At 71.4% G+C, this 54,727-nt stretch carries 54 protein-coding genes and 6 pseudogenes (1 of these 60 cut by a window edge); 29 read left to right on the plus strand and 31 right to left on the minus strand.

Annotated features, from left to right (window positions below; genetic code table 11):
- A pseudogene (locus tag H293_RS62015) lies at positions 1 to 169 on the minus strand (DUF4097 family beta strand repeat-containing protein); the annotation flags it as partial.
- 222 nt (positions 170 to 391) lie between these two features.
- Between H293_RS62015 and H293_RS0136785 the strand changes: the two are divergent.
- Complete coding sequence (locus H293_RS0136785; protein ID WP_020122803.1) at positions 392 to 1,126, plus strand: GbsR/MarR family transcriptional regulator; 735 nt, start codon at positions 392 to 394, stop codon at positions 1,124 to 1,126.
- On the opposite strand, the gene H293_RS0136790 is transcribed toward H293_RS0136785, so the two are convergent.
- Together H293_RS0136790 and H293_RS61765 are read right to left on the minus strand one after the other, a co-directional pair.
- Positions 1,119 to 1,877 (minus strand): aminoglycoside nucleotidyltransferase ANT9, encoded by a 759-nt coding sequence (locus H293_RS0136790; protein ID WP_020122804.1) that lies wholly within the window; start codon positions 1,875 to 1,877, stop codon positions 1,119 to 1,121. The genes H293_RS0136785 and H293_RS0136790 overlap by 8 nt on opposite strands.
- A 149-nt stretch (positions 1,878 to 2,026) precedes the next feature.
- Positions 2,027 to 2,092 (minus strand): annotated as a pseudogene (locus tag H293_RS61765) (Uma2 family endonuclease); the annotation flags it as partial.
- A 61-nt stretch (positions 2,093 to 2,153) separates the two neighbouring features.
- Between H293_RS61765 and H293_RS0136795 the strand changes: the two are divergent.
- Positions 2,154 to 2,465 (plus strand): annotated as a pseudogene (locus tag H293_RS0136795) (Uma2 family endonuclease); the annotation flags it as partial.
- Positions 2,466 to 2,482: 17 nt separating this feature from the next.
- The gene (locus H293_RS0136800) at positions 2,483 to 3,130 is read left to right on the plus strand and encodes a maltokinase N-terminal cap-like domain-containing protein (RefSeq protein WP_020122806.1); all 648 of its coding nucleotides are present in this window, start codon (positions 2,483 to 2,485) and stop codon (positions 3,128 to 3,130) included.
- A 7-nt stretch (positions 3,131 to 3,137) separates the two neighbouring features.
- Here H293_RS0136800 and H293_RS0136805 read toward each other — a convergent pair whose 3' ends face one another.
- Positions 3,138 to 4,730 carry an amidase gene (locus H293_RS0136805; protein ID WP_020122807.1) on the minus strand — a complete coding sequence of 531 codons (1,593 nt, stop codon included), beginning with the start codon at positions 4,728 to 4,730 and terminating at the stop codon, positions 3,138 to 3,140.
- A 133-nt stretch (positions 4,731 to 4,863) separates the two neighbouring features.
- Between H293_RS0136805 and H293_RS0136810 the strand changes: the two genes are divergently transcribed.
- Complete coding sequence (locus tag H293_RS0136810; RefSeq protein WP_020122808.1) at positions 4,864 to 5,856, plus strand: aldo/keto reductase; 993 nt, start codon at positions 4,864 to 4,866, stop codon at positions 5,854 to 5,856.
- Positions 5,857 to 6,004: 148 nt separating this feature from the next.
- On the opposite strand, the gene thpR is transcribed toward H293_RS0136810, so the two are convergent.
- Complete coding sequence (thpR, locus tag H293_RS0136820) at positions 6,005 to 6,601, minus strand: RNA 2',3'-cyclic phosphodiesterase (protein WP_020122810.1); 597 nt, start codon at positions 6,599 to 6,601, stop codon at positions 6,005 to 6,007.
- Between the two features lie 26 nt (positions 6,602 to 6,627).
- Between thpR and H293_RS0136825 the strand changes: the two genes are divergently transcribed.
- Complete coding sequence (locus H293_RS0136825; RefSeq protein ID WP_020122811.1) at positions 6,628 to 7,158, plus strand: GNAT family N-acetyltransferase; 531 nt, start codon at positions 6,628 to 6,630, stop codon at positions 7,156 to 7,158.
- 3 nt (positions 7,159 to 7,161) lie between these two features.
- Here the strand turns inward: H293_RS0136825 and H293_RS0136830 are convergent, their stop codons facing one another.
- Together H293_RS0136830 and H293_RS0136835 are read right to left on the minus strand one after the other, a co-directional pair.
- Entirely contained in the window at positions 7,162 to 8,502 is a 1,341-nt protein-coding gene (locus H293_RS0136830) for an MFS transporter (protein ID WP_259294605.1), read from the minus strand.
- A 25-nt stretch (positions 8,503 to 8,527) separates the two neighbouring features.
- On the minus strand, positions 8,528 to 8,965 hold the full coding sequence (locus tag H293_RS0136835; protein ID WP_007382847.1) for a MarR family winged helix-turn-helix transcriptional regulator: 438 nt from the start codon (positions 8,963 to 8,965) through the stop codon (positions 8,528 to 8,530).
- Positions 8,966 to 9,111: 146 nt separating this feature from the next.
- Between H293_RS0136835 and H293_RS0136840 the strand changes: the two genes are divergently transcribed.
- Positions 9,112 to 9,300 carry a hypothetical protein gene (locus H293_RS0136840; RefSeq protein ID WP_028808515.1) on the plus strand — a complete coding sequence of 63 codons (189 nt, stop codon included), beginning with the start codon at positions 9,112 to 9,114 and terminating at the stop codon, positions 9,298 to 9,300.
- Between the two features lie 22 nt (positions 9,301 to 9,322).
- Here the strand turns inward: H293_RS0136840 and H293_RS0136845 are convergent, their stop codons facing one another.
- On the minus strand, positions 9,323 to 10,717 hold the full coding sequence (locus H293_RS0136845; protein WP_020122814.1) for an NCS2 family permease: 1,395 nt from the start codon (positions 10,715 to 10,717) through the stop codon (positions 9,323 to 9,325).
- Positions 10,718 to 10,828: 111 nt separating this feature from the next.
- On the opposite strand from H293_RS0136845, the gene H293_RS0136850 reads away from it, so the two are divergent.
- A complete protein-coding gene (locus H293_RS0136850) occupies positions 10,829 to 11,113 on the plus strand; it encodes a DUF2530 domain-containing protein (RefSeq protein ID WP_020122815.1) in 285 nt (94 codons plus the stop codon).
- A 112-nt stretch (positions 11,114 to 11,225) separates the two neighbouring features.
- Positions 11,226 to 13,622, plus strand: coding sequence for a cation-translocating P-type ATPase (locus H293_RS0136855; protein ID WP_020122816.1), 2,397 nt, complete (start codon positions 11,226 to 11,228; stop codon positions 13,620 to 13,622).
- Positions 13,623 to 13,631: 9 nt separating this feature from the next.
- Here H293_RS0136855 and H293_RS0136860 read toward each other — a convergent pair whose 3' ends face one another.
- A complete protein-coding gene (locus H293_RS0136860) occupies positions 13,632 to 14,432 on the minus strand; it encodes a hypothetical protein (protein WP_020122817.1) in 801 nt (266 codons plus the stop codon).
- 133 nt (positions 14,433 to 14,565) lie between these two features.
- Positions 14,566 to 15,417: a hypothetical protein gene (locus tag H293_RS0136865; RefSeq protein ID WP_028808516.1), complete on the minus strand. Its 852-nt coding sequence runs from the start codon at positions 15,415 to 15,417 to the stop codon at positions 14,566 to 14,568.
- A gap of 93 nt (positions 15,418 to 15,510) precedes the next feature.
- Between H293_RS0136865 and H293_RS0136870 the strand changes: the two genes are divergently transcribed.
- Complete coding sequence (locus H293_RS0136870; protein WP_020122819.1) at positions 15,511 to 15,747, plus strand: DUF7683 domain-containing protein; 237 nt, start codon at positions 15,511 to 15,513, stop codon at positions 15,745 to 15,747.
- Between the two features lie 42 nt (positions 15,748 to 15,789).
- Here the strand turns inward: H293_RS0136870 and H293_RS0136875 are convergent, their stop codons facing one another.
- Positions 15,790 to 18,921 carry a sacsin N-terminal ATP-binding-like domain-containing protein gene (locus tag H293_RS0136875; protein ID WP_078612774.1) on the minus strand — a complete coding sequence of 1,044 codons (3,132 nt, stop codon included), beginning with the start codon at positions 18,919 to 18,921 and terminating at the stop codon, positions 15,790 to 15,792.
- 154 nt (positions 18,922 to 19,075) lie between these two features.
- Between H293_RS0136875 and H293_RS0136880 the strand changes: the two genes are divergently transcribed.
- Both H293_RS0136880 and H293_RS0136885 read left to right on the plus strand, forming a co-directional pair.
- The gene (locus tag H293_RS0136880) at positions 19,076 to 19,693 is read left to right on the plus strand and encodes an RNA polymerase sigma factor (protein ID WP_020122821.1); all 618 of its coding nucleotides are present in this window, start codon (positions 19,076 to 19,078) and stop codon (positions 19,691 to 19,693) included.
- Positions 19,686 to 20,642 (plus strand): CU044_5270 family protein, encoded by a 957-nt coding sequence (locus H293_RS0136885; protein ID WP_020122822.1) that lies wholly within the window; start codon positions 19,686 to 19,688, stop codon positions 20,640 to 20,642. The genes H293_RS0136880 and H293_RS0136885 overlap by 8 nt, the downstream gene beginning before the upstream one ends.
- Positions 20,643 to 20,672: 30 nt before the next feature.
- Here the strand turns inward: H293_RS0136885 and H293_RS0136890 are convergent, their stop codons facing one another.
- On the minus strand, positions 20,673 to 21,599 hold the full coding sequence (locus H293_RS0136890; protein WP_020122823.1) for a DUF3027 domain-containing protein: 927 nt from the start codon (positions 21,597 to 21,599) through the stop codon (positions 20,673 to 20,675).
- Positions 21,600 to 21,923: 324 nt separating this feature from the next.
- On the opposite strand from H293_RS0136890, the gene H293_RS0136895 reads away from it, so the two are divergent.
- The 4 genes from H293_RS0136895 (at position 21,924) to H293_RS0136910 (ending at position 25,416) form a co-directional block, all read left to right on the plus strand.
- On the plus strand, positions 21,924 to 23,333 hold the full coding sequence (locus tag H293_RS0136895) for an MFS transporter (protein ID WP_199790240.1): 1,410 nt from the start codon (positions 21,924 to 21,926) through the stop codon (positions 23,331 to 23,333).
- 62 nt (positions 23,334 to 23,395) lie between these two features.
- Entirely contained in the window at positions 23,396 to 23,899 is a 504-nt protein-coding gene (locus H293_RS0136900; protein ID WP_020122825.1) for a hypothetical protein, read from the plus strand.
- 13 nt (positions 23,900 to 23,912) lie between these two features.
- Positions 23,913 to 24,578, plus strand: coding sequence for a futalosine hydrolase (locus tag H293_RS0136905; RefSeq protein WP_020122826.1), 666 nt, complete (start codon positions 23,913 to 23,915; stop codon positions 24,576 to 24,578).
- Entirely contained in the window at positions 24,568 to 25,416 is an 849-nt protein-coding gene (locus tag H293_RS0136910; RefSeq protein WP_020122827.1) for a 1,4-dihydroxy-6-naphthoate synthase, read from the plus strand. Before H293_RS0136905 ends, H293_RS0136910 begins: the two co-directional genes overlap by 11 nt.
- Here the strand turns inward: H293_RS0136910 and H293_RS0136915 are convergent.
- Together H293_RS0136915 and H293_RS61515 are read right to left on the minus strand one after the other, a co-directional pair.
- The gene (locus H293_RS0136915; RefSeq protein ID WP_020122828.1) at positions 25,409 to 25,867 is read right to left on the minus strand and encodes a hypothetical protein; all 459 of its coding nucleotides are present in this window, start codon (positions 25,865 to 25,867) and stop codon (positions 25,409 to 25,411) included. The genes H293_RS0136910 and H293_RS0136915 overlap by 8 nt on opposite strands.
- Positions 25,867 to 26,250: a cold-shock protein gene (locus H293_RS61515; protein ID WP_020122829.1), complete on the minus strand. Its 384-nt coding sequence runs from the start codon at positions 26,248 to 26,250 to the stop codon at positions 25,867 to 25,869. Before H293_RS61515 ends, H293_RS0136915 begins: the two co-directional genes overlap by 1 nt.
- A gap of 163 nt (positions 26,251 to 26,413) precedes the next feature.
- On the opposite strand from H293_RS61515, the gene H293_RS0136925 reads away from it, so the two are divergent.
- Complete coding sequence (locus tag H293_RS0136925) at positions 26,414 to 26,674, plus strand: hypothetical protein (protein ID WP_007382864.1); 261 nt, start codon at positions 26,414 to 26,416, stop codon at positions 26,672 to 26,674.
- Here the strand turns inward: H293_RS0136925 and H293_RS0136930 are convergent.
- The gene (locus H293_RS0136930) at positions 26,641 to 27,291 is read right to left on the minus strand and encodes an HAD family hydrolase (RefSeq protein ID WP_020122831.1); all 651 of its coding nucleotides are present in this window, start codon (positions 27,289 to 27,291) and stop codon (positions 26,641 to 26,643) included. The two genes, H293_RS0136925 and H293_RS0136930, sit on opposite strands and share 34 nt — an antisense overlap.
- Before the next feature lie 80 nt (positions 27,292 to 27,371).
- Entirely contained in the window at positions 27,372 to 28,418 is a 1,047-nt protein-coding gene (locus tag H293_RS0136935; protein ID WP_020122832.1) for a hypothetical protein, read from the minus strand.
- 156 nt (positions 28,419 to 28,574) lie between these two features.
- Here H293_RS0136935 and H293_RS0136940 point away from each other — a divergent pair, with 156 nt between their 5' ends.
- Entirely contained in the window at positions 28,575 to 31,094 is a 2,520-nt protein-coding gene (locus H293_RS0136940; protein WP_020122833.1) for a helicase C-terminal domain-containing protein, read from the plus strand.
- A gap of 7 nt (positions 31,095 to 31,101) precedes the next feature.
- Here the strand turns inward: H293_RS0136940 and H293_RS0136945 are convergent, their stop codons facing one another.
- The gene (locus H293_RS0136945) at positions 31,102 to 31,641 is read right to left on the minus strand and encodes a hypothetical protein (protein WP_020122834.1); all 540 of its coding nucleotides are present in this window, start codon (positions 31,639 to 31,641) and stop codon (positions 31,102 to 31,104) included.
- 186 nt (positions 31,642 to 31,827) lie between these two features.
- Here H293_RS0136945 and H293_RS0136950 point away from each other — a divergent pair, with 186 nt between their 5' ends.
- Complete coding sequence (locus H293_RS0136950; RefSeq protein ID WP_028808517.1) at positions 31,828 to 33,471, plus strand: DNA repair helicase XPB; 1,644 nt, start codon at positions 31,828 to 31,830, stop codon at positions 33,469 to 33,471.
- Positions 33,472 to 33,478: 7 nt separating this feature from the next.
- Here the strand turns inward: H293_RS0136950 and H293_RS0136955 are convergent, their stop codons facing one another.
- On the minus strand, positions 33,479 to 33,661 hold the full coding sequence (locus H293_RS0136955) for a hypothetical protein (RefSeq protein ID WP_020122836.1): 183 nt from the start codon (positions 33,659 to 33,661) through the stop codon (positions 33,479 to 33,481).
- A gap of 318 nt (positions 33,662 to 33,979) precedes the next feature.
- On the opposite strand from H293_RS0136955, the gene H293_RS0136960 reads away from it, so the two are divergent.
- Entirely contained in the window at positions 33,980 to 36,079 is a 2,100-nt protein-coding gene (locus tag H293_RS0136960; protein ID WP_020122837.1) for a HelD family protein, read from the plus strand.
- A 64-nt stretch (positions 36,080 to 36,143) separates the two neighbouring features.
- Here the strand turns inward: H293_RS0136960 and H293_RS0136965 are convergent, their stop codons facing one another.
- Positions 36,144 to 36,836 (minus strand): copper homeostasis protein CutC, encoded by a 693-nt coding sequence (locus H293_RS0136965; protein WP_020122838.1) that lies wholly within the window; start codon positions 36,834 to 36,836, stop codon positions 36,144 to 36,146.
- A gap of 88 nt (positions 36,837 to 36,924) precedes the next feature.
- A pseudogene (locus H293_RS53050) lies at positions 36,925 to 37,460 on the minus strand (maleylpyruvate isomerase family mycothiol-dependent enzyme).
- A 42-nt stretch (positions 37,461 to 37,502) separates the two neighbouring features.
- Here H293_RS53050 and H293_RS0136975 point away from each other — a divergent pair.
- The gene (locus H293_RS0136975) at positions 37,503 to 38,144 is read left to right on the plus strand and encodes an HD domain-containing protein (protein WP_020122839.1); all 642 of its coding nucleotides are present in this window, start codon (positions 37,503 to 37,505) and stop codon (positions 38,142 to 38,144) included.
- Positions 38,145 to 38,179: 35 nt separating this feature from the next.
- Entirely contained in the window at positions 38,180 to 39,286 is a 1,107-nt protein-coding gene (locus H293_RS0136980; protein WP_020122840.1) for a GNAT family N-acetyltransferase, read from the plus strand.
- Here H293_RS0136980 and H293_RS0136985 read toward each other — a convergent pair.
- Complete coding sequence (locus H293_RS0136985; protein WP_020122841.1) at positions 39,283 to 39,543, minus strand: DUF4031 domain-containing protein; 261 nt, start codon at positions 39,541 to 39,543, stop codon at positions 39,283 to 39,285. The two genes, H293_RS0136980 and H293_RS0136985, sit on opposite strands and share 4 nt — an antisense overlap.
- Positions 39,540 to 39,923 (minus strand): hypothetical protein, encoded by a 384-nt coding sequence (locus H293_RS0136990; protein WP_020122842.1) that lies wholly within the window; start codon positions 39,921 to 39,923, stop codon positions 39,540 to 39,542. The genes H293_RS0136985 and H293_RS0136990 overlap by 4 nt, the downstream gene beginning before the upstream one ends.
- 55 nt (positions 39,924 to 39,978) lie before the next feature.
- Here H293_RS0136990 and H293_RS0136995 point away from each other — a divergent pair, with 55 nt between their 5' ends.
- Both H293_RS0136995 and murQ read left to right on the plus strand, forming a co-directional pair.
- Entirely contained in the window at positions 39,979 to 40,866 is an 888-nt protein-coding gene (locus H293_RS0136995) for a MurR/RpiR family transcriptional regulator (protein WP_078612775.1), read from the plus strand.
- Positions 40,867 to 40,915: 49 nt separating this feature from the next.
- Positions 40,916 to 41,851: an N-acetylmuramic acid 6-phosphate etherase gene (gene murQ / locus H293_RS0137000; protein WP_020122844.1), complete on the plus strand. Its 936-nt coding sequence runs from the start codon at positions 40,916 to 40,918 to the stop codon at positions 41,849 to 41,851.
- A 9-nt stretch (positions 41,852 to 41,860) separates the two neighbouring features.
- Here murQ and H293_RS0137005 read toward each other — a convergent pair whose 3' ends face one another.
- The 3 genes from H293_RS0137005 to H293_RS0137015 are packed head-to-tail and all read right to left on the minus strand — an operon-like array spanning position 41,861 to position 43,617.
- Complete coding sequence (locus tag H293_RS0137005) at positions 41,861 to 42,499, minus strand: dihydrofolate reductase family protein (protein WP_020122845.1); 639 nt, start codon at positions 42,497 to 42,499, stop codon at positions 41,861 to 41,863.
- Positions 42,500 to 42,529: 30 nt separating this feature from the next.
- Positions 42,530 to 43,216, minus strand: coding sequence for a class I SAM-dependent methyltransferase (locus H293_RS0137010; protein ID WP_020122846.1), 687 nt, complete (start codon positions 43,214 to 43,216; stop codon positions 42,530 to 42,532).
- Between the two features lie 8 nt (positions 43,217 to 43,224).
- The gene (locus H293_RS0137015) at positions 43,225 to 43,617 is read right to left on the minus strand and encodes a hypothetical protein (protein WP_020122847.1); all 393 of its coding nucleotides are present in this window, start codon (positions 43,615 to 43,617) and stop codon (positions 43,225 to 43,227) included.
- Positions 43,618 to 43,733: 116 nt separating this feature from the next.
- Between H293_RS0137015 and H293_RS0137020 the strand changes: the two genes are divergently transcribed.
- The 4 genes and pseudogenes from H293_RS0137020 to H293_RS53060 all read left to right on the plus strand — a co-directional run bounded on the left by H293_RS0137020 (position 43,734) and on the right by H293_RS53060 (position 45,816).
- Positions 43,734 to 44,573, plus strand: a complete 840-nt coding sequence (locus H293_RS0137020) for a helix-turn-helix domain-containing protein (RefSeq protein WP_028808520.1) — start codon at positions 43,734 to 43,736, stop codon at positions 44,571 to 44,573.
- A complete protein-coding gene (locus H293_RS0137025; protein WP_020122849.1) occupies positions 44,557 to 44,757 on the plus strand; it encodes a DUF397 domain-containing protein in 201 nt (66 codons plus the stop codon). Before H293_RS0137020 ends, H293_RS0137025 begins: the two co-directional genes overlap by 17 nt.
- Positions 44,709 to 45,234 (plus strand): annotated as a pseudogene (locus H293_RS53055) (GNAT family N-acetyltransferase). The gene H293_RS0137025 and the pseudogene H293_RS53055 overlap by 49 nt, the downstream one beginning before the upstream one ends.
- A 44-nt stretch (positions 45,235 to 45,278) precedes the next feature.
- Positions 45,279 to 45,816 (plus strand): annotated as a pseudogene (locus H293_RS53060) (DinB family protein).
- A gap of 207 nt (positions 45,817 to 46,023) precedes the next feature.
- Here the strand turns inward: H293_RS53060 and tnpB are convergent.
- Both tnpB and H293_RS0137045 read right to left on the minus strand, forming a co-directional pair.
- Entirely contained in the window at positions 46,024 to 47,481 is a 1,458-nt protein-coding gene (gene tnpB / locus H293_RS0137040) for an IS607 family element RNA-guided endonuclease TnpB (protein ID WP_020122852.1), read from the minus strand.
- A complete protein-coding gene (locus H293_RS0137045) occupies positions 47,478 to 48,053 on the minus strand; it encodes an IS607 family transposase (protein WP_033416072.1) in 576 nt (191 codons plus the stop codon). Before H293_RS0137045 ends, tnpB begins: the two co-directional genes overlap by 4 nt.
- Before the next feature lie 455 nt (positions 48,054 to 48,508).
- On the opposite strand from H293_RS0137045, the gene H293_RS58625 reads away from it, so the two are divergent.
- Both H293_RS58625 and H293_RS0137055 read left to right on the plus strand, forming a co-directional pair.
- Positions 48,509 to 48,688 carry a hypothetical protein gene (locus tag H293_RS58625; RefSeq protein WP_158694486.1) on the plus strand — a complete coding sequence of 60 codons (180 nt, stop codon included), beginning with the start codon at positions 48,509 to 48,511 and terminating at the stop codon, positions 48,686 to 48,688.
- Positions 48,685 to 49,254, plus strand: coding sequence for a hypothetical protein (locus H293_RS0137055; RefSeq protein WP_020122855.1), 570 nt, complete (start codon positions 48,685 to 48,687; stop codon positions 49,252 to 49,254). The genes H293_RS58625 and H293_RS0137055 overlap by 4 nt, the downstream gene beginning before the upstream one ends.
- Before the next feature lie 8 nt (positions 49,255 to 49,262).
- Here the strand turns inward: H293_RS0137055 and H293_RS0137060 are convergent, their stop codons facing one another.
- From H293_RS0137060 to groL, 4 genes are all read right to left on the minus strand, one after another.
- Positions 49,263 to 50,786, minus strand: a complete 1,524-nt coding sequence (locus tag H293_RS0137060; RefSeq protein WP_020122856.1) for a carboxylesterase/lipase family protein — start codon at positions 50,784 to 50,786, stop codon at positions 49,263 to 49,265.
- A 75-nt stretch (positions 50,787 to 50,861) separates the two neighbouring features.
- Positions 50,862 to 51,737: a metallophosphoesterase family protein gene (locus H293_RS0137065; protein ID WP_020122857.1), complete on the minus strand. Its 876-nt coding sequence runs from the start codon at positions 51,735 to 51,737 to the stop codon at positions 50,862 to 50,864.
- Positions 51,738 to 51,765: 28 nt separating this feature from the next.
- Complete coding sequence (locus H293_RS0137070; protein ID WP_020122858.1) at positions 51,766 to 52,899, minus strand: NADH:flavin oxidoreductase; 1,134 nt, start codon at positions 52,897 to 52,899, stop codon at positions 51,766 to 51,768.
- A 363-nt stretch (positions 52,900 to 53,262) separates the two neighbouring features.
- Positions 53,263 to 54,727: the 3' portion of a chaperonin GroEL gene (groL, locus tag H293_RS0137075; RefSeq protein ID WP_020122859.1), read on the minus strand. It continues 158 nt past the right edge of the window; 1,465 of the gene's 1,623 nt are visible here — the last part of the coding sequence; its start codon lies beyond the right edge, outside the window; the stop codon is at positions 53,263 to 53,265.

Here is a 54,727-nt window from a genome sequence, read left to right on the forward strand (position 1 = left end):
CGTGGGTGATGTCGATCTGCTCGGCGGCCTTGGTGTCGCGGTTCCTGGCGGGGTCGGCGGGCCGGATCTCGACGGTGGTGTCGGCGCGGTCGGCGGCGATGACCTGGACGCGGCCGGCGGGGAGGTCGATGACGGTGGTGACGGGGGCGGGGGTGTCGAACTTCTGCATCAGGTGCTCCTGCGTTCGTCGCTGTTTCCGATGAACGAAAAGCTACGTTGCATTCACGATTTCAGCAACATACTCGTTGCGTGATACTCCCGTCATTGCAGCTAGAGCCTGCAATTTCATTGCAACGAACCAGAAAGCAACGCAACGTCAGTTGCTCGTTCGTTGCAATAGATGAGAGGTGAACGCTATGCTGCGGACACCAGGACCACGAAGGAGACCGCGATGCCGGGAGGCAGGCTCACCCAGCAGGAACGTCAGCAGATCGCGCTGGGGGTGGCCGACGGCCTCGCCTACGCGGAGATCGCCCGCCGCCTCGAACGCCCCACCTCGACCGTCACCCGCGAGGTCATGCGCAACGGCGGCCCCACCGCCTACCGCGCCGACCTGGCCCACCGGGCCGCGGAACGCCGGGCCCACCGCCGCCGGCAGGCCGCACCGCGCGGCACGCAGACTCCGCAGGCGGCCCACGGGCGCGATCCCGAGGCGGTGCGCGAGTACGAGGAGACGTTGACCACCGTCCTCATGCAGACGGGCGCACCCAAGATGATGGCCAGGGTGCTGACCTGCCTCTACACGAGCGACACCGGCAGCCTCACCGCCGCCGAACTCGTCCAGCGCCTCGGGGTCAGTCCGGCGTCCGTCTCCAAGGCGATCAGCTATCTCGAGAACCAGGGCCTGGTCCGCCGCGAACGCGACGACCGGCGCCGCGAGCGCTACATCGTCGACGACGACGTCTGGTACCAGTCCATGATCGCCAGCGCCCGCGGCACCATACAGTTCGCCGAGACCGCACGACAGGGCGTCGGCGTCCTCGGCCGGGACACCCCGGCCGCCGTCCGTCTCGAGAACATCGCCCGCTTCCTCGACTTCGTCTCCGAGAGCCTCACCCGCGCCGCGGACCAGGCCCGCGAGATCCTGCACACGAAAGCGGAGACCCCGTCGGACAGCGCTACCTGAGCGGCCGGCGCCCGATGGCGTCGACGAGGAAGTCGGCGCAGGGCCTCACACCCGACCGCAGCCCGCCGCTCCACCGCTCCTCTTCTTCCCCGAGATAGATCGCGCGGGCGTGGGCCAGGACGGCCCGGTGTTCGGACGGCAGCCGCTCGACGGCCCAGTCGGCCGCCGCGTCCTTGGAGCGGATGGTGTCCGTGGTGAGGGTGAGCCAGACGCGGGCCAGGGTGAGCAGGACGTTACGGGTGTCGTGGTCCAGGTGGTCCAGGAGCTGCGGGACCCCGGCGACGATCGCGCGCCTGAGGTCCACGAGGGGTACGGGGTCGAGGAGTTGGGCGGGAGGAGGCCCGTACAGGGCCGTGTCCCCGGTCAGGGCCATGGTGAGCAGGGGTGCGAGATCGGGACTGGGCTCGGGCTCGGGAAGCACACCTCGCTCGTACTCCTCGCGCAGCCACTCCCCGTAGAGGAAGTCGCAGACGGGCGGGTACCGCCATGGCCGTACGTCGTCCCGCACGACGACGGTCAGCTCCACGGGCCGAGCGCCCGGCACGCCGGACACCTTCATCAACTCCCCCACCAGGGCACGGCGTTCGTCGCGGGTCAGCGACCTCCGTACGACGACCAGCACGTCGATGTCGCTGTGCGGGCGGAGGCCCGCGAGGACGGCGGAGCCGTGCAGGTAGATGCCGAGGGGGGTGTCGGAGAGGGTGCGGTGGAGGACGGGGAGGAGGTGAGAGGCACCGTGGTCCTCCGGCATGGCGTGTCCTCCCGTGTCTCGGTCACCGTGCGTATCGTTGTACCGCGCGGCTGCACTTGTCCACCGGGTAGCCGGGGAGGAGCGCCACGATGACCGTCCTCGAACATCTCGTCGAGGGTGCTCGTGTTGTCGCTCTCGGCCATCGCGATCCTGTCTTCGTACATGTAGACGGTCCCCTCGACGATCTCGACCTTGTATCCCTCGGGGACGGGCATCGTCTCGAGCCCCGCAACTGCTCGACGATGTCCAGGATGATCTCCCCGTTGGTGTCCCGCTGCGGCGATGGCCGAAGGCGCCGCCAAGGCGGAGGGCGGCCACTGGTCCTACGAGGACGTCGAGTTCGTCGCGGAGGTGATGTCCAAGGGAACCGCGGCCAACGACTACGGCCCGAAGAAGGCCGCCTACGCCACCGCGGAAGTCCCCGTCTACGTCATCGCGGATCCGTATCAGGGGCGGTGCCACATCTACACCGACCCCAAGGGCAGCGACTACGAGGTCGAGACCAGGGTTCCCTTCGGCAAGGACGTGCACCTCACCGGCACCGTCGTCGGCCTCACCCTGAAAACCGATGAGTTCCCCCGCGACTGACTGACAGAATCCGCCTCATGGCGATCATCCACCACACCACCCTCAAGCCCACCAAGCTGGAACTGCTCACCACCTGGCTGCCCACCCGCCCGTGGTACGCCGGTTCCGGCACCCCCGAGTTGACCAAGGCCGGCGGCTTCCGGCTGGACGACCCGGAGGGCGAGGTCGGGATCGAGTTCCTGGTGGCCGTCGACTCCTCCGGCCCCGAACCCGTCGCCTATCTGGCCCCGCTCACCTACCGCGCCGCCCCGCTGCCCGGCGCCGACCACGCCCTCGTCGGGACCATGGAACACGGCATCCTGGGCGACCGCTGGGCCTACGACGGCATCCACGACCCGGTCCTGCGCACCGAGCTCCTCGCCCTGTTCGAGAGCCGCGCCCAGGCCATGGCCCAGAGCATCAGCGACACCCCCGACCACGAGGTGACCCACGCCTACGCGGGCACCGGGCTCCCCTCCCCCGCGGGCCCCGTCGAGATCACCGACGACCAGGACGGCACCGAGCTCCCCCTCCCGGACGGCACGCTCCTCCGCCTGCACCGGCGTCTTTCGCCCACCGCCCCCGAGGGCGTGGCCGGCCATGTCACCGGCGCCTGGGACGCACCGGACGGCAGCCGCGCGCGAGCCGTGTTCGCGAGCCTGCGCACGTCCCGCTCCGCCGGCTGACCGCAGCTCAGAACCCCACATCGGCCTCCCGATACGCCGGCACCCGCCGAACCCGGCTCGCCCGCTCGTACGCGTACGCGAGCCGCAGCAGCACCGGCTCGCTCCACGCCGTCCCCATGAACGTCACCCCCACCGGCAGGCCGAACGCGAACCCCGCCGGCACGCTCACCGCGGGATACCCGGCGAGCGCCGCGGGCGTGGACGCGCCACCGCCGTACGTGTCCCCGCGGACCAGGTCGATCTTGGCCGGGGGGCCGGTCGTCGGCATCACGAGGGCGTCGAGGCGGTGCCGGCGCAGCACCGCGTCGATGCCTTCCGCCCGTGACAGCCGGCGGTTCACGGCCAGCGCCTCCTCGTACTCCCGTCGCGAGAAGTCCAGCCGCTGCACCGCCTCCAGCCCGTCCTGGCGTACAAAGCGCAGCTCACGGTCGGCGTGTGCGCGGTTGAAAGCGATCAACTCCGCCAGGTCGCGCGGGTGTTCACCGCCGGCCGCGGCCAGGTAGGTGTTCAGGGCGCGCTTGAACTCGTAGGCCTGGACGACGGTCGAGCCGGGCAGGTCCTCCAGTTGCCCGGCCGTGGGGATGTCGGCCGGGTCGACGATCACCGCCCCGGCCGCACGCATCACCTCGATCGCCCGCTCGGCGAGGTCGTCGGCGTGGTCGCTGTAGCCGAAGTACACGGTCCGCGGGACACCGATGCGTGCCCCGCGCAGCCCGTCCGCGTCCAGGAAGCGGGTGTAGTCGCGGTGGAAGTGTCCGCGGCTCGCCGTCGTCGCGGGGTCCCGCCCGTCGACCCCGACCAGCGTGCCGAGCATGATCGCCGCGTCCCGGACCGTGCGGGCCATGGGCCCGACGCTGTCCTGGCTCGGCACCCCGGGGATCACTCCGCCCCGGCCGACCAGTCCGACGGTCGGTTTGACGCCGACGACACAGTTCGCCGACGACGGGTCGATGATCGAGCCGTTGGTCTCGGTGCCGATGCCGGCGACGCACAGGTTGGCCGCGACGGCGGCGCCGGTGCCGGAGCTGGACTCGTTGGGCGAGCGGTCCAGCTTGTACGGGTTGCGGGTCTGGCCGCCTCGCGCGCTCCACCCGGCGTGGTGGGTGAGCGAGAGGCCGCCCGCCCACTCGCTGAGGTTGGTCTTGCCGAGGACGACGGCACCGGCGGCCCGCAGCCGGGCGGCTACCGTGGCGTCCCGCGAGGGCCGAAGCCCCTCCAGGGCGAGCGAACCGGCCGTGGTGTGCATCCGGTCCGCGGTCTCGACGAGGTCCTTCAGCAGCACGGGCATGCCGTGCAGCGGGCCCCGGGGGCGTCCGCTCGCGTCCAGCCGCCGCGCCTCCCGCAGCGCGTCGGGGTTGACCTCGATCACCGCGTGCAGGAGCGGATCGATGCGCTCGATCCGCTCCAGGCAGTAGCGGGTGAGCCGCTCCGCGTCGAGCCGTCCCTCGGCCATCAGCGCGCGCAGCTCGGTGATGCCCAGCTCGTCGAGCTCCCCGCCCGCGGTGTCGGCCCGGGCCGGGGCGGCGCCCAGCCAGGGCGCGGCCGCCGCGGCGGTGCCGAGCGCCAGCACGTTCCGCCGCGTGGCGCGGGTTCCCTCCATACGTGTCATGTACTGCACGCTAGAGACGAAACCGCCCCAACTCCCTCCGGCTGCCCCCCGATTCCACAGGGGAGCAATCCCCCCGAAGTTCACGCTTGCCTGGAGTCCACTCCAAGGCGTTGGCTTGACCACCATGAAGTACACGCAGCTCGGACGCACCGGACTCAAGGTCAGCCGACTCGTCCTCGGCACCATGAACTTCGGCCCGCAGACCGACGAAGCCGACTCCCACGCGATCATGGACTCGGCTCTCGACGCGGGAATCAACTACTTCGACACCGCCAACGTCTACGGCTGGGGCGAGAACAAGGGCCGTACCGAGGAGATCATCGGCAACTGGTTCGCGAAGAGCGGCGCGAACCGCGACAAGGTCGTCCTCGCCACCAAGGTCTACGGCAACATGGCCGCGGACGGCGAGGCCTGGCCGAACCACGACAAGCTGTCGGCGCTGAACATCCGCCGTGCCGTGGACGCCTCACTCAAGCGGCTCCGGACCGACTACATCGACGTCTACCAGTTCCACCACGTCGACCGCGCCACTCCCTTCGAGGAGATCTGGCAGGCCATCGACACCCTCGTCCTGCAGGGCAAGATCCTGTACGCCGGGTCCTCCAACTTCCCCGGCTACAAGATCGCCCAGGCCAACGAGATCGCCGCCCGGCGGGACGGCACCATCGGGCTGGTCAGCGAGCAGTGCCTGTACAACCTCTACGAGCGCCGCGCCGAGATGGAGGTCATCCCGGCCGCGCAGGAGTACGGCCTCGGTGTCATCCCCTGGTCGCCCCTGCACGGCGGGCTGCTCGGCGGTGTCATCAAGAAGGAGGCCGAGGGCGGCCGCCGCGCCTCCGGCCGCGCCGCCGACACTCTCGCCGACCCGGCCGCACGCGCCCGCCTCCAGTCGTACGAGGACCTGCTGGAGAAGCACGGCCTGGAGCCCGGCGAGGTGGCCCTGGCCTGGCTGCTCACCCGCCCCGGCGTGACGGCCCCGATCGTCGGCCCGCGCACGGCGGAGCAGCTCGCGTCAGCGCTCAGGGCGGTGGAGCTGGAGCTGAGCGAGGACGTCCTGACCGGCCTGGACGAGATCTTCCCGGGCCCGGGGCCGTCCCCGGAGGCCTTCGCCTGGTAGGGGCGCGGGGCGGAGTCGATGTGAGGCTCCGCCCCCGGCCGCAGTTCCCCTACCTGCCGAGGGCCGCGGCCAACGCCACCACAACGAACATCATCACCAGCACACCGGCCATGATCCGGTTCCGTGTCTTCGGGTCCACGCATCGAGCCTAACGGGCCCCGCCCAGCGCCCAGCGCCCGACCACCTCGTAACGGGGCTGCTCCCCCGGCACGCCCGACGTCGGCAGGTTGCTCCGCACCAGCGCCAGCTCGTCAACCGTCCACGTACGACTCGTGAACCCGTCCAGAACCGAGATGTACGGCCCTACCTCCACCGCCTCTCGACTGCGCGCCACCGTCAGGTGGGCCTTGTACCGCCGGTGCTCCCCCCTTCCCACCCCGGCCTTCCGCCCCGCCGCCTCCGCCCGCTCGGCGAGCAACCGCAAGGCCGGCAGCTCACCGGAGGCCCCCGCCCACAGCGCCCGCCCGTGCCCGAACTGCCCGCCGCCGCGCACGGCCAGCGGGAAACGGGGGGTCCGCCGGGCCGCCCGCTCCAGTCGCGCCGACAGCTCCGGTACGACGTCCTCGTCGACCTCGCCGTAGAAGGCGAGGGTGAAGTGCCAACTAGCGGCTCCGCCGCGGGGCCGGCCCGGGACGCCGGTCCAGCGCAGCCCCTGTGAGCCGGGCAGCTTCCGCAACTCGGCGACCACTGCGGCGAGTTCCTCGGTGACATCCTGCGGGGGCAGCACCGCGGCGAAGAGTCTCATGGGAGTCAGCCTGTCACCATGAGGGCATGGAGATCAGCATCAGGGACGGCGGGCCCGACGACATACCGGTGATCCTCGGCATGCTCGACAGCTGTGTGGAGTGGCTGGTCGCGCAGGGGCGTCCGGGCCAGTGGGGGACCGAGCCGCTGTCCCGGAGCCCCAGGACGGTGGAGTCCGTCGCCCGGTACATCGACGAGGGCAGCGTGTTCATCGCCGAGGCCGACGGCGTGCCGGCCGCGACCCTCACCATCACCGACGCGCCCGGTGCCTATCTCGCCCATCTCCCGCAACCGGGCGAGCCCGAGCGGTACATCCACTGGCTCGCCTCCGACCGCCGCTTCAAGGGCCACGGCCTCGGCAGCGCACTGCTCGCGCACGCCGCCGAGGCGACCCGGCGCGCGGGCGTCGCCCTGCTGCGGGTGGACTGCTACGCGGGCGACGACCGCAAGCTGGTCGCCTACTACGAGGCCAACGGATTCGCCCCGACGGACACGTACACCGCCGGGGCGAACAACGACTGGCCGGGCCAGGTGCTGGCCCTGCGCGTGCGGCCGTAGGGCTCAGGCCGCCGCGGCCAGCGGCTCCTGTGCCTCGCGGGGCACGAAGCGCACGTGCGGGTGGCCGCGGTTCCAGCCGACCGACAGGCGCAGATTGCCGACGCGGGCCAGGACCAGGCCGATCGTCACGGCCGCCAGCGCGGCGATCGCGCCGCCCACCGCGAGGCCGGCGCGGACGCCGTACGCGTCGGTGACCCAGCCGGCGATCGGGGCGCCGATCGGGGAGCCGCCCATGAACACCATCATGTACAGGGCCATCACACGGCCCCGCATGGCCGGGTCGGTGCCCATCTGCACGCTGGTGTTCGCGGTGACGTTGACCGTCATCCCGAACATTCCGATCGGGGCCATGAGCAGGGCGAACAGCCACAGCGAGGGAGCGAGGGCGGCCACGATCTCCAGCGTGCCGAAGGCCACCGCGCCCACGACAAGCACCCGCATCCTGGCGGTGCCGCGCCGGGCCGCGAGCAGGGCGCCGGCCAGCGAGCCGACCGCCATCACCGTGTTGAAGAGGCTGTAGGAGCCCGCGCCCGCGTGGAAGACGTCGTCGGCGAAGGCCGAGAGGTAGACGGGGAAGTTGAAGCCGAAGGTGGACACGAACCCGACCAGGACGATGGTCCAGATCAGCTCCGGCCGCCCGGCCACGTACCGCAGGCCCTCCCGCAGCTGTCCCTTGCCGCGCGGGGCGCGCTCGACGACGTACAGCTCACGCGCCCGCATCATCAGCAGACCGACCAGCGGGGCGACGAAGGACAGGCCGTTGGCGAGGAACGCCCAGCCGGTGCCCACGCCGGTGATCATGACGCCGGCGACGGCGGGGCCGATCAGCCGGGCCGACTGGAAGTTCGCGGAGTTCAGGCTGACCGCGTTCTGGAGCTGGTCGGGGCCGACCATCTCGGAGACGAACGACTGGCGGGCCGGGTTGTCGACGACCGTCGCGAGGCCCACGGCGAAGGCGGCGACGTAGACGTGCCAGACCTGGACGTGGCCACTGAGGGTGAGGACGGCGAGCGCGATACCGGTGGCGCCCATCGCGGACTGCGTGAACAGCAGCGCGCGGCGCTTGGACAGCCGGTCGACGAGGACACCGCCGTAGAGGCCGAAGAGCAGCATCGGCAGGAACTGCAGAGCCGTCGTGACGCCCACGGCGGTGGCGGAGCCGGTGAGGCTGAGCACCAGCCAGTCCTGGGCGATGCGCTGCATCCAGGTGCCGATGTTGGAGACGACCTGGCCGAGGAAGAACAGGCGGTAGTTCCTGACCCTCAGTGAGCTGAACATCGAGGACTTGCGGGGGTAGTGGGTGGTCGGTGCGGGGACGGAAGGTGCTCCGGGTCCCGTACTCAAAGTGCGTTCGCCTCCTCTTCGCGGCTTACAGGTGTGCGAGTTTCTCCAGCACGGGGGCGGCTTCGCGCAGTTTCGCCCACTCGTCCTCGTCGAGGCCGTCGACCAGGGTGGCCAGGAAGGCGTTCCGCTTGGCGCGGCTCTCCGCGAGCATGGCCTCGGCCTGCTCGGTCTTGGTGACGACCTTCTGGCGCCGGTCCTCGGGGTGCGGCTCCAGCCGGACGAGTCCCTTGGCCTCCAGCAGCGCCACGATGCGGGTCATCGACGGCGGCTGGACGTGCTCCTTGCGGGCGAGCTCGCCCGGGGTGGCCTTGCCGCAGATGGAGAGGGTGCCCAGCACCGACATCTCGGTAGGGCTCAGCGACTCGTCGACCCGCTGGTGCTTGAGCCGACGGGACAGTCGCATCACGGCTGATCGCAGGGAGTTCACGGCGGCAACGTCGTCGCCATGGGTAAGGTCCGGCATCTCTTTAGCGTAACTCATTACTCTCGCTAAACAAGCTGGCGCGCACACGGATTCCCGTGACTCCGGCCACTGAAACCCGATCTTCACCCGTACGAGTGAGTCGGTTGGCGGAACGTGAACGCCGCTTCCCGGCGGCGGCGACCCTCGTGTTCATGGGGACCAGCGTGCTCAGCCTGCGGATAGACGGGGAGCTGCTCGACCGGCTCCGGGACCATGCGGCCAAAAGGGGGATGAGCGTCCAGGACTATGTGATCCGAACGCTCATCCGGGACGACTTCGACGAGCGGTTCCAGAGCGCCGTCGACGAGACCGAGAAGTTCTACGGCGTCACGTGAGGGCGGGTCACGCGAGGGCGGGTCACGTCAGGCCCAGCGCCGGCATCAGGTAGTAGAAGCCGAAGACCGCGGCCACGACATACATCGGAACCGGCACCTCCCGGCCCCGTCCGGCCGCCAGGCGCAGCACCACGAAGGTGATGAAGCCCATGCCGATGCCGTTGGTGATCGAGTAGGTGAACGGCATCATCACCATGGTGATGAAGGCCGGGATCGCGATGGTCCAGTCGGCCCAGTCGATGTCCGTGACCGAGTTCGCCAGGATCATGAAGCCCACCGCGAGCAGCGCGGGGGTCGCGGCCTGGGACGGGACCATGGTGGCGACGGGCGTCAGGAAGAGGGCCACGGTGAAGAGACCGCCGGTGACCAGGTTCGCGAAGCCGGTGCGGGCACCCTCGCCGACGCCGGCCGTGGACTCGACGAAGGCCGTGGTGGCCGAGGACGAGCTCGCGCCGCCCGCGGCGACCGCGAGGCCGTCGACGAAGAGCACCTTGTTGATGCCGGGCATCTGACCCTGGGCGTCGGTGAGCTTGGCCTCGTCGGAGACGCCCATGATCGTGCCCATCGCGTCGAAGAAGCACGACAGCAGGACCGTGAAGACGAAGAGGATGCCGGTCAGGACGCCGACCTTGTCGAAGCCGCCGAAGAGGCTGACCTTGCCGATCAGGCCGAAGTCGGGGGTGGCGACCGGGTTGCCGGGCCACTTCGGGGTCGTGAGTCCCCAGGACGGCACCTTGGCGACGGCCTCGATGATCATCGCGAGGACCGTCATGGTGACGATCGAGATCAGGATCGCGCCGGAGACCTTGCGGACGATGAGCGCGAGGGTCAGCAGGGCACCCAGGATGAAGACCAGGACCGGCCAGCCGTTGAGGTGTCCGTCGCCGCCGAGCTGGAGCGGGACGGTGGTCTGGGCGGCGTCCGGGATGCGGGAGACGAAGCCGGAGTCCACGAGTCCGATCAGCATGATGAACAGGCCGATACCGATGGAGATCGCCTTGCGCAGGCCGAAGGGCACCGCGTTCATCACGCGCTCGCGCAGACCGGTGGCGACCAGCAGCATCACGATGAAGCCCGCCAGGACGACCATTCCCATCGCGTCCGGCCAGGACATCCGGGGCGCGAGCTGGAGCGCCACGACGGAGTTCACGCCGAGTCCCGCGGCCAGTGCGATCGGGACGTTGCCGACCACGCCCATGAGAAGCGTGGTGAAGGCCGCGGTCACGGCGGTCGCGGTGACCAGCTGGCCGTTGTCCAGCTGATGGCCGTACATGTCCTTGGCGCTGCCGAGGATGATCGGGTTCAGCACGATGATGTAGGCCATCGCGAAGAACGTGGCGAAGCCGCCCCGGATCTCGCGCGGCAGGGTGCTGCCCCGCTCGGAGATCTTGAAGTAGCGGTCGAGGGCGGTCGGCATTGGATGTTCCTACGAGCAGAAGTGGACAGACACAAACCGTTTCAGTATGAACCTATAGCGTTCACTGAACCATCTCCGCGCGTAGATGTGATCGCCTCGTAAGCTGTCCCCATGGACGTGTTCTCTTCGGGATCCTTCAAGCACGAGGCGCCGGAGCCCCTGGAGGGCCCCGTGGTCGCCACGGTCACCGGCGGCACGATCCTGTGGTTCGTCCTCTTCCTCGTGCAGCTCCCCTTCTACGGCTGGTTCGCGGACCACGACCACACCTGGTGGCTGTGGACCTGCCTGGCCGGCGGCGTGCTCGGGCTGTACGGCACCTGGTACGTGCGCAAGCGGGACGCCGCGATCAAGAAGGCGGGCGGCACGGATTCCGCCGCCGGCCCTGCTGCCGAGTGACGAACACCCCGTAGTACCACGGCATCATGCGCCCGCTCCCGTCTCCTCCCCAGGTCGGAACTTCCGGTCACTCGGCGGGTGAAGCCGCAAAACCGCACGTACCGTCGAATGCATGACGCACATCGACGCGGGCGCCGGACTCGACCCTGTGCACCCCGTGGCACTCCCGGCGCCGGCGGCGGGCGGACTCACCGCGGCCGAGGTCGCCGAGCGGGTGACGCGTGGACAGGTCAACGACGTGCCGGTGCGCAGCAGCCGGACCCTGGCGGAGATCGTCCGGGCGAACGTCTTCACCCGGTTCAACGCGATCATCGGTGTGCTCTGGCTGGTCATGCTGTTCGTCGCGCCGTTCCAGGACAGCCTGTTCGGGTACGTCATCCTCGCCAACACCGGGATCGGCATCGTCCAGGAGTGGCGGGCGAAGAAGACCCTCGACTCGCTCGCGGTGATCGGCGAGGCGCGGCCGACCGTACGGCGGGACGGGACCGCGACGGTGGTCAGCACCTCGGAGATCGTCCTGGACGACATCATCGAGATCGGGCCAGGGGACAAGGCCGTGGTCGACGGGGTGGTCGCGGAGGCCGACGGCCTGGAGATCGACGAGTCACTGCTGACCGGCGAGGCCGACCCGGTGGTGAAGCGGCCCGGCGACCAGGTGATGTCCGGCAGCTTCGTGGTCGCAGGCGGCGGCGCCTTCCGGGCGACCAAGGTGGGCCGCGAGGCCTACGCCGCCCAGCTCGCCGAGGAGGCCTCCCGGTTCACCCTGGTCCACTCCGAACTGCGCTCCGGCATCTCCACGATCCTCAAGTACGTGACGTGGATGATGGTCCCGACCGCGATCGGCCTGGTCATCAGCCAGCTGTTCGTGAAGAACAACGACCTCAAGGACTCCATCGCCCGCACGGTCGGCGGCATCGTGCCGATGGTCCCGGAGGGGCTGGTCCTGCTGACCTCCGTCGCCTTCGCCATCGGCGTCATCCGGCTTGGCCGGAAACAGGCCCTCGTCCAGGAACTCCCGGCCATCGAGGGCCTCGCCCGCGTCGACACGGTCTGCCTCGACAAGACCGGCACCCTCACCGAGGGCGGCATGGACGTCACCGAGCTCAGGCCCCTTCAGGGCGCCGACGAGTCGTACGTACGGAAAGTCCTGGGCGCGCTCGGTGAGTCGGATCCGCGGCCGAACGCCTCCCTCCAGGCCATCATCGACGCCTACCCGGACGCCGAGGAGTGGCGCTGCACCGAGTCGCTGCCCTTCTCCTCCGCCCGCAAGTACAGCGGGGCCACCTTCAGCGAGGGCGGCGGCGAGTCCAGTACGTGGCTGCTGGGGGCTCCGGACGTGCTCCTGTCCCCCGACGACCCCGCCCTCGCCGAGACCGGGCGGCTCAACGAGCAGGGACTGCGCGTGCTGCTGCTGGCCCGGGCCTCCCGGGACCTCGACCACCCCGAGGTCGCCCGGGGAGCACGGCCGACCGCCCTGGTCGTCCTGGAACAGCGGTTGCGGCCCGACGCGGCCGACACCCTGCGGTACTTCGCCGAACAGGACGTCCACGCCAAGGTCATCTCCGGGGACAACGCGGTGTCGGTGGGGGCGGTGGCGGCCAAGCTGGGGCTGAACGGCAGCGTGGTCGACGCGCGTGAACTGCCCGCCGACCCGGACGGGATGGCGAAGGCCCTCGACGAGGGCACGGTGTTCGGACGGGTCACCCCGCAGCAGAAGCGGGACATGGTGGGGGCGCTCCAGTCGCGCGGGCACACCGTCGCGATGACCGGTGACGGGGTCAACGACGTGCTCGCCCTGAAGGACGCCGACATCGGGGTGGCGATGGGCTCCGGGTCGGAGGCCACCCGGGCGGTCGCGCAGATCGTGCTGCTCGACAACAGCTTCGCGACACTGCCCGACGTGGTCGCGGAGGGTCGGCGGGTCATCGGCAACATCACCCGGGTCGCGACGCTGTTCCTGGTGAAGACCGTCTACTCGGTGCTGCTGGCCGTCCTCGTGGTGTGCTGGCAGGTCGAGTACCCCTTCCTGCCCCGGCACTTGACCCTGCTGTCGACGCTGACGATCGGCGTCCCGGCCTTCTTCCTGGCCCTCGCGCCCAACAAGGAACGCGCGCAACCGCACTTCGTGCGGCGGGTGATGCGGTACTCGATCCCCGGCGGGGTGGTGGCGGCGGTCGCCACCTTCGTGACGTACCTGATCGCACGGCACCACTACACGGGCGAGGGCTCGTTGGACGCGGAGACCAGCGCCGCCACCCTGACGCTGTTCCTGATCTCGATGTGGGTGCTGGCGATCATCGCGCGCCCGTACACCTGGTGGCGGATCGCCCTGGTCGCGGCGATGGGCCTCGGCTTCGTCCTGGTCCTGGCCGTGCCCTGGCTCCAGCACTTCTTCGCGCTGAAGCTGGTCGGCGTGACGATGCCGTGGATCGCGGTCGGCATCTCGGTGGTGGCGGCGGCCGCCCTCGAACTCCTGTGGAGGTGGGTCGACCGCCGCGGTCCCGCTTAGCGCCGGGTTCTACTGGACGTCGACGAAGTCGCCCGCCGCGCTCACGGACGACGTGGTCGTCGTGCCCGCGAAGCTGTAGCGGTAGTAGCCGTCGACCGTCGCCGTGGTCGTCGTCTTCAGCGTGCCCGTGGACGACGTCTTGATGGTCTTGAGGGTCGTGTAGGTGCTGCTGCCCTTCTTGCGGAACTGCAGCTTCACCGGCTGGGTCGAGTAACCCGCGTACTTGTTGGTGTCCCAGTTGGCGCGGGCCAGCTTGCCCGTGACGGTGATGGTCTTGCCCTTCTTCACCGGCTCCGGGGAGGCGTCGGTGGTGAGGGTGGCCCGGCGCTGGACGTGGGTGCTGCCGAGGCCGCCCTGCCAGGTGATCCCGTCGTCGGCGTTGACCGCGAGGGCGCCCAGCTTCCAGGTGCCCGCCTGGCTGCTGATCAGGTCGCCGTCCTCGTCGGTGCCCTTCGGACGGAACTGGATCTTCGCCGAGCACTTCAGGACCGTCGAGGAGGACGCCGTGCAGGTGCCGGGGTCGTCACTGATGACGAGGTCGTCGGAGTCCAGGCCGAGCGTGGCGCCGCGGTACAGGGCGGGCCCGGTCTGGAAGGAACTCGCGCTCAGGTTCGCGGGCTTGGTCACGGTGTAGGTCGCCGAGACCGTGACCGCCGACGTCGTGCCGACCACGATGTCCTTGCCGCTGTTGACCTTCAGGTTGGAGAAGGTGACGGCGGGCCCGGCCGTGGCGGCCTGGGCGGCCGGCACGGCGAGGGTGGAGAGTGCCACGGCGCCGGAGGCGGCGAGGACGAGGGCGCGTATGCGCATGTGCGTTCCCCATGAGGAGAGAAGGATGTCGGAGTCTGATGACTCACTTCCTAGATCCATGACTCATGGGACTGGTTGTACGCGTGGGACGTGATTTGGCCCGCACATGCGCAACGCTTTACTTCGGCCCGACCTACTGGACGTCGATGAAGTCACCCGCGGCGTTGACCGCCGGGGTGGTGGAGGTGCCCGCGAAGCTCCAGCGGAAGAACCCGTCGACCGTGGCCGTGACCGTGGTCTTCAGGTCCCCCTTGTTGTTGGTCTTGACCGTCTTCACGGTCGTGTAGGTGTCGGAGTCCTTCTTCCGGAACTGCAGCTGCACCGGCTGGGTCGAGTAGCCCGCGTACTTGCGGGTCTCCCAGTTGGCCCGGGTCAGCTTCCCGGTGACGGTGATGGTCTTGCCCTTCTTCACCGGTTCCGGGGTTGCGTTGGCGGTGAGCTGCGACAGGCGCTGGACCCGGTGGGTGCCGTAGACGTCGTTCCAGTAGACGCTGCCGGCCTCGTCGGCGGCGATCGCGCCGGCCGTCACGTGCCAGGTGCCGGCCAGCGAGTTCATGTACAGGTACCGGCCGGCGTCGACCGTGATGGTCAGCTTGCAGGTCGAGGTGGTGGTGCTGACCGCGGTGCAGGTGGCGGCCTGCTCGTTCGGCCCGAACACGCCGTCGACGTGGGCGCGGTCCCTGCCGTGCCACAGGTCGACGTACGCGTCCTCGATATTGGCGGAGTGGCTGGCCGTCAGCGACACGGTGTAGGTCTTGCTGCCGGTGTAACCGGCCACGATGGCCTTGCCGCCGTTGACCTTCACGTCGGACACGACCGGCAGTTCGTCGTCGGCGGCGGCGCGCATCGCGGCTCTGGAAACGCCGAAACGCTCCGCGGCCGTGGGTTTGTGCACTCCCCCGCCGTCGGCCTGAGCGACGGGGACGGCTAGGGCGGCAAGGACTAGACCGCCGGAGACGGCGGCCACGGTGGTGCGGATGCGCATGCGTTCCCCCAGGGACTGGTCGTGGAGCCTGGCTGCTCGTGGGGTCAGATGCTCGGCCGGGCCGACGCGTTGCATGCGTGGTAAGAAATTTGTGTGAGCATCGTTTACAGCGTCAGCCGTTATCCGAAGGACGCCGACCGTCCGGACTCGTCCACCGACGTCACCGCGGTCGGCGGGACGGCCTGGGCGGAACTCCTCGGGATCCCGCTGGAGCAGTTGGTCGATGTACATCCGCTCACGCGGGAGCACGCCGAGCGCGTCCGACGGCTGACCGGGATCACGCTCGACCTGGAGAAGTACGACTACTTCCTGGACCCCCGCGCGGACTGAGGGAAGATGCGGGGACCGTCCGCCCAGGACGGCCCCCCTTGTTCAGTCGAACCAGCGGTCCCGCGCCAGTTCCTCCGTGCGGGTCGGGTCCTCCAGCAGGGCCGCCACCTCGAAGCGCCGTGGCCACTGCCCCGCCGCCCAGGCCAGACCCGCGGCCACGCCCTCCAGGGTCGAGGCGTGCAGGACACCGTCGTTCGTCAGGCGCCAGTCGATCTCCACGCCGTCGACGACGAGTTCGTCGTGCTCGACGTAGGTCGACGGGGTACGGGCACCCAGCAGCACCCCGACCGGCTCCGGTACGTCGTGCTCGGTGCCCTCGGAGTCGACGGAACCGGTGACGGACTCGCTGAGGCGGCGGACCTGGAAGAGTTCGGCCAGTTCGGCGGCCCGGGACGGGCGGACCGGCAGCAGGGGGACGCCCTGCGTGAAGGGGAGCAGGTCCGGGGAGTCGACAACCACCGCGTCGGCGGCGTCCACGACCCCCACCCGGCCGTCGGTCACGGCCCGCAGCTCGTCGGGCAGGGTGACCTGCTCGGGGTCCAGATCGGCCAACGCGCTGTAGAGGGCGTGCAGTTGGGACGCCGTCACCGGACGGCCGGGGTCGGCGAGGCGGTCCAGGAGTTCCGCCGCCCCGCCCGGCTCCGCCAGCAGCGCGGCCACCGAGGTCCGTACGCCCAGCGCCCGCAGCACCTGCTCGTCGTCGAAGCCGGTCGCGTCCGCCTCGTCGTAAAGCCCGCGCAGCAGGGGGTCTCCCCCGGCCGCCAGCAGACCGGCCGGGCGGCGGCCGTCGAGCACCGGGTTCCCGCGCAGCCACCAGGCGGTGTACGGCCGTACGACCTCGTGCGTACCGTCCGGCAGGAGGACGCGGACCTGCTGGGTGAGCGCGTCCCGCAGGGGCGGCCGGGCCAGCAGGGCCAGGGCCTCGGGCCACTTGTCCTCGTCGACCAGGTCGAGATCGCGTACGGCGACCAGTTCGGTGGCGACCGGCGGTACCGGGGTGTCAGGGAAGCGGTCGAGGATGTCCTCGCACCACACGTCCACGGCGTCCAGGAGCCCGGCGTCGTCCGGTTCGGCGAAGTCGCCCTCGCGGGGCTCCAGTTCGTCCGGGTCAAGGACCACGTCCGTGGCGCGGACCAGGGCGAAGTTGGCGAGCACCCCGCAGGCGGCGAGGGGTTGTTCGCCCCACTTCCGGGCCAGATCGGCGTCCACGAAGGCGAGTTCGTCCTCGCGCATGACTCGCGCGAACGGGCTGCCGGGCAGCACGAGTTCACCGGCGGGGACCGGCTCCCCCTCCTCGTCGGGCAGCGCGAGCGCGCCCAGCCACGGCTCCTCGCCGGGCTCCAGGCCCGCGTCCCGGACGAGCGCGAGGACGGTGTCCGCCAGCTCTTCGGCGTCCGGGGTGTCCTGCTCCCAGCTCATGCCTCCGTCGTCGTCCAGCGAGGCGGCCACGGCGGCCCGCACCTGGGGGGTGGTGAGCACCGCGCGCGCAGTCGCGGGCAGCGCGCCCAGCTTCTCCAGGAGCGGGTGGGCGGCGGCCGGGTGGGCGACCTTGAGGCCGAGCCGGGCGAGGACCTCGGCGTCGATCAGGGGGCCGTCCGACGTGGGCAGCAGCACCTGCCGGGGCCCGATCGTCGTACGGCCGTCGGCGAGCGGCACGGGAAGGCCGGAGAGCCGGTCGGGGTCGACGCCCGCGAGGCTGTCGTAGAGCCGCTGCCACCACTCCGGTTCCTTCTCCAGGCCCGCGAGCCGGTCGATGGCGTCGGTCAGCGGGACCCGGGCGACGCCCAAGGTGCGCAGTTCCACCCTCCGTTCGAGACCGGCGGGCAGCAGGGTGGGCAGCACCTCGGCGAGCACCCGTACGGTGTCGGCGCCCGCGCCCTCGACGACCTCGGCCTCGCGCGGGCGCAGGGCCTCGGGCAGTTCCGAGTCGTCGCCCGGGTCGAGCGCGGGTGGGAGAAACGCGGTCCGCGGGAGGCGGTCGAGAATCGCCGCCCGCAGCGCCCCGTCCAGCTCGCCCTTCCCCAGCGGGCCGGGCACCAGCGCGATGATCCCCTCGCTCACCGGCCGCCAGCCGGCGAGGAGTTCGGCGTACACGTCCGCCGCGCGCTGCACGAGGAAGTCGGTGAGGGGCCCGGGGGCGGCGTGCCGGCGGGTGGTGTCCAGCGGGAAGGACGCGATGAGCAGCGCGGGGACGCCGAGCGGTTCGTCGCTGGGCGTCGGGGCGTGCACGACGGGGCTGGTGCGGGGGTGGGCCGGGGTGCCGTCGGGGTCGGCGGGCACGGCCCAGGTCAGCGACCAGTGCGGCCGCAGCCGCTCCTCGACGGGCCGGCCGGCGAGCAGTTCGGGGGTGAGCGGGCCGTGCGCGGCCGCGGTACGCCACCGGGTCGTACCGTCGCGCGAGTCCTCCACGACGGTGAGCTCGCCCTCGGTGCGGCGGCTGATCGTGCGGGTCGTGTCGGTCTCGATCACGACCTCCTCCAGCCCGGGGAGGGCGAGGAGCAGGGCGTCGTCGACGGCGTTCAGCAGGCGCTCGGCGAGGTCGGCGGCGGCGGTGTCGCGCAGGGGGAGGATGACGACCGTGTCGTAGGGGTCGGGCGCGGTGCCCTCGGCGGCGAACGGGAGCCGCAGCAGCGGGACATGGCCGTCGCGGCGGCGGATCTCGTCGCCGAGGCCGGGGCTGTGGCGGGCGGTCTCGGCGGCGTGCTCGCGGGCCTCGGCGAGGGACCAGCGGACCCCGCCGTGGCGGCCTACGACCGCGGGCTCGTCGGTGACGGCGAGCACGGCGGCGAAGCCGACGCCGAAGCGGCCGACCGAGCCGTCCGCGTGGTCGCGCTTGGCGGAGGCCCGGAGCGTGGAGAGGGACTCGACGCCGGTCGCGTCCAGCGGGGCACCGGTGTTGGCCGCGAACAGGACGCCCTCGCGGAGGGTGAGCCGGAGCCGTCCCGGCACGCCCGCCCTGGCCGCCGCGTCGGCGGCGTTCTGCGCGAGCTCGACGACGAGTCGGTCCCGGTACCCGCCGAGGACGAGATCCTCCTCGGCGTTGGCGTCCTCCCGGAACCGGGCGGGGCTGGTGGCCCAGGCGTCCAGCACCCCTCGCCGGAGCCGGGCGGTCCCGAACGGGTCGGCACCCTCGGCAGCGGGCCGCACGAACTTGCTCACGTTGACTCTCCTCATCGGCGTGACGATGAAGGTACCGCGACGAGCAAGGACGGAAACGCCGCCCCAGCGGCCCTCACACCTCGTCCCCGAGGGAACCGGATTCCCGCGTGCGGCGAAGTACCGGTGAAAGCCCGAGCTTCACAGCGCCACAGCGACGAAAGGAGCCCCGATGACCGTCGAACCAGGCGTCAGGGTGGGGCAGGACAGCGACGCCTCGGTGATCGAACGGTCGTGGGACGAGCCCGAGACCTTCGCCTTGCTCTTCGACCGCCACGCCGACTCGGTGCACCGTTACGCGGCGCGCCGGCTGGGTGCGGAGGCGGCCGAGGACGTGATGGCGGAGACCTTCACCACCGCGTTCCAGCAGCGCTTCCGGTACCGCACGGAGGCGTCCGACGCCCGTCCCTGGCTGTTCGGTATCGCCACCAACCTCATCGGCCGGCACCGCAGGGCCGAGGCCCGGCGGCTGAGGACGCTGGGCCGGCTGCCTCCGGCGGCCCCCGGCGGTGCGGCCGAGGAGACGGTCGCGGACCGGGTGGCGGCCCGGGTCAGCGCCCAGGCGGTCAGCGGCGAACTCGCCGGTGCCCTCGCCCGGTTGCCCGCCCGGCACCGGGACGTGCTGCTGCTGGTCGCCTGGGCCGACCTCGGCTACGAGGAGGTCGCTGCCGCCCTCGGCGTGCCGGTGGGGACGGTCCGGTCACGACTGCACCGGGCTCGCAGAAAACTTCGTGAGGCATTGGGCGGATCCGATCCGACCGCTCTCCGAGAGGAATCCGACGATGAATGAGATCGAGCTTCTGAGGGAGTGGGACGCGGACGCGCCCCCTCTCACGGACACCGCCCGCGCCCGCGCCCGCTTCCGCCTCTACCAGGCGATGCGGGCCCCGGCCACGACACCCGCCACCGGCCGTGCCGTCGGCCGCCGTCCGCTGCTGCGGATCGCCGTGGCCTGCGCCGCGGCGGCCGCGGTCACCGCGACCGTGGTGGTCGCCCAGAACACCGGGGAGAACGCGCCCCGCACCCAGACCGTCAGCGCGACCACCGTGCTGCGGGGGGCGGCGGCCGAGGCACTGCGGACCGAGAAGCCGCTCGCCCCGCGCGACGACCAGTTCATCTACACGAAGGAGGTCATCGAGCTCAAGCCGGTCTCGGGCGGTCACGTGAAGACGTACGTCGACGAGAGCTGGAGCTCGGTCGACGGCTCCAAGAAGTCCTACGTCAGCGAGCTGGGCCACACCCAGTGGGTGCCGCCTGCCCAGAAGGGTCAGTACTCCTGGCCGCCGAGCCAGTGGTCGAAGCTGGAGCAACTGCCCCTCGACCCGGGCAGGCTGACGATCGTCCTGCGCGAGGCGGGCACCAAGCCCGCCTTCGGCCGGAAGACCCGGGCCGACGAGTGGCCGAAGGTTCAGCTCTTCCTCTCCGGGCTGCTCCGCGCCCCCGTCCTGCCCAAGGGACTGCGCTCCGCGGCGTTCGAGGCACTCGCCGCCGTCCCCGGGGTCGAGGTGCTGCCGGACCGGACCGAGTTCAACGGGCACACGGCCATCGGTGTCCGGTACGTCGGCCCGCGCGGCACCCCCTGGCGGGACGGCGGGCGGGTACTGCTCTTCGACGCGAAGACCTACCGCTACCTGGGCTTGCGTGAGCGGACCACGACGAAACTGACGACCAAGGTCTACGACCAGTCGCAGTACATCGTCGCCGACGGTGTGGTGGACCGGGTGCTCCAGCGTCCCTGAGCCCGCGCCCTTCCTGCGAGTGACCCGGTCCTACGAGTGACCCAGCTCCGCCGTGTCCTCGTCCGCCAGCGCCGGCACCGACCCCGAGTCGGATGCCGGTCGCAGCGGGAACGGGTCCACCCGGGTCTCGTCGATCACCGGCGGGGCAGGCTGCGGGGGCTTCGGCATGACGGCCGCTTCCGAGTGGCCCCCGCAGCCGTAGGACAGCGAGACCACGCGGCCGTCCGCGGGGGAGAACTCGTTCGCGCACAGGCCGAAGGCCTGGCCGAGCGAGCCGCCCAGCGGGACCAGGAAGCCGCAGCTGGCGCAGGTCGCCGGGGCCGCCTGGGCCATCGGCGTCTTCCCGCCGAAGGACTCCTCCCAGCGGTCGGCGGCGATGTGCAGGCCGTAGCGGGACAGGACCCGGGCGCGGCGCATGCCCAGTTCCTCGGCGACCGCGGCGATCGAGCCGCGGGTCGGGGCCACCGGGAGGTTCGAGACGGTGCCCGCGGTGAGCTCCGCGTCCTCCGCCTCGACCAGCTCGGCCATCTCCTCGGAGACCGGCGCGCTCGGCAGCGGCTCGTCCTCGCCGGTGTAGCCGGGCTCCAGGCGCAGGTCCTCGGCGTCGGTGGGGAGCAGATCGCCGGGGCCCATGTCGCCGGGGCGCAGGCGTTCGCTCCAGGGCACCCACTCCGGTGCCAGCAGGGCGTCCGGGCCAGGGAGCAGGACGACCTCGTCCAGCGTCACGAGCTTCGCGCGGGAGGCGCGCGCGACCGTCACGGCCCAGCGCCAGCCCCGGTACCCGAGCTCCTTGCACTCGAAGAAGTGCGTGACGACACGGTCTCCCTCGGAGACCAGGCCCGCGTGCTCGCCCACCACACCGGGCGCGGCGGCCTCCTCGGCGGCGGTGCGGGCGAGGTCGACGGCCTCTGCGCACAGGCGGTCGGGGGTGCGGCTTCGCGTTGTCGCTGCGCTCACAGGTATCGCTTCTCTCCTACGCCGTCACTCGGGTGCGCCGGCCTGAAGGCGGTGGGTGCGGACGGAGCGGACCGGAGGACCGCGTCGACGTCCGCGCCCGGTCGCGCTCGGGCGCACCTGCTCCATCCATTCTGCGGGATGCCGGAGAGGCGCGCGGCCGAGAACGTTCGCCACGGCGCGCTACGCACGCTACCTGTTCGCCGCCGCTCGGCCTACACCGACGTGATGGTTCGTTGCCTCCAGTGGGTCTGCGGTGGCACTTCATATGCGTTCATACGCGCGGTAACCGCACTACTCACAGCTTTCTCGGGGCACTATGACGGGGTGGCAGCCGCGAGGACACCCCAGGGAGCCACCGGGATCGGTGGCGGTTCGGGCCGGATTACCCAGATGACCGGGCCCGTGCGCGCCGTCGGCCGTGCCCTGCACTTCCCGTTCACCGGTACGGCCCGCGGCATCCGCAAGGCGACCCACGCGCACGGGGCGGGCGAGTCCGGCCTCGGCAAATTGATCGAACTGCACGCCGTCAACGGCGCGGGTGACGTGATGATCACCGTCGCGCTGGCCTCGACGGTGTTCTTCTCGGTGCCGACCGACGAGGCCCGGGGGCGCGTCGCCCTGTACCTCGCGATCACCATGGCGCCCTTCACGGTCCTCGCGCCCGTGATCGGCCCCCTTCTCGACCGCCTTCCGCACGGCCGCCGCGCCGCCATGGCGGGCGCCATGCTCGCCCGGGCGCTGCTGGCGCTGATCATCGCCGGGGCGGTCGCCACGGGCAGCCTGGAGCTGTATCCGGCGGCCCTCGGCGTACTGGTGGCCTCCAAGGCGTACGGCGTCGTCAGAAGCGCGGTCGTGCCCCGTCTGCTCCCGCCCCGCTTCTCCCTCGTCAAGGCGAACTCCCGCGTCACCCTCGGCGGACTGCTGGCCACCGGGATCGCGGCCCCCGTGGGCGCGGGGCTCCAGGCCATCGGACCGCGCTGGCCGCTCTACGGCGCCTTCGTGATCTTCATCGCCGGTATGTTCCTGTCCTTCTCGCTGCCGCCGAAGGTCGACTCCGCCAAGGGCGAGGACGTGGCCCTGCTCGCCGCCGACGAGGAACATCTGCACGGCCCGCACCTCAAACCGCTCAAGCGGCCCGGACTGCGCACGGTCGGCACCGCCGTCACCCACGCCCTCGGCGCGAACGCCGCCCTGCGCTGGCTGTCCGGCTTCCTCACCTTCTTCCTCGCCTTCCTGCTGCGCGAGCATCCGCTGACCGGCCAGAGCGCGGCGGTCTCGCTGGGCCTGGTGGCCGTGTCGGCGGGCGCGGGCAACGCGCTCGGCACGGCGGTCGGCGCCTGGCTCAGGTCACGGGCGCCGGAGATCATCATCTTCACGGTGGTGGCCATCGTGGTGGGCGCGGCGATCACGGCGGCGATCTTCTTCGGGGCGTTCCTGGTGGCGTGTCTGGCCGCGGTCGCCGGGTTCTCGCAGGCCCTGTCCAAGCTGTCCCTGGACGCGCTGATCCAGCGGGACGTGCCGGAACTGGTCCGCACCTCGGCGTTCGCCCGCTCCGAGACGCTGCTCCAGGTGTCCTGGGTGTTCGGGGGCGCGGTCGGCATCGTGATGCCGCTCAACGGCTATCTCGGCCTCTCGGTGGCCGCCGCGGTCGTCGCCGCGGGCTGGCTGGCCACCGCGAGGGGACTGCTCAGCTCGGCCCGGCACGGCAGCTCCTCCACGGCGCGAGTGGCGTAACGAACAGGGCTCGCCGCACCCCGCATAAAGAGACTGCTGTACCCGCCCGATAGCCTTCCGCCATGACCACGCTGCAATCCGCTGTGCGACGCCGCCGCGCCGTCGCCGCCGCCGGCCTCGTTTCCGCCGGACTGCTCGTCCTGTCGGCCTGCGACAAGCCGACGCCGCGCGTCACCGTCACGGTCGGTTCGACCTCGGTGAGCTCCGAGGCCGTCTGCTACGACGACGGCAACGACCTCGGCAAGGCGAAGGCCGCCAAGTGCGCCCTGGAGAAGTCGGACGTCAAGACGATCAAGGTCAAGCAGAGCGAGACCCTGCGCGTCGGCGTCGACGAGAAGATCGCGGACACCGGCTGGGCGCTGTGGATCAACGGCCAGCAGATGACGTACGCGTACAAGAAGACGTACTACGCCTTCGACGGCGTCGACCTCTTCGCCCAGCAGCAGGGCCAGGCCCCGCAGAAGACGCTGTACATCAGCATCGTCGAGCAGGACAAGCAGTCCTCCGGCGAGAGCAAGGCGTACAAGGGCGTGTGGAACTTCAAGCTGGAGAACTCCGACTACTGATCCGCCGAATCCGATGCGCATCCTCGTGGCCACCGCCGTCCCGGTCGAACGGGACGCGGTGGCCCGTGCGTTCGCGGGCCCGGTGCCGGACGTCGACGTCCTCGCCGTGGGGGTCGGGCCCGCTCTCGCCGCCGCCCGCACCGCCACCGCGCTCACCCGGGCCGCCCTGGCGGATGCTCCCTACGGCCTGGTGGTCTCCGCCGGGATCGGCGGCGGCTTCCTGCCGCACGCGCCGGTCGGCTCCCTCGTCGTCGCCGACGAGATCACCGCGGCCGATCTCGGGGCGGAGACCGCCGACGGGTTCGTGCCGGTGACCGAGCTGGGGTTCGGGGCCGTCACCCACCGCCCGCCCGAGGCACTCGTACGGGCCGCGGCGGCCGCGACCGGGGCGCGGGCCGGGGCCGTGCTCACCGTCTCCACCGTGACCGGTACGGCCGCCCGCGCGAGCGCCCTGCGCGAGCGCCATCCCACCGCGCTCGCCGAGGCCATGGAGGGCTTCGGGGTCGCCGAGGCGGCCGGGGCCCACGGGGTCCCCGTGCTGGAGATCCGTGCCGTGTCCAACCCGGTCGGTCCGCGCGACCGGGCCGCCTGGCGCATCGGCGACGCGCTCGTGGCCCTGACGGAGGGGTTCGGGAAGCTGACGCCCCTACTGGAGAGTTGGGAACACCATGACGACTGAGCCGCTGCAGATCGCGTACTCCCCCTGCCCGAACGACACGTTCGTCTTCGACGCCCTCGCGCACGGCCGGGTGCCCGGCGCGCCCGCGCTGGACGTGACCTTCGCCGACATCGACGTCACCAACGGGATGGCGGAGCGCGGTGAGTTCGATGTGCTGAAGGTGTCGTACGCCGTGCTGCCGTACGTCCTCGACGAGTACGCGCTGCTGCCGTGCGGGGGTGCGCTGGGGCGCGGGTGCGGGCCGTTGGTGCTGACCCGGGAGGCCGGGGTGGACCTCACCGGCCGTACCGTCGCCGTGCCGTCCGAGCGGTCGACGGCGTATCTGCTGTTCCGGCTGTGGGCGGCGGACGTGGTCCCGGGCGGGGTCGGGGAGATCGTCGTGCTGCCGTTCCACGAGATCATGCCGGCCGTGCGGGACGGGAAGGTCGACGCGGGGCTCGTGATCCACGAGGCCCGGTTCACGTTCCAGAACTACGGGCTGCACAAGCTCGCGGACATGGGCGAGCACTGGGAGTCGACGACCGGGCTGCCGATTCCGCTGGGGGCGATCATCGCGAAGCGGTCGCTGGGGGCGCAGCGGCTGTCGCTGCTCGCCGAGTCCATCCGGATGTCGGTGCGGGCCGCTTGGGACGAGCCCGAGGTTTCCCGGCCTTATGTCATGGAGCATGCGCAGGAGATGGATCCCGCGGTCGCCGATCAGCACATCGGTCTGTACGTCAACGAGTTCACCGCGGAGCTCGGCGAGGACGGATATGCGGCGATTCGAGGGCTGTTGACCCGCGCGGCCGCGGAAGGGCTTGTGCCTGCTTTGCGGCCCGACGCGTTGTCGTTTATCTGATGCGCCCCTTTGGGACGTTCGGCCATTGGGCCAGTTTCAACATTTCCAGGACCCGGTGGATCAGGAAGCCCGCCAGCGGGAGTTCCACACCCACCGCCAATGCCACCGACCACCACACGTCCGGGGTGCCCAGCGCCAGCGACACGTCGAACCACGCGTCGCAGAGCAGCAGGGCACCCGTCGACACGGCCGCCACCACGACCCCCCGGTGGCGGCGCCAGCCGAGCAGGGCCGTGGCGGCCATCGCGAGAAGAAGCAGGACGTCGAAGCCGACCCAGGTGGTGCGCCACTGGCGGACCGTGTACCCGCTGGGCAGCGTGAAGGCCAGCAGCACCGTCCAGGGGACGAGTCCGATGGCGCAGACGGTCAGCAGTTCCAGGGTGTGGCGCCGCTGCCGACGGATGTGCTCCAGCAGTTGGGGGGACGGTGCCTCGGTCCGTATCTCGCTCACTACACGTCGAGTTGGTCGGCGACCGCTCGAAGGAGACCCGCGATCTTCCCGCCGGCGGCCTTGTCGGGGTAGCGGCCGCGCTCCAGCATCGGCGTGATGTTCTCCAGGAGGGTCGTCAGATCCTGGACGATGGAGGCCAGTTCGTCCGGCTTCTTGCGGGTCGCCGCCGCGACCGAGGGGGTCGGGTCCAGGACGGCCACCGAAAGAGCCTGATCACCGCGCTGCCCCGCGACCACTCCGAACTCCACCCGCTGCCCGGGCTTCAGCGTCTCGACTCCGGCGGGGAGGACCGAGGAATGGACGAAGACGTCGCCGCCGTCGTCGCGGGAGAGAAAGCCGAAGCCCTTCTCACTGTTGAACCACTTGACCTTGCCGGTAGGCACGTCTGTCCTCGTCCTCGTACTCGTCGGAAAACTGCTTCTGAAACGGCTCTTGATAGCACTGGGGCGGGTCGTCGGGACCCGCCGGTACCAAGGCTAATGGTCTTCAGGCCGGTGACAAGACGTCGCCCGGTTGTTCCTTCGCGCAGGGAACTACCCTGGTCCGGTGCGTGACAAAACCCAAACGAATTCCGCCGCTCCCGGTGACCGACTGATCCGTGCCGGAGCCATCGTGTTCTTCATCGGCGCGGTGGCCACTCTGGTCACCGTGGCCCCGTTCCTGCTCGGAACGACGCCTTTTCCGACATACATGTTCGGATTGAGCATGCTCATGGCCGTCGGCTTCGTGGTGGCCGGTGCGGGAGTGCTGCAATCGGTCGCGGCCGGAAGGCGTCAGGCGCGGGCCGGAACGCCGTCCGGACGGTAGTCCGAAAACCACCCCGGAAACTCGGTGAGATCGCCGAGGACGACATCGGCTCCGGCCTCGGTCAGTTCCTCGGCGGTGCACGGGCCGGTGGGCACCGCGACCGACAGCGCCTCGGCGATCCGCGCCCCGCGCACGTCGCCCGTGTGGTCCCCGACGTACACGCTCGCGCCGTGCTCGCGCAGGGCCTCGCCCTTCTGCTCGGCCCACAGATTGCCGATCACCGCGTCGGGCTCCAGGCCCAGGTGCGTCATGTGCAGCTTGGCGTTGGGCTCCCACTTGGCCGTCACGACGATCGCCCGCCCGCCCGCCGCCTGTACGGCGCCGATGGCCTCGCGGGCGCCGGGCATCGCCAGGGTGCCGGTGATGGCGTAGGTCGGGTAGAGCTCGCGGTAGAGGTCCGCCATGGCCGGGACCCGGTCCCCCGGGAACCAGTACGCCATCTCCTCCTGCAGCGGCGGCCCGAGCCGCGTCACCACCAGGTCGGCGTCGACGTACGTCCCGGTCCGCTCGGACAGTTCCACCCAGCAGGCGTGGATGCCGGGGCGGGAGTCTATGAGCGTCATGTCGAGATCGAAGCCGACGGTGGGACCGGGGGCGGTGATGCTTGTAGAGGCCATATGAGCCATTGTGCCCAAGCCGTACGGCCGTCGGACAACGATTTCCGGCGGCCTGACTCCGCTGGCGCGACCCCCGTGCCCTACCGCCGCCGCTGCGAGCGCCACACCAGGAACAGCGCCGACGCCACGGCCGCCCCCCGCACGACCCACGGCCAGGTCTCGGCGACCGCGTCGTTCATGTGGCCCTGGGCGATCGGCTCGCCCCAGCGGCCCTCGTTCCGTCCCCACAGCCAGACGATCCCCGCGGTGAGCGAGAGGCTCGGCAGGAACACGACGGCCCATTTGGTCTCGGCGTCGGTCAGCCGGCGCGAGGCCCACGCGATGAGCCAGCCGACGACGAGGACGAGCAGGTTGCCGAGCACGGCGCCGACGACGAGCAGGGCGGCGGCGAGCAGCAGGAGGGGGTTGCTCCAGCCGCCGGGACCGGAGAACCGGCGGCGGGCCGGGGCGGCCTCGACGACCGGCTCCACGGCCTTGGCCCTGGCCTTGGCGACCGTCTTCGGCCTCCACCAGGCCTTCCGGGTCTTCACCACCGGCGCGGGCGCCGCCTGCTCCACGGCGGGCGCGGGCTCCGGTTTCCTCTCCTCCTTGGGCGGCGGAGGCTTCAGCAGCTCCGGGATCTCCACCCCGCCCACGAACCCCGGCACGCTGTCCCCGACGCCGAAGGGACTGCTGTCCACCCGCCACCAGTCGGGCTGCGCCGCGCTGTCGCCGAGTTCGTCCAGACCGGCCACGTGGGGCCCGTGGGAGGTGTCGCGGGCGGGAGCGGGCTGTGGCGGGGTGTCGGGGCGCGGCCGGGGCACGACCTTGCGCAGGCCCCTGGGCCGCTCGGTCTCCTCCGTGTCCCGGTCCCGCTGTACGGGCATGGCGACGACCGGCGCCTGCGGGGCACTGCCCGCCGTGCCGCCGGCGGCGGTGACGACCTCGTCGGGGCTGCCCAACTTGGCGATGATCCGGCGGACGGCGGCGGGCGAGTCCACGGTGACCTTGGCGCGCCGCCGGTCGATCTCGTTGCGCAGTTCCGAGACGAGCCGCATCCGGGTGGACGACGGCAGCTGCCGCTGCTGCGCGACATCACCGACGCGGCTCAGATACTCGTAGACGACCTGGTCGCTCTCGATACCCACGAAGTCCCCTCCGGGGCGGGTGCGTTGGATACCCCGTGGGACGACGTTAGCGCAGGCAGCCGCCGATCGGACGGGCCCCGGCGTCGAGCCGGACGGTTGCGCGGACGCGGGGTACGTCACCCCTGCCCCGTCCCGCCACCCGCTACCGTTGGTCGGATGAGCAACCCGGCCGTTCCGCCGCGCTCCCTCGCGGAAGCGCTCCGGGCCAGGGACGACGTTTCCCTGGCCGCGCTTCTGCGTGCCCGCCCCGACCTCATCACCCCCGTGCCCACGGACCTCACCCAGCTCGCCACCCGGGCCGGGACACGGGCGTCGGTGGTACGGGCGCTGGAGCGGCTTGACCGTTTCGCGCTCCAGACGGCGGAGGCGCTGGCGGTGGCGGCGGACCCGGCGCCCTACGGCGAACTGCTCGCTCTGCTCGCCGGCGACGACGGCGACCCGGCCGTCTCGGCGGCCCTCCCGCGCGCCCTCGGCACCCTGCGGGAGCAGGCCCTGGTGTGGGGCGACGACGACCGGCTGCGGCTGGTGCGCACGGCCCGTGAGCTGCTCGCGCCCTCGCCGCAGCATCCCTCGCCGACCGGGCTCGGGCCGACCGTCCAGGAGGCCACGGCGGGGATGTCACCGGGCCGCATCCAGGACATCGTCACGGCGGCGGGGCTCGGCTCGACCCACGACGCGGTCTCCGCGGTGGCGTCGCTGACGGCCCTGTTCGCCGACCGCGGGCGGATGTCGGCGCTGCTCGCCGGGCTCCCGGAGGAGTCGCGGGAGGTGCTCTCGCGGCTGGTGTGGGGTCCGCCGTACGGCCAGGTCACCGCCGAGCCGGCGGTCCATCTGCGCCGCCTGCTGGATCTGGGGCTGCTGGTGCCGACGGCGCCCGGGACGGTCGTACTCCCCCGGGAGGTGGCCCTGCATCTGCGCGGCGGCCGGGCGCACCGGGAGGTGGCGCCGCTGCCGCCGGCCGTGGAGCCCGCGGCGACCCACCGTCCGCAGGTGGTGGACGCGACGGCGGCCGGGCAGGCGTACACCGCGCTCGCGACCGTCGAGGAGCTGCTGAAGGACTGGGATGAGGGCGGGCCCGCGGTGCTGCGGGCGGGCGGCCTGAGCGTCCGCGACCTCAAGCGCACGGCCGTCGCGCTGGACGTGGCGGAACCGGTCGCCGCGTTCTGGGTGGAACTGGCGTACGCGGCGGGCCTGCTGGCCTCCGACGGCGAGGCCGACGAGCGGTACGCGGCGACCCCGGCCCACGACGAGTGGCTGGAGCAGCCGCCGGCACAGCGCTGGACCCGTCTGGCGGAGGCGTGGCTGACGGCGACCCGGGTGCCGGGGCTGGTGGGCGGCCGGGACGCGAAGGACCGCACCCTGTCGACGCTGGGCCCGGGACTCGACCGCAGCGCCGCGCCGGAGGTACGGCACCGGGTGCTGACGCTGCTCGCGGGGCTGCCCGAGGGGGCGTCGCCGTCGAGGGAGTCGGTGCTGGCCCGGCTGGGCTGGGAGCGTCCGCTGCGGGGGCCGCAGCGCGGGGACGACCTGCGGTCACGGCTCGCCGAGTGGACGTTGACGGAGGCGGAGCTGCTGGGCGTGACGGGGCGGGGGGCGCTGTCGGGGCACGGGCGGGCGTTGCTGGGCGCGAGCGCCCCGAAGACGCCGGGCAAGGAGCCGCAGGGCCCCGGCGACAAGCTTCCCGTGCACCACCGGCCCACCGTCGCCGAGCCCCTCTCCCCCGCCGAGCAGGCCACCGCGTCCGCCGCGGCCGCCCGGCTGCTCGCGCCGCTGCTGCCCGAGCCGCTCGACCACGTCCTGCTCCAGGCCGACCTGACGGCGGTGGCCCCGGGGCCCTTGCAGCGGTCGCTGGCCGAGGTGCTGGACGTCCTGGCCGACGTGGAGTCGAAGGGCGGGGCGACCGTCTACCGCTTCACCCCCGGCTCGGTACGCCGTGCCCTGGACGCCGGCCAGGCCGCTTCCGACCTGCACGCCTTCCTCGCCGCGCACTCGCGGACGCCGGTGCCGCAGCCGCTGACGTATCTGATCGACGACGTGGCGCGCAGACACGGCCACCTCCGGGTCGGCGCGGCCTCCGCGTACGTCCGCTGCGACGACGACGCGCTGCTCAACGAGATCCTCGCCGACAAGCGCGCCGCGGGCCTGCGCCTGCGCCGCCTGGCCCCGACCGTGCTGGCCGCGCAGACCGACCCGGCGTCGCTGCTGGACGGCCTGCGCGCGATGGGCTTCGCCCCGGCCGCCGAGTCCGCGGAGGGCGACGTCCTGATCACCCGCGCCCACGCTCACCGCACCCCGCCGCGCACCGCCCCCGAACCCGTCCCGGACGGCCCCCCGGTCCCCGACGCGACTCTCCTGTCGGCCGCGATCCGGGCCGTCCGCGCCGGCGACCTGGCCGCGACGACCCCCCACAGACAGACCGACCGGCCGCAGCCCGCCACCGGCGAACTCCCGCGCACCAGCTCCGCCGAGACCCTCGCCACCATGCAGGCCGCCGTCCTGACCGGCGAGGCCCTGTGGATCGGCTACGTCAACGCCGAGGGCGCCGCCAGCCAGCGCGTCATCGCCCCCATCCGCGTCGAGGGCGGCTTCGTGACGGCCTACGACCACACGGCGGACGAGGTACGCACGTATCCGCTGCACCGGGTGACCGGGGTGGCGGAGCTCGCCGAGGAGTAGGGCCCCCTCAGCACTGGGTGACCGGGGAGTTCGCGGGCAGGCCGAAGTGGGACCGGGCCGCGGATTCCAGCGGGGTGGCGGGCACGCCGGGATCGAAGCCGGCGGGGGTGGCGCGGCCGAAGTGGGACGTCAGCCACTCCGCGTTGCCCGCGCCGTCCGGCGGCCCCTCCTGCGACACGACCACGTAGTCGCCGTCGGCCTCCCGCCGCAGCCGCAGCACCTGTGGCACCTCGGCCCCGCCGCACTCCACCAGGCGCCCCGCCCGCACCCCGTACTCCAGGCACAGCGTGCTGACACCGGCCCGCACGAGTCCGTCCCGCTCGTCGAGGTCCACCGCCTCCGCCCGGCAGAACCAACGCGCCCGGAGCCCGGGCTCGCTCTCCCCGTACCCGGCGCCGCGCGACTGCTCCACGAGCCGCGCCTCGATGGCCGGCCGCACCTGGTTCCACAGCTGGGGGTCGGCGTCCGAGGGCCAGCGGGCCCACGCCCCCGTCGCCACCAGCACCACGACCGCGCCCCCGCCGACCGCCCATCTGCCCGCAGACATCCCCATGCGTCCTCCCGGCCCGCTCCCGTCAGTCAAGACAGCCGAACGGGGGCCGGGGTTGCATCGGAACGCCCTCGGTGACCTTCCGCGGGCTTCCGCGGCCTTCCTCGACCTTCCTTGGCCTCCCTTGATCGTCCCTGGTTGAGGCACACTGGACGTTTGGCCCGTGCGGAAGGATGCATGTACGTGAACGGTCCTCTCATCGTCCAGTCCGACAAGACCCTGCTGCTCGAGGTCGACCACGAGCAGGCCGACGAGTGCCGTCGCGCCATCGCGCCGTTCGCCGAGCTGGAGCGGGCGCCCGAGCACATCCACACCTACCGGGTGACCCCGCTGGGGCTGTGGAACGCGCGCGCCGCCGGGCACGACGCCGAGCAGGTGGTCGACGCGCTGGTGCAGTACAGCCGCTATCCGGTGCCGCACGCCCTGCTCGTCGACGTCGCCGAGACGATGGACCGGTACGGGCGGCTCACCCTCAGCAAGCACCCCGCCCACGGACTCGTGCTCACCACCACCGACCGGCCGGTGCTTGAGGAGATCCTGCGCTCGAAGCGGATCATCCCGCTGGTCGGGGCGCGGCTCGACCCGGACACCGTGGCCGTGCACCCCTCCGAGCGCGGGCAGATCAAGCAGACGCTGCTGAAGCTGGGCTGGCCCGCCGAGGACCTCGCGGGGTACGTCGACGGCGAGGCGCACCCGATCGAGCTGGACGAGGACGGGTGGGCGCTCAGGCCCTACCAGAAGCAGGCCGTGGAGAACTTCTGGCACGGCGGCAGCGGGGTCGTGGTACTCCCCTGCGGCGCGGGGAAGACCCTGGTCGGCGCCGGGGCCATGGCGCAGGCCAAGTCGACCACGCTCATCCTCGTCACCAACACCGTCTCGGCCCGGCAGTGGAAGCACGAGCTGGTGAAGCGGACCTCGCTGACGGAGGAGGAGATCGGCGAGTACAGCGGGACCCGCAAGGAGATCCGGCCCGTCACCATCGCCACCTACCAGGTGCTGACGACCCGGCGGAAGGGCGTCTACCCGCACCTGGAGCTCTTCGACTCCCGGGACTGGGGGCTCATCCTCTACGACGAGGTGCACCTGCTGCCCGCGCCCGTCTTCAAGTTCACCGCCGATCTCCAGGCCCGCCGCAGACTCGGACTGACCGCGACCCTCGTGCGGGAGGACGGGCGGGAGTCGGACGTCTTCTCGCTGATCGGACCCAAGCGGTTCGACGCGCCGTGGAAGGAGATCGAGGCGCAGGGCTACATCGCGCCGGCCGACTGTGTCGAGGTGCGGGTGAACCTGACCGACTCCGAGCGGCTCGCCTACGCCACCGCCGAGCAGGAGGAGAAGTACCGCTTCTGTGCCACGACCGCGACCAAGCGGAAGGTCACGGAGGCGCTCGTCAAGCGCTTCGCGGGTCAGCAGATCCTGGTGATCGGCCAGTACATCGACCAGCTCGACGAACTCGGCGAGCATCTGGACGCCCCCGTCATCAAGGGCGAGACCTCCAACGCCCAGCGCGAGAAGCTCTTCGACGCCTTCCGGCAGGGCGAGATCAGCGTGCTGGTGGTGTCGAAGGTGGCGAACTTCTCCATCGACCTGCCGGAGGCGACGGTCGCCATCCAGGTCTCGGGCACCTTCGGCTCCCGCCAGGAGGAGGCGCAACGGCTCGGCCGGGTGCTGCGCCCGAAGGCGGACGGCCACCAGGCCCACTTCTACTCCGTGGTCGCCCGGGACACCATCGACCAGGACTTCGCCGCGCACCGCCAGCGCTTCCTGGCGGAACAGGGGTACGCCTACCGGATCGTGGACGCGGACGAGCTGCTGGCCGAGAGCTGACCGGGGGCTACCTGCGGCGGACGCCGACTTCCTCGCCGTACTCGCCGAGTATGACGACGTCGAAGGCGGCGACCGCGAAGACACGGATGGCGCGCAGGGCGTCGCCGAGGCGGTGGGCCCTGTGGCCGCCTGAGACGGGGGCCGCGCCGGACGGGCGACCGGGGGCTGGGGTGAAGGCCGCTGTACTCATGTCTCCATGGTGGCCGAGCAGGCATAAAGAGGGCATCGGTCCCAGGTAGCCCCTTTCTGTGCTACCTGAGTACCGCCCGCAGGTGGAGCCACCCCTAGAGGAGGAGGGGCGATCCCTTAGGGGGGCGATCCCTCAGGGGCAGGAGAACGCGCTGAGGGGCGGAAGAAATTCGTTGGCCCCCTCCCGCCCCGTCCCTCTAGAATCTCCGCTCTTGCCCGCCTCCCTCCCGGAGTGCCGCCGCCCGGACGGAAACCGGTCGGCACCTCGCTGCCGTCCACCCGGCAGCCACCACCCCGCAGCATCTTCGGAGGCACCCCCTTGTCCAGGCCGTCCACTCCCGCGCCCGCAGCCGACGACCCTCTCGCCCGCGAGCGCTCCCACCTCGCCCGTTCCCGCGCCGCACTGCGCGCCATGCGGGAGGACGTCGAGTCGCTGGACATCAAGGACGTCACCGCGAACTGGGTCAACGCCGAGGTCCTGGCCCGCCAGATCAACGACCGGATCAAGGCGCTGGCGGACCTCAGCGACACCCCGCTGTTCTTCGGCCGCCTCGACTACCTGCACTCCCCGGGCGCGGACCGGGCCGAGGGCGCGGAGGGAGAGCGCTTCTACATCGGGCGGCGGCACGTCCACGACCACGACGGCGACCCGATGGTGATCGACTGGCGGGCGCCGGTCTCGCAGCCGTTCTACCGGGCGTCCAAGAAGGACCCGATGGACGTCGGGCTGCGCCGCCGCTTCGGGTACACCCGCGGGGACATCACGGCGTACGAGGACGAGCACCTCTCCGACCCGGCGGAGGCCGCCGCCACCAGCAAGCTGCTCCAGCAGGAGATCGAGCGGCCGCGCGTCGGCCCGATGCGGGACATCGTGGCGACCATCCAGCCCGAGCAGGACGAGATCGTACGGTCCGGGCTCGGCGGCACGGTCTGCGTGCAGGGAGGTCCCGGCACCGGGAAGACCGCCGTGGGCCTGCACCGGGTGGCCTATCTCCTCTACGCCCACCGCGAGCGGCTCGCCCGCACCGGCACCCTCGTCATCGGACCGAACAAGTCCTTCCTGCACTACATCGAGCAGGTGCTGCCCGCGCTGGGCGAGATGACGGTGAAGCAGGCGACCGTCGACGACCTGGTGGCGGCGGGCCTGGAGGTGCGCGGCACCGATGACTCGCCCGCCGCCGTCCTCAAGGGCGACGCGCGGATGGCACAGGTGCTCAGACGGGCCGTGTACTCCCACGTGACCATGCCCGCCGAGCCGGTGATGGTGGTGCGCGGATCGCGCAGGTGGCGGGTTCCGGCGTACGAGATCGAGGAGATCGTCCGGGAGCTGCTCGACCGGGGCATCCGGTACGGCGCCGCCCGCGAGGCCCTTCCGCAGCGCATCGCGCACGCCGTGCTGGTGCAGATGGAGCGGTCCGGTGAGGCGCCGGACGACCGCGTGCAGGACGCGGTGGCCCGCAACCCGGCGGTGAAGGCGGCGGTGAAGGCGATCTGGCCGCCGGTCGATCCGGCGAAGCTGGTGCTGCGGCTGCTGACGGACGCGGACTTCCTCGCCGTGCACGCGGACGGGATCCTCGACGAGGACGAGCAGAAGACGATCCTGTGGGCGAAGCCGGTGCGGTCGGTGAAGTCGGCCAAGTGGTCGTCCGCGGAGGCGGTGTTGATCGACGAGGCGACGGACCTCGTGGAGCGCACGCACTCGCTCGGGCATGTGGTGCTCGACGAGGCGCAGGACCTCTCCCCCATGCAGTACCGGGCGGTCGGCCGCCGGTGCTCGACCGGTTCGGCGACCGTCCTCGGCGACCTCGCGCAGGGCACCACGCCGTGGGCGACGCGGAGTTGGGACGAGGCGCTGGCCCACCTGGGCAAGTCGGACGGTGTGATCGAGGAGTTGACGGCCGGTTTCCGCGTGCCGACGGACGTCATCACCTACGCCTCCCGGCTCCTGCCGCACATCGCGCCGGGCCTGACACCGGTCGCGTCGGTGCGTGAGAACCCGGGCTTCTTCGACCTGCGCGAGACCTCGGGTGAGACCTCGGGTGAGACCTCGGGCGAGACCTCCGGTACGGCCGAAGTGGTGGCCGCGTGTGAGGAGTTGCTGCGCCACGAGGGCTCGACCGGTCTGATCGCGGCCGACGCCCGCGTCCCGGCCCTCGCCCGGGCGCTGACGGCGGCGGGGATCCCGTATCTCGCCCCGGGCGAGGAGACGACGGCCGAGACCCGGCTGACCCTGGTCCCGGCGTCCCTCGCCAAGGGCCTTGAGTACGACTACGTCGTCCTGGACGAGCCGCAGGCGGTGGTGGACGGCGAACCGGACGAACGCACGGGCCTGCGGCGGCTGTACGTGGCACTGACCCGAGCGGTCTCGGGCCTGATCGTGACGCACACGGCGCCGCTGCCGGCGCCGCTTGCCGGGTAGGTTCCGCCGGGTGCGGGGGCGCGTGGGGCCTGCTCGCGCGGCCCCACGCCCCGGGGAGTTCCGCTCAGCCCAGGTCCAGAGCCCGCCGCCACTGCGCGACCGCCTCCGCCGCCACCGGTCCCCCCCATCCGTCCGGTCTCGCCGCGCCCCCGATGTGGAACGCGTCGATCCCGGCCGCCCGCAGACCCGGGACGTGCTCCAGCCGCAGCCCGCCACCCACCAGCAACTGCTGTTCGTACCCCGGCTCCCCCGCCCGCGCCGCCTCCGCGAGCAGCACGGGGAGCCCTGCGTCGACGCCCGACGCCGCGCCCGCGGTGAGGTAGGTGTCCAGGCCCGGCAGGTCGGCCAGCTGCTTGCGCAGCGCGTTCCGGTCGGCGGTGTGGTCGATCGCCCGGTGGAAGGTCCAGCGGGAGCCGTCCAGCGCCTCGACCACCCGCTCCACGGATCCCAGATCCACCTCACCGTCCGCGTCCAGGAACCCGAGCACGAACTCCTCGGCACCGGCGTCCCGCAGCTCGCGTGCCGCCCGGACGACCCGGGGGACGTCCCCGGCGTCGAACCCGTCCGACAACCGCAGCATCACCCGCAGCGAGATGTCCACGGCACCCCGGATCGCGGCGACCGTGGCGACCGCCGGCGTCAGACCGTCCGCCGCCATGTCGGTCACCAGTTCCAGCCGGTCCGCGCCTCCGGCCTGGGCGGCGATCGCGTCCTCGGCGTCGAGGGCGATCACCTCCAGGACTGCACGCTTGCTCATGGGACCCCATTCGTCGACGGTCTCGGGCGGCTACAGGTCTAGTCCAATTCCAGAATAGCCGCCCCGGGGTCCCTCTCACCGGCGCGTCTCAGCCGAAGATGTTCAGCTCCTTCGCCTCCGCGCCCGCGAGCTCATACGCCAGCCCCTCCACCGGACGCCCCGAGTACAGCCGTACGAGGGTCGCCGCGTCCCCGATGTAACGCGCTGGCGTACGGTCACCGGCCGTGTCACCCAGGCGGAGCGGTTCGTCCAGGTCGTCGAGATCGGCCTGGGTACGCGCCCGGCTCCGCCCGCCTTGGCGATCGCCGGGCCCGCCTCCGTCATCCCGCGCTCCAGCTCGTCGACGACCTGCTGGTTCGTCCACTCCGCGCGCTCGGCGATGTCCCGGTCGTTGGCCTCGGGCGAGAAGACCCCCTTCTCGAACCGGCCCTCCACCACCCGCATCAGCGCGGACGAACAGTGCGCCGGCACATCGCGCACGCTCCACCCCGGACACGCCCGCGTCGGCAGCGCGAAGTCGCCGTCCGGGCGGGAGCGCAGGAGGGGGATCAGGGCGTCGCGTTCGGTGGTCAGGAGGCGGCCGGGGAGTTCGGGGGCACGGTCATGAGTGGTGTCAGCAGCCACGGGGCCAACCTGCCAGGGGGTGACGCGCGGGACAATGAGGCCATGGCCGATCTCGACGACCTCCGCGACCGTTTCGCCCGTGCCCTGGTCAGCGCCCGGGGCGGCGACGGCCCCGACCCGACGCCGTACGCCGACAACCTCCTGGCCCGCTGGCAGGAGCCGCAGCGGCACTACCACACGCTCTCCCACCTGACGGCGGTCCTCGACCGCGTCGACGTGCTGGAGGAGTACGCGGACCGCCCGGACCTGGTGCGGCTCGCGGCCTGGTTCCACGACGCCGTCTACCTCCCGGACCGCTCGGAGAACGAGGAGCGCTCCGCCCGCCTCGCCGAACGCGCCCTCCCCGAAGCCGGACTCCCCGCCGACGGGACGGCCGAGGTCGCCCGCCTCGTCCGCCTCACCACCGCCCACGATCCCGCCGACGACGACCGCGACGGCCAGGTCCTGTGCGACGCGGACCTCGCGATCCTCGCCGCCCCGCCCTCCGCGTACGCCGCCTACACGGCCGCCGTCCGCGAGGAGTACGGCTTCGTCCCGAGCGACGCCTTCCGCGAGGGCCGGTCCGCGATCCTGCGGCAACTGCTCGATCTGCCCCGGCTGTTCAGGACGCCGTACGGGGAACGGGAATGGGAGGCCACAGCCCGTTACAACCTCACCTCGGAGCTGGAAATGCTGTCGCTCTGAGGCGTCCGGCGCCTTAGCCTGCCCGCATGGCAGACATGGGCGGGGACTTGGGCGCGCAGCGGGTGACGGAGGCCGTCGCGGACGCGGTGGCGGTGTTGCGGACGGCGGTGGACCGGGACTGGACGGCCGTGACGCCGGCCGGGATGGAGTGGACCGTCCACGAGACGGCCTTCCACATCTGCGGCTGCCTGATCTCGTACGCCGCGAACCTGGCCGGAGGCGCCCAGGACGACTACGTCCCCTTCGACATCACGCTCGACGAGGGCACCGACAACCTGGGCCTGCTGCATGTCCTGGAGACAGGCGGCGCCCTGCTCGCCGCGGCGGTCCGCACCGCGCCCCGCGAGGCCCGCGCCTTCCACCCGCAGCCCTTCCGCAGCGCGAACCGCGTGGGCTTCGCCACGATGGGCGTAGCCGAGGTGCTGCTGCACACGTACGACATCGCCGGGGGCCTGGGCCTGGGGTACGAGCCCCCCGCCCACCTCCCCGAGTACGTCCTCACCCGGATCTTCCCCGAGGTCCAGCCGGGCCCCGACCCGTGGCGCACCCTCCTGTGGGCCACCGGCCGCGGCGACCTGCCCGGCCGCGCCCGGCGTACCCAGTGGCGCTGGAGCAACAACCTGGTCCTGCCCACCGAGCGCCTGACCCTCCAGGGCGTCACGCCCGCGTCCGCCGCCGAGCTGGCCGCGGGCGGCGACGGCGACTTCGAGTGGGTCGAGGACGGCCCCTTCGAGGGCACCCGCGAGGCCGCCGGCATGACGATCAAGGCGTACGAGGCGGGCGTGCACCGCCCGGAGTTCGGCCTCTTCGTCCTCGTACGGCGGGAGGACGGCCGCGCGATCGGCGGCATGGGCTTCCACGGCGCCCCCGACGAGGACGGCCGCGCGGAGGTCGGCTACGACCTCGCCGAGAGCGCCCGCGGCCGGGGCTACGCCACGGAGGCCCTGCTCGCCCTGAGCGACTGGGCCCTGGCCCGCGACGACGTACGCAGCCTCTGCGCCACCATCGAGCCCGACAACGCGGCCTCGCAGCGGGTCGTCGCCCGGGCCGGATTCGCCCGCGCGACCGTGGAGGAGGAACAGGCGTACGGGGAGCTGGAGACGGGGCTGCGGCTGTACGTCCTTCCCGGCGGGGCCGGTTAGCGGCCCTTCCGCCGCCGCAACCCCGCCCCCGTGAGCAGGCGGACCACCTCCCGGCTGCTCACCTCCGTCGCGCCCGCCGCGACCACGTCGGCGTAGCGGTGCGACGGGATGTCGTAGTGGTCGCGTTCGAAGGCCCGTGAGGGCACTCCCAACTTCTCGGCGAATCTGTGCAGTTCGTCGAAGGAGACGTCGCTGATCAGGTGGGACCACATGCGGCCGTGGCCCGGCCAGGCGGGTGGGTCGATGTAGACGGTCACGAGGAGGAGGTCCCGCCCATCGCGATCACGAGCGAGCCGACCGCCGCGACCTTCACGCCCGCCTGGTGGCACACCCAGTGCGGGTCGGGGCCCAGCTCGGGCTCGATCTCCAGGGCGTGCGGGTCGCCGGAGCCGCACACCGGGCACAGCGGCCAGCGGCCATGGCTCTCCAGGAGGGCGTCTTGGACGTCCTGGGCGACCAGGCCCGCGACGAACTCCGCGCCCTCCGGCCACTGCTCCACCCACCAGCGCCGCTGTACGACGGAGTCCTCGACCATCGACACCACGTCCGCGGCGGCGACCTGGCTCGCGGCCAGGTCGGCGAGTACGAGGGCGCGTGCCGTGTGCAGGGACTGCTCAAGTGGACCGATGGACACCATGGAGCCATTGTGCGGGCACTTGACCACGACTCCGAGCCGAAAATATCTTTCATACGTGACCCAGGAAGTGAAGGAAATTTTCGGCAGCGCTCTCGCCGCGAAGGTGCGCACGCTGGGTCCGTCCATGACCCGCTCCATGCACCGGGTCGCCGAGACCGTCGCGAACGACCCGGCGGGATGTGCCGCGCTCACCGTCACGGGCCTCGCGGAACGGACCGGGACGAGCGAGGCGACGGTCGTGCGGACCGCCCGCCTGCTGGGGTATCCCGGGTACCGCGACCTGCGGCTCGCCCTCGCCGGGCTGGCCGCGCAGCAGCAGTCCGGGCGGGCACCGGCCATCACCACGGACATCGCGGTGGACGATCCGATCGCGGACGTGGTCGCCAAGCTCGCCTACGACGAGCAGCAGACCCTCGCGGACACGGCGGCCGGGCTGGACACCGCGCAGTTGGGCGCGGCGGTCGCCGCGACGGCCTCGGCACGGCGGATCGACGTGTACGGGGTGGGGGCCTCCGGTCTCGTCGCGCAGGACCTCACGCAGAAGCTGCTGCGCATAGGGCTGATAGCGCAGGCCCACAGTGATCCGCACCTGGCCGTGACGAACGCGGTGCAGCTGCGGTCGGGGGACGTGGCGATCGCGATCACCCACTCGGGGGCGACCGGGGACGTCATCGAGCCGTTGCGGGTCGCGTTCGAGCACGGGGCCACTACGGTGGCCATCACCGGGCGGCCGAACGGAGCGGTGGCGCAGTACGCCGACCATGTGCTGACGACGTCCACGGCCCGGGAGAGCGAACTGCGGCCCGCGGCGATGTCGTCGCGGACGAGTCAGCTGCTGGTGGTGGACTGTCTGTTCGTGGGGGTGGCGCAGCGGACGTACGAGACGGCGGCGCCCGCGCTGGCCGCGTCCTACGAGGCGCTGGCGCATCGGCACCGCCGGTAGAGACGAGTTGCCCGGTAGCCGTCGGTCACGAAGAAAGAGCCGCTGCGCCATGACCTCCACCTCCGACCCCCGTGATCTGCAAGCCCAGTTGGAGACGCTCACCACCGAGGCCTTCCGGCCCGAGCTCGCCGACATCGACCAGTTGCCGACCCTGGACATCGCCCGGCTGATGAACGGCGAGGACGCCTCCGTGCCCGCCGCGGTCTCCCGGCAGTTGCCGGTGATCGCCGCCGCCATCGACGCGATCGCCGAGCACATGGCCCGTGGCGGCCGGCTGATCTACGCCGGGGCCGGCACCGCCGGACGCCTCGGCGTCCTGGACGCCTCCGAGTGCCCGCCGACCTTCAACACCGACCCGGCGCGGGTCGTCGGCCTGATCGCCGGCGGACCGGAAGCGCTGGTCACGTCCGTCGAGGGGGCCGAGGACTCCGCGGGCCTGGCGCGGGCCGACCTGGACGGGCTCGCGGTGACGGCCGTGGACACGGTGGTCGGGGTGTCCGCGTCGGGTCGTACCCCCTACGCCGTGGGCGCGGTGGAACACGCCCGCGCGAAAGGGGCCTTGACGGTCGGCCTGTCCTGCAACGCGGACAGCGCGCTGGCGGCCGCTGCCGACCACGGCATCGAGGTGGTCGTCGGCCCCGAACTGCTCACCGGCTCCACCCGCCTCAAGGCCGGCACCGCCCAGAAACTCGTCCTCAACATGCTGTCGACGATCACGATGATCCGTCTCGGCAAGACCTACGGAAACCTGATGGTCGACGTCCGCGCCTCCAACGAGAAGCTGCGGGCCCGCTCCCGCCGCATCGTCGCCCTCGCCACCGGCGCCGACGACGAGGAGGTCGAGCGTGCCCTGGCCGCCACGGACGGCGAGGTGAAGAACGCGATCCTGACAATCCTGGCCGACGTGGACGGCCCCACAGCGGCCCGGCTGCTGGAGGAGTCGGGGGGCCATCTGCGCGCGGCCCTGGCGGCGACGACCCGCTGAAAGGGCGTCTCAGCGGCGGACGAGCACCGCGTGGGTGACGTTCGGCGAGCTGACCAGCTCGGACACCCGGTACCCGGCGATCCCGTCGCCGAGGTCGTCGAGCAGCCGCTCCCCGCGTCCGATGAGGAGCGGCGCGATCACCAGGTGGAGCTCGTCGATCAGCCCGGCGCGCAGATACTGCCGGAGGACCGCCGCCCCGCCGCCGATCCGCACGTCCTTGCCGTCCGCGGCGTCGAAGGCGCGCTGGAGGACCGCCTCCGGCGGCTCGTCGGTGAAGTGGAAGGTGGTCCCGCCGGCCATCTCCAGTGACGGTCGCAGGTGATGGGTGTGCACGAAGACGTCGTGGTGGTACGGCGGGTTCTCACCCCACCAGCCCTGCCAGGACTCGTCCTCCCAGGGCCCGCGCTGCGGCCCGAACATGTTCCGCCCCATGATCGTGGCGCCGATGTTCTGATCACCGCGGACGAAGTACTCGACATCGGTTCCGCCCTTCCCGGCGGCCAGGTCCTCCGACGCGGAGATGAACCAGCGGTGCAGGTCGTCGCCCCACCCGACGCCGTCGCCGAAGGGGGCGTCCAGTCGCTGGTTCGGACCGGCCATGAAGCCGTCGAGGGAGATCGTCACGTTGTGTACGCGGACCTTGGGCATGGCCTTCACCTCTCGTGTGGTGTCGTGCTCTCACCCCTGCGTCGATCCGAGCCTGCCTGGATCGACATCCCCGCGCACCTTTTTCCACACGAGGGTGTGGCGCCAGAAGAGCCGCCTCCTCAGCCGGACGCCGGGGAGCACGCGACGGGCCTCGCGGACGAACTCGGTGTAGGGGACGTCGGCCGGACGGGTCGGGGCGGTCATCGCGACGGGGGCCTCGGATGCCGTCCGCCCCCTGTGCTTGATCCAACCGATGACCAGGTTGAGCGGGACGGACGCGAGGCCGAGCAGGGCCTGGACGCGGGTGTCCTCCCGCGTCAGGCCGACGATCACCAAGGTGCCTCCGGGAGCCAGTTGCTGCCTGAAGCGAAGGAGCGTCTCTGTCAGGGGGAGGTGGTGGAGTACCGCGACACAGGTGATGACGTCGTAGGGGGCGCCTTGGTCGTACGACCGCCCGTCCGCGACGGCGAAGGTGACGGGGAGCCCGGGGTCGGTGGACTCCCTCGCCTTGCCGATGATCCGTTCGTCGCTGTCGATGCCGTGGACCCGGTTCGCCCGGGTCGCCAGCAGCCGGGCGAGGTCTCCGGCACCGCAGCCGACGTCCAGGGCACGGTCGAAGCGGCTGGGCACCTGGCGCAGGATCCACGGGTGGAAGTGGGCGTTGTGGCTCCAGGGGTGGGCGTCGTTGAAGCGGGCGAGGGCGTCCAGGAGAGGCATGGCCCATTTCAACAGGGCATCCGTCCTTCTTTGTTGACCTTCCGCACCCTGGCCCGCAGCACGTCGGCCTGCGGCGCGGGCCCGGTGGACTCCGGCGGACAGTCCCACTCCCGGCCGCCGCCGAGGGGCCTGAGCTGCACTCTTCCGCCCAGGTGCCCCATCACCTCCCCCACCCGCCCGTCCCTTACGTCCACGACGTACGCCCCGACCGGCGGCCGTTCCCCGCGCAGCACCGACGCCAGCCGCTCGGCCGTGCGTACGTTGCAACGCCCCAGGTCGACCAGCGGGAACGGCTCGTCACCGGCGCCGGTGAGGGGGTCGACGGCGAGGGACGGCAGCACGACACCGACCCCGGTGAGCGCCTCCCGCAGGGACTCCAGGACTTCTTGGGTGGACCGCACGCTTTCCTCCATCGGCACGGTGGGTTGTCAATTCGCGACACAGCGTGTCCGATGGGCCTCTAACCTGGCCAGACAGGACGTCCCAACAACCTCGACTGGTGGATCGGGAGCTCGGCATGGCAGGACCGAAGGATCTGGACCCGTCGTCGTCACCGAGAGCACTGCTGGGCGCGGAGTTGCGGCACGCGCGGGAGAAGGCGGGGCTGAGTCAGGAGGAGTTGGGGCAACGACTGTTCGTGAGCGGGTCGTTCGTGGGGCAGTTGGAGGCGGGTACGCGGAGGATGCAACCGGATGTCGCGCAACAGTTGGACGAGGTACTCGGGACGGAGGACTTCTTCCAGCGGAACTGTGGGGCGGCGGCGAAGTCGAAGTACCCGGAGCACTTCGCGGAGGCGGCGGAGGCGGAGGCCGGGGCGACGGAGATCAGAGAATATGTGCAGCTCCTGATCCCCGGGCTGCTTCAGACGCCCGCGTACGCACGGGCCGTGTGCCGCGCGTATCAGCCGACAGCCAAGGAAGAGGAGATCGAAGAGTTGGTGGCAGCCCGGGTGGAGCGTGCCCGGGTCCTCGGCGATCCAACAGCGCCTCTGTTGTGGGCGGTGATTGACGAGGCGGCGCTGCGTCGCGCGGTGGGCGGGCGCGAGGTGATGGCGGAGGCACTGCGCCACCTCGCCCAGCTGGCCCGGCGCGGTCGGGCCATCGTGCAGGTGCTCCCTTTCGAGGCGGGAGCGCACGCCGCGATGGAAGGCTCCCTCAAGTTGATGGACTTCGAGGACGCACCTCCACTGGTCTACTTCGAGGGGGTCGGCACTGGGCGGCTGGAGGACGATCCGGCCATCATCAAACACCAGCGCTTCACTTACCAGCTCCTCACTGCCTACGCCCTCTCCCCGCAGAACTCCCTGGCTCTCATCGAGGCGATGGCGCAGGATTACGCCCATGAGGAACTCCCCTGAGTCCTGGCGCAAGTCCAGCTACAGCGGCGGCAGCGGCGGCAACTGCCTCGAAGTGGCCGTGGGCCACCCCACCGCCGTCCCCGTCCGCGACTCCAAGAACCCCCACGGCCCGAAGCTCGTGTTCCGGCCGGAGGCATGGTCGGCGTTCGTGGCGGCTGCCGCCCGCGACCACTGGACCGAGTAGGGCCCGGTGCTGCCTACGTCCGCATGCGCTGCGCGACCCGGCGATGATGACGGACCTCGGCGGCCCCTGCCCAGCACGGGGATGGAGGACAAGGTCCGCCGCGACGCTCAGGAGGCGGCGAGCGATCACGCCTGGCTCAAGATGATCGTCCCCGACCCGGACACCCCGGCCGTGGTCGCGGGAACGGTGACCCTCTGGTCCCACGAGCCCGTGCCCGGGACCGGTCAGGAGCCCTTCTCCGAGATCGGCTGGATGGTCCTGCCCGAATTCCAGGGCCGGGGCCTGGCCAAACGCGCCACCCGCACCCATCTGGAACAGGCCCGGGATGAAAACCGCTGGGGCGTCGTCCACGCCTTCCCCGCCACCGGCAACGGCCCCTCGAACGGCATCTGCCGCTCCCTCGGCTTCCAACTCCTCGGGGAGTTGGACAACCAGCCTGCCTCCAAGAGGTCAGGATCTGACCTACATGCCTCCTAGCGTGTGGCTTGTCGACGGAACCGGAATCCACGGAGGGCCACACCATGACCACCGCCACGAAGACCACCCTGCCCACCGGCGAGCGCGCCGACCTGCTGGGAGGCGCTGGCCAAGCAGCGGCACTTCCTGCGCTTCACCACCCGTGACCTCACCGACGAGCAGGCCGGACAGCGGACCACCGTCAGCGAACTGTGTCTCGGCGGCCTGATCAAGCACGTCACGTCGGTGGAACGGAACTGGGTGCGCTTCATTCAGGAGGGCCCGTCGTCGATGGGCGACTTCACCGCCATGACCGAGGACGACTGGGCCCGGCGGGCCGACGAGTTCCGGCTGCTGCCCGGTGAGACCCTGGCCGGGGTCCTGGCCGACTACGCCGAGACGGCCGACCGGACGGACGAACTGGTCGCCGCCCTGCCCGACCTGGACGCCGCCCATCCACTGCCCAAGGCCCCGTGGTTCGAGGCCGAGGCCCAGTGGTCGGCCCGCAGGGTGCTGCTGCACATCGTCGCCGAGACCGCCCAGCACGCGGGCCACGCCGACATCATCCGAGAGTCCCTGGACGGCGCCAAGAGCATGGGCTGACGGTCCCGAAGCTCAAGCGTCCAGCTCCGAGCCCTTTTTCAACGAATGATGGGAGGGCTCCAACTCGCCCTCGCACTCCGCGAGTTGACTTGACGCATCTGACTGACCACGAACAGTGACGATCTGCCCGCATAACGAACAGCCCGTTGCCGAGACCGTAGTCAGGTCTCAGCATTCCGGGCATTTCGGCCCGGAAGGTCCGTCACATCACCAGAGCGTCAACGGCTCGGCTTGAGTACGGTCTCTCGTTTCTGTCTGCCGCTGGTGCGGCAGGGTTGCGCCACCTGCCCGCCCCGCGCTCGCCTTGCGGCGGGGGCGGGTGGCGCGGGTCTTCTGGTCGGCTCCGCGAGGCTTCGACACCGCCGGGGCAGTGTCCTGGTCTCCGGCCACTCCGGTACCAGTTACTACGACTGCCGCGAGAGCGGCGAGATTGAGTGCGGCGTTGTCGTCCCGGTCGATGACCAGGTGGCAGGCGTCGCACTCGTAGGTCCGGATGTGCAGCGGCAGTTTGGCTTTCACCGCGCCGCACCCGGAACAGGACTTGGAGGAGGGATACCAGCGGTCGGCGACCACGAGGCGGGTGGCGTGGCGCTGGCGGGTCTTGTAGGTGAGCTGGCGGCGGATCTCGCCGAATCCGGCGTCGGCGATCCGGCGGGCAAGGCGCCGGTTGCGGAGCATCCCGGCGACGTTGAGGTCTTCGACGACGACCGTGCCGTACTCGGCCGCCACGCTGGTGGTGAACTTGTGCAGTGCGTCTTCGCGGAGGTTCGCCACGCGGTGATGCACCTTGTTGCGGGCGGCGTTGGCCTTCTCCCACCGCTTCGAGGGCTTCTGCCCGGTCCTGCGGTCGGGGCCCCGGCGGCGGGACACGATCCGGGAGGCGCGGCGCAGCTGCTTGCGTGCCCGGTCGTAGTGTCCGGGGTTGGGCACGGTGCGGATCTCGCCGGTGCTGTCGGCCATCACCGCGAGGGTCTTGATACCTAGGTCGATGCCGACCGCCACGTCCGGCCGCGCCACGCGTTGGAGGTCCCGCTCGACCTCGACCTGGAACGAGACGCACCAGCGTCCGCGCTCGTGCCGCACGGTCGCGGACAGGATCCGGGCCGTCCCGGCCTGGACGCGGGTCAGGAGCTTCACCGTGGGCTCGTGGGCACGGATCCTGCCCAGCCTCGGCAGCGTCACATGCCGACCGTCGGCCTCCACGCGGATCGTGCCGGTCGTGAACCGGCAGGACAGACGCGCCTTCCGCTTCGACTTGAACCGCGGTGCACCCATCCTGCGGCCTTTACGCTTGCCGTTCTTCGACTTGGCGTAGTTGTCGAACGCGGCCGACGCGTTCGCCAGACCGGTGGAGTATGCCTCCTTGGAGTTTTCCTCCCACCAGGAGGTGAAACGCGGGTCGGTCTGCTTGGCCTGGTTGAACGCCTTGCGCAACGCGGGCAGCGACCACGGCCGCCACTCGGTCAGGTCCTCATCAAGGACGCCGTAGGTCTCCTCCGCGCGGCGCTGCCACCACGACGCCTCGACCCAGCCGACAGCCCAGTTGTACGCAGCACGCGCGGCACCGCAGTGCGAGCGCAACGCGGCCTCCTGGGTGGCGTTCGGATCCAGGGCGAAGCGGAACGCCTGCACCACGAACCCGGGCTGCGGCTGGAACTTCTTCACCTGGCGGCCTCGCCTGTCGCCACGGCCACCGCGCGGGCCACACGGTTCTCCGCCGCCCGCTGCCCGTACAAGCGCGCACACATCCACGTCAGCACCTCGGTGATGTCCCGCACCAGGTCATCGGCGGTCTCGGCAGGGTTGAGAACCACCAGCCGCCGCCCGGACGCCGAGAGGACGGCTTCGAGGTGCTCGACGCCGAACCTGACCAGCCGGTCGCGGTGCTCAACCACGATCACCCCTGCCTGCGGGTCGGTCAGGATCCGGTGCAGCTTTCGGCGCCGCCCGTTCAATTCGGATCCCACCTCGGTGACGACCTCAGCAACGGCCAGGCCCAGCCCGTTCGCGCCGGCCACGACCCGGGCGGCCTGCCGATCCAGGTCTGCTTTCTGCTCGGCAGACGACACGCGGCAGTACGCCACCACACGCCCGGACGGCTGGACAGCGACCTCGTCGACCAGCCACGTCCCGGACGGCGCCTGGCGAACGGGGACGGGCATCTTCCCGCCCTTCACCCACCGCCACGCGGTCTGGTAGCTCACGCCCTGCTGACGGGCCCACTCTGAAAGCTTCACGAGACCAGGCTAGGTGAGATGTACGACTAGAGATGACTATGAATGACTAGAACATCAGTTGCACCTTTCACCTCCCGGAGTTGCTACTTCCCAACCGCCCCGCCGGATCCTGGAGTGCGCGGAGTGCGGAGTACCCGGGCGTCCGGACGCACTGGCCGGGGGCGTCTGCGGAGGTTGCCGGGACACACGCGCCCCTGCGCACCCCACCGCACTCCTCCCCGCCCGCGAGATCCACGCCCCCGCGAACGAGATCCGGGCCGCGATGTCCCTGAAGCGAGAAGAAGAGGCGCCCGGATGACCGCTCGGTCCGCCGCCACCACCCCTGGGCACCATGGAGGAGGCGACACCATGACCCCGAATCCGTGGTCGAACTCCCGGCACCCGTCGGCGTCACCCTGGACACCGAGAAGCTCAAGGACTACGCCGACTGACCCGCCCCAGGTAAGGATCCCCGTGTGTGTACAGTCGTGAGCGAGCCGGAAGAGCCGCAGCGCTCGCGTGACGAAGCCGACATCGCCGAAGTGCAGGTTCGTATGGCGGCTCCGGCCGGACCTGCTTTGTCCCACGACGACTTCGTGGCGCTGCTGGACCCCGAGGACCGAGACCGCCCCGAGATTCCCGGAGCCACCCCATGAACCACGCCCAGCTCACCGCCCTGGGCCGCGCCCTGCGTCTCCTCGGGGAGCACGGCGAGTCGCTCACCGGCGACACCGCCGACGCCAAGCTGCATGAGATGAAGGGCGACCTCAAGCGGGCCCTGGACCTCCTGGAGGACAGCGTCAGCGCCGCCGCGCCCACCACCCGCTGCGCCGAGCACCCGAACGGCCCGGTCGACGAGAACGCCCCCGACCTGTGTCTGCTGTGCGAGACCCGGCGCCGGGCGGCCCGGCGCGCCGAGATCAACGGGCCGTCCGCGCGTCCACGGTCCACGGAAGCCACCCCCTCCCGGTACGGGGTGCGGGAGGACCGGCCCCAGCCCCAGCAGCGCTGGCTGCCCGAGCAGTGGACCGGTCAGGAGTGGCAGCTGTGCGGGACGCCGAGGCGGGACCGGCACGAGGCCGAGCTCTACCTCAACGCCCAGCGCCGCGGCCCGCGCGCCGCGATGGCGTACCGGCTCGTCCACGAGTTCACCGACTACGAGGTGCTGCGCGTGTGGGGCACCCCGGTGCGGGTGGACATCGAGCCGCTCGGGAACCTGTAGCACCCGCACTACTTCAGCAGCGGCAGCGCCTCGAAGTCGTACCCCTCCCACAGCCGCCGCGCCACCTCCTCCGGGTACGGCCGCACCTCCGGCGTCACGTCCAGGACCTGGGTGGCGCGCCCCTCGCCGTCGTACGCCGGCCACCCCGGGTCGCCGGTCCGCGCGAACCCCGTCCACGCCGACTGGAAGAGCGAGGTCAGCGCCCTCGCCTCGTCCGGCACCCTGGTCCCCGCGAACAGCAGAATCCCGAGGTCGGCGTCGTACGTGCCGAACAGCAGCGGGATGTCCAGGCCGTGGCACGCGCCGAGCGCGCCGCCGAACGCCGGTGCGGACCAGGTCAGTTCGTACAAGTGAGCCCGTCCGCCGCCCGCGACCTGCGCCTCCGCGAGGCGCAGGGACGGGAGGTTGAACAGCCAGTCCGTCTGGACGCGTTCGCACAGTTCGGTCGGTGTGGCGTCCGGGAAGGCCTCGCGGTAGGCGCGCTGCCCGTCCGGGCCCGGCGCGAACATCCGCAGGGCCGCGGCCGCCTGCTCCTCCGTGATCTTGCCGAGCTGCTCGCCGAGGGCGAGGAAGAGCCGGTACTCGTCCCGGTTGTGCCCGACGAGCAGTTCCACGTCCCGCGCCGCGCCCGCCGCCAGCGCTTCCCAGGGGGTGCACGGCAGCACCTCGCCGTCGACGACCGGTGCGAAGGGGGTCGCGGTCGGCGCGACCTGACCCCACCGGTCGTCGTACTCGCGCATCCGTGAGCTCAACCGCTCGCCGACCGCCGGGAGTTCGCGCGGATCCACGGCCGACAGCGCGGCGGCCGTGGGAGCGAGTCCCGCCTCCTTGGCGATCTCCATCGCCATGTCCCGGGCGAGTTCGGCGGAGAACCAGGTGCCGGGCACGCTCTGCGCGATGGCCCGCCGGAACAGGCCGCGCGCGCTCGGCATCGCCAGCAGCGAGGCCACTGATCCCGCGCCCGCCGACTCCCCGAACACGGTGACCCGCCCGGGGTCCCCGCCGAACGCCGTGATGTTGTCCCGCACCCACTCCAGCGCCGCGACCTGGTCCAGCAGCCCCCGGTTCGCCGGCGCCCCCTCCAGCAGGGCGAACCCCTCTATGCCGACGCGGTAGTTGAGGGTCACGACGACCACGTCACCGGCGCGCGCGAGATGCTGGGCGTCGTAGCCGGGGCTGCCCGCGTGACCCAGCTTGTAGGCGCCGCCGTAGATCCACACCATGACTGGGCGGCGGGCCGACGGGTCCGTCGCGGGGGTCCAGACGTTGACCGTCAGCCAGTCGTCGCCGGTGGGCGTCTTGAGCGCACCCGCGCGCGCCTGGAAGGCCGACTCCTGCGGGGGCGGGGGCCCGAAGGCGTACGCCTCCCGGGTCCCCTCCCAGCTCCTGACGGGCCGCGGTGCCTGGAACCGCGCCTGGCCCACCGGCGGTTCGGCGAACGGGATTCCCCGGAAGACCACCAGTCCGTCCTCGGCGCGCCCGCGCACGGCACCGGCCGCGGTGCGCACTTCGAGACCCTCGGCTGACGTCATCGGTCGAACTCCTCACAGGTCGGGGCTGCTTCGCCTCACTCCAGCCCACGCCCCTTGCCTGAGTCAACCAAGTCGTCAGCCGAGCGCGGCGGGACCGTGCTTCTCCAGCACCTTCCGTGTCTGTTCCTCGTCCAGCTGGTACACCGTCTCGTGCGCCCGCGGGTCCCGTGCGTGGAAGGTGTGGAACATCGGGCTCGCCGGTCCGCCCAGTTCCACCAGCGAGGCCGAGGCCCCGCGCACCGCCCGCTCCGTGCCGTACGGCGTCGTCAGGTCGATTCGGTTGACCACCCCCGGCGTGACCCACACCGGCACCGACCCCAGCATCCCGAAGAGCTGGCAATGGAAGTGCCCGGTCAGCAGGACCCGTACGTCACTGCCCTCGATCGCGGACGCCAGTTCCTCGGGGTTGAGCAGTCCGAAGACCGGCTGGCTGACGGACAGGCCGAGGCTGAGGGGCGGATGATGGAAGGCGAGGACGGTTCCCCGCTCGGCCGGGGTACTCAACACGCCACGCAGCCAGTCCAGTTGGGCTGCACTGATACGGCCGTAGACCTTCCCCGGCACCAGCGAGTCCAGCGTGACGAACCGGTACCCGTCGACCGTGCTCACCGCGGCCCGCTCGGACGCTTCGGTCTGCAGCACGGTGTCGGGCCGGTCGTGCCCGCTGCCCAGCACCTTGCCGAAGGCTTCGCGCTCGTCGTGGTTGCCGGTGGTGAAGAAGACGGGAGCGCCCAGCGGCCGGGCGAACTCCCCGACGAGCCGCCGTACCGCCGCATACGCCTCCACCGCACCGTCGTCGGCGATGTCCCCGGTGACGACGACCGCGTCGACGTCCCGCAGATGCCGCAGTTCGGCGAGCATCAGCCGCAGCGAGTCGGTGGCGTTGACGCCGCTCTTTCCGGGGGCGTCGGTGCGCTCTATGTGGGTGTCCGAGAGATGGAGGATCCTCATCTCCCGGACAGTACCCCTGGGTTGACGCTCAGCTGAGGGTCTTCAGCGCGGACGCGTCGTACGGCTGCAGTTCGTCGAAGCGGCCCGCCAGCACCTTCGCGGCCCACTCGGGGTCCTGGAGCAGTGCCCGTCCGACGGCGACCATGTCGTACTCCTCGCGCTCCAAGGCGTCGAGCAGGTCGTCGATGCCCTTGACCGGGGAGCCCTCGCCCATGAAGCCGCGGAGGAAGTCGCCGTCGAGGCCGACCGAGCCGACGGTGATGGTGGTCCTGCCGGTGAGCTTCTTGGTCCAGCCGGCGAGGTTGAGGTCGGAGCCGTCGAACTCGGGGAGCCAGTAGCGGCGGGTGGAGGCGTGGAAGGCGTCGACACCGGCCGCGGCGAGCGGGGCGAGGATCGCCTCCAGCTCCTCCGGGGTCTCGGCGAGCCGCGCCTTGTAGGCCTCCTGCTTCCACTGCGAGTACCGGAAGATGACCGGGAAGTCGGCCGACACCGTCTCACGTACGGCCGCCACGATCTCCGCCGCGAACTTGGTACGGGCGGCCTGGTCACCGCCGTAGGCGTCGGTGCGGCGGTTGGTGCCCGCCCACAGGAACTGGTCGAGGAGGTAACCGTGGGCGCCGTGCAGCTCCACGCCGTCGAAGCCGATGCGCTCGGCGGCGGCCGCGGCCTCGGAGAACGCGCCGATGACGTCGTCCAGGTCGCGCTGGGTCATCGCCTTGCCGGTGGGCTCGCCGGCGCCGATCCGCAGACCGGAGGGGCCGACGGCGGGGGCGTCGGCGTAGGGTGCCTGGCCCTGCTCGCGCACCATGCCGATGTGCCACAGCTGCGGGACGATGGTGCCGCCCGCCGCGTGCACCTGCTCGGCGACCTTCGCCCAGCCCGCCAGCTGCTCCTCACCGTGGAACCGCGGGACCCTGTCGCTGTTCCCGGCCGACTCGTGGCCGACGTACGTGCCCTCGGTGACGATCAGACCCACCCCGGCGGCCGCGCGGCGGGAGTAGTACGACGCCACGTTCTCGCCGGGGACGCCGCCCGGGGAGAACATCCGGGTCATCGGCGCCATCGCGATGCGGTTCGGGACGGTCAGGCCGTTGATGTGGACCGGACGGGAGAGGATCTCGGCGGCGCGGGAGGGGGCCGAAGGGGTGGCGGGGGAGGTCACGTGAGGTACTCCTCGGTATGTGCATACGCATGGACTATGCCCCAGGAGTCAACCACTTCATCGGCCCCATGATTGCCCCCTGCCGCTGTGACTCTGGCCACGCATGGAAGAAGCCCGCCCCACGAGTGTGGGACGGGCTTCGCTCGAGCGCCGGGCAGGCCTTGCACCTGCATCTCCCCGCAGGAAGCGGGGCGTCTTTCCTTGGACCACCAACGCGTAGTCGACCGACGGGAGTTCACGTCGAGCGGCTCGTGATCAACTATAGCGCAAGAAAAGACCGGGGGCGGCCACCCCCTGTTCCCAGGAAGGACCGCCCCCGGCAAGGACGTTGATCAACCGTCAGGCCTCGCGGCCCGGAGGCGATCAGAAGTCCATGTCACCGCCCGGCATACCGCCACCGGCGGGCGCGGCGGCCTTCTCCGGCTTGTCGGCGATGACGGCCTCGGTGGTGAGGAAGAGCGCGGCGATGGAGGCGGCGTTCTGCAGGGCAGAGCGGGTCACCTTCGCCGGGTCGATGATGCCTTCGGCGATCATGTCGACGTACTCACCGGTCGCGGCGTTGAGGCCGTGGCCGACGGTGAGGTTGCGGACCTTCTCGACGACGACGCCGCCCTCGAGACCACCGTTGACGGCGATCTGCTTGAGCGGGGCCTCCAGGGCGAGCTTCACGGCGTTGGCGCCGGTCGCCTCGTCACCCTCGAGCTCCAGCTTCTCGAAGACCTGGGAGGCCTGGAGCAGGGCCACGCCACCACCGGCGACGATGCCCTCCTCGACGGCCGCCTTCGCGTTGCGAACGGCGTCCTCGATGCGGTGCTTGCGCTCCTTGAGCTCGACCTCGGTCGCGGCACCGGCCTTGATGACGGCGACGCCACCGGCGAGCTTCGCCAGGCGCTCCTGGAGCTTCTCGCGGTCGTAGTCCGAGTCGCTGTTCTCGATCTCGGCGCGGATCTGGTTGACGCGGCCGTTGACCTGGTCCGAGGAACCGGCACCGTCGACGATGGTGGTCTCGTCCTTGGTGATGACGACCTTGCGGGCGCGGCCCAGGAGGTCCAGGGTCGCGTTCTCCAGCTTGAGGCCGACCTCCTCGGAGATGACCTCGCCGCCCGTGAGGATGGCGATGTCGCCGAGCATGGCCTTGCGGCGGTCACCGAAGCCCGGGGCCTTGACGGCGACGGACTTGAAGGTGCCGCGGATCTTGTTGACGACCAGGGTCGACAGGGCCTCGCCCTCGACGTCCTCGGCGATGATCAGCAGCGGCTTGCCCGACTGCATGACCTTCTCCAGGAGCGGGAGCAGGTCCTTGACGGAGCTGATCTTGGAGTTGGCGATGAGGATGTACGGGTCGTCGAGCGACGCCTCCATCCGCTCCATGTCGGTGGCGAAGTACGCCGAGATGTAGCCCTTGTCGAAGCGCATACCCTCGGTGAGCTCCAGCTCCAGACCGAAGGTCTGGGACTCCTCGACGGTGATGACGCCTTCCTTGCCGACCTTGTCCATCGCCTCGGCGATGAGCTCGCCGATCTGGGTGTCGGCGGCGGAGATGGAGGCCGTGGAGGCGATCTGCTCCTTGGTCTCGACATCCTTGGCCTGCTCAAGGAGAGCGGCGGAGACGGCCTCGACGGCCTTCTCGATACCGCGCTTGAGGGCCATGGGGTTGGCGCCGGCGGCTACGTTGCGCAGGCCTTCCTTGACCAGGGCCTGGGCGAGAACGGTCGCGGTGGTCGTACCGTCACCGGCGACGTCGTCCGTCTTCTTGGCGACTTCCTTGACCAGCTCGGCGCCGATCTTCTCGTACGGGTCCTCGAGCTCGATCTCCTTGGCGATGGAG

Source organism: Streptomyces canus 299MFChir4.1, from assembly GCF_000383615.1.
Classification (GTDB): domain Bacteria; phylum Actinomycetota; class Actinomycetes; order Streptomycetales; family Streptomycetaceae; genus Streptomyces; species Streptomyces canus_C.

Excerpts from the sequence above, each read along its gene's own strand:
- H293_RS0137025 (WP_020122849.1), top strand. The coding sequence starts at position 44,557 with ATGAGGAACTCCCCTGAGTCCTGGCGCAAGTCCAGCTACAGCGGCGGC.
- H293_RS0136845 (WP_020122814.1), bottom strand. The coding sequence starts at position 10,717 with ATGCCGACCGCCCTCGACCGCTACTTCAAGATCTCCGAGCGGGGCAGC.
- H293_RS0136850 (WP_020122815.1), top strand. The coding sequence starts at position 10,829 with ATGGACGTGTTCTCTTCGGGATCCTTCAAGCACGAGGCGCCGGAGCCC.
- H293_RS0136975 (WP_020122839.1), top strand. The coding sequence starts at position 37,503 with ATGGCCGATCTCGACGACCTCCGCGACCGTTTCGCCCGTGCCCTGGTC.
- H293_RS0136865 (WP_028808516.1), bottom strand. The coding sequence starts at position 15,417 with ATGCGCATCCGCACCACCGTGGCCGCCGTCTCCGGCGGTCTAGTCCTT.
- murQ (WP_020122844.1), top strand. The coding sequence starts at position 40,916 with ATGACCTCCACCTCCGACCCCCGTGATCTGCAAGCCCAGTTGGAGACG.
- H293_RS0136790 (WP_020122804.1), bottom strand. The coding sequence starts at position 1,877 with ATGCCGGAGGACCACGGTGCCTCTCACCTCCTCCCCGTCCTCCACCGC.
- H293_RS0137020 (WP_028808520.1), top strand. The coding sequence starts at position 43,734 with ATGGCAGGACCGAAGGATCTGGACCCGTCGTCGTCACCGAGAGCACTG.
- H293_RS0136825 (WP_020122811.1), top strand. The coding sequence starts at position 6,628 with ATGGAGATCAGCATCAGGGACGGCGGGCCCGACGACATACCGGTGATC.
- H293_RS0136965 (WP_020122838.1), bottom strand. The coding sequence starts at position 36,836 with ATGAGCAAGCGTGCAGTCCTGGAGGTGATCGCCCTCGACGCCGAGGAC.
- H293_RS0136785 (WP_020122803.1), top strand. The coding sequence starts at position 392 with ATGCCGGGAGGCAGGCTCACCCAGCAGGAACGTCAGCAGATCGCGCTG.
- H293_RS0136980 (WP_020122840.1), top strand. The coding sequence starts at position 38,180 with ATGGGCGGGGACTTGGGCGCGCAGCGGGTGACGGAGGCCGTCGCGGAC.
- H293_RS0136860 (WP_020122817.1), bottom strand. The coding sequence starts at position 14,432 with ATGCGCATACGCGCCCTCGTCCTCGCCGCCTCCGGCGCCGTGGCACTC.
- H293_RS0136945 (WP_020122834.1), bottom strand. The coding sequence starts at position 31,641 with ATGTCTGCGGGCAGATGGGCGGTCGGCGGGGGCGCGGTCGTGGTGCTG.
- H293_RS0136805 (WP_020122807.1), bottom strand. The coding sequence starts at position 4,730 with ATGGAGGGAACCCGCGCCACGCGGCGGAACGTGCTGGCGCTCGGCACC.
- H293_RS0137065 (WP_020122857.1), bottom strand. The coding sequence starts at position 51,737 with ATGAGGATCCTCCATCTCTCGGACACCCACATAGAGCGCACCGACGCC.
- H293_RS0136940 (WP_020122833.1), top strand. The coding sequence starts at position 28,575 with ATGAGCAACCCGGCCGTTCCGCCGCGCTCCCTCGCGGAAGCGCTCCGG.
- H293_RS0136955 (WP_020122836.1), bottom strand. The coding sequence starts at position 33,661 with ATGAGTACAGCGGCCTTCACCCCAGCCCCCGGTCGCCCGTCCGGCGCG.
- H293_RS0137060 (WP_020122856.1), bottom strand. The coding sequence starts at position 50,786 with ATGACGTCAGCCGAGGGTCTCGAAGTGCGCACCGCGGCCGGTGCCGTG.
- thpR (WP_020122810.1), bottom strand. The coding sequence starts at position 6,601 with ATGAGACTCTTCGCCGCGGTGCTGCCCCCGCAGGATGTCACCGAGGAA.
- H293_RS0136835 (WP_007382847.1), bottom strand. The coding sequence starts at position 8,965 with ATGCCGGACCTTACCCATGGCGACGACGTTGCCGCCGTGAACTCCCTG.
- H293_RS0136910 (WP_020122827.1), top strand. The coding sequence starts at position 24,568 with ATGACGACTGAGCCGCTGCAGATCGCGTACTCCCCCTGCCCGAACGAC.
- H293_RS0137010 (WP_020122846.1), bottom strand. The coding sequence starts at position 43,216 with ATGCCTCTCCTGGACGCCCTCGCCCGCTTCAACGACGCCCACCCCTGG.
- H293_RS0136900 (WP_020122825.1), top strand. The coding sequence starts at position 23,396 with ATGACCACGCTGCAATCCGCTGTGCGACGCCGCCGCGCCGTCGCCGCC.
- H293_RS0136875 (WP_078612774.1), bottom strand. The coding sequence starts at position 18,921 with ATGAGGAGAGTCAACGTGAGCAAGTTCGTGCGGCCCGCTGCCGAGGGT.
- H293_RS0136930 (WP_020122831.1), bottom strand. The coding sequence starts at position 27,291 with ATGGCCTCTACAAGCATCACCGCCCCCGGTCCCACCGTCGGCTTCGAT.
- H293_RS0136905 (WP_020122826.1), top strand. The coding sequence starts at position 23,913 with ATGCGCATCCTCGTGGCCACCGCCGTCCCGGTCGAACGGGACGCGGTG.
- H293_RS0137055 (WP_020122855.1), top strand. The coding sequence starts at position 48,685 with ATGAACCACGCCCAGCTCACCGCCCTGGGCCGCGCCCTGCGTCTCCTC.
- H293_RS0136885 (WP_020122822.1), top strand. The coding sequence starts at position 19,686 with ATGAATGAGATCGAGCTTCTGAGGGAGTGGGACGCGGACGCGCCCCCT.
- H293_RS0136810 (WP_020122808.1), top strand. The coding sequence starts at position 4,864 with ATGAAGTACACGCAGCTCGGACGCACCGGACTCAAGGTCAGCCGACTC.
- H293_RS0136880 (WP_020122821.1), top strand. The coding sequence starts at position 19,076 with ATGACCGTCGAACCAGGCGTCAGGGTGGGGCAGGACAGCGACGCCTCG.
- H293_RS0136800 (WP_020122806.1), top strand. The coding sequence starts at position 2,483 with ATGGCGATCATCCACCACACCACCCTCAAGCCCACCAAGCTGGAACTG.
- H293_RS0136990 (WP_020122842.1), bottom strand. The coding sequence starts at position 39,923 with ATGGTGTCCATCGGTCCACTTGAGCAGTCCCTGCACACGGCACGCGCC.
- H293_RS0137005 (WP_020122845.1), bottom strand. The coding sequence starts at position 42,499 with ATGCCCAAGGTCCGCGTACACAACGTGACGATCTCCCTCGACGGCTTC.
- H293_RS0136855 (WP_020122816.1), top strand. The coding sequence starts at position 11,226 with ATGACGCACATCGACGCGGGCGCCGGACTCGACCCTGTGCACCCCGTG.